Source organism: Paenibacillus sp. FSL R7-0179 (genome assembly GCF_038002265.1).
GTDB lineage: Bacteria > Bacillota > Bacilli > Paenibacillales > Paenibacillaceae > Paenibacillus_AQ.
Genome location: NZ_JBBOCC010000001.1, coordinates 691136 through 748806, shown reverse-complemented (window position 1 = coordinate 748806; position 57671 = coordinate 691136). Strand labels below are relative to the sequence as shown.

General features: G+C 52.7%; 45 protein-coding genes and 1 tRNA gene (2 of these 46 running past the window's edge). 21 read left to right on the top strand and 25 right to left on the bottom strand.

What is annotated here, in order from left to right:
• Window positions 1-1158, top strand: the 3' portion of a protein-coding gene (locus MKX63_RS03135) for an S-layer homology domain-containing protein (protein ID WP_341015225.1). It extends 1782 nt beyond the left edge of the window; 1158 of the gene's 2940 nt are visible here — the last part of the coding sequence; its start codon lies beyond the left edge, outside the window; the stop codon is at window positions 1156-1158.
• Window positions 1159-1290: 132 nt separating this feature from the next.
• Here the strand turns inward: MKX63_RS03135 and MKX63_RS03130 are convergent, their stop codons facing one another.
• Entirely contained in the window at window positions 1291-3087 is a 1797-nt protein-coding gene (locus tag MKX63_RS03130; RefSeq protein ID WP_341015222.1) for a helix-turn-helix domain-containing protein, read from the bottom strand.
• A gap of 353 nt (window positions 3088-3440) precedes the next feature.
• Between MKX63_RS03130 and MKX63_RS03125 the strand changes: the two genes are divergently transcribed.
• Window positions 3441-3524 (top strand) — tRNA-Leu (locus MKX63_RS03125).
• Window positions 3525-3726: 202 nt separating this feature from the next.
• Here the strand turns inward: MKX63_RS03125 and MKX63_RS03120 are convergent.
• Window positions 3727-5013 (bottom strand): Gfo/Idh/MocA family protein, encoded by a 1287-nt coding sequence (locus MKX63_RS03120; RefSeq protein WP_341015221.1) that lies wholly within the window; start codon window positions 5011-5013, stop codon window positions 3727-3729.
• Window positions 5014-5140: 127 nt separating this feature from the next.
• On the opposite strand from MKX63_RS03120, the gene MKX63_RS03115 reads away from it, so the two are divergent.
• Window positions 5141-5956 carry an AraC family transcriptional regulator gene (locus tag MKX63_RS03115; protein ID WP_341015220.1) on the top strand — a complete coding sequence of 272 codons (816 nt, stop codon included), beginning with the start codon at window positions 5141-5143 and terminating at the stop codon, window positions 5954-5956.
• A 132-nt stretch (window positions 5957-6088) separates the two neighbouring features.
• Window positions 6089-6808, top strand: coding sequence for a bZIP transcription factor (locus tag MKX63_RS03110; RefSeq protein WP_341015218.1), 720 nt, complete (start codon window positions 6089-6091; stop codon window positions 6806-6808).
• 67 nt (window positions 6809-6875) lie between these two features.
• Here the strand turns inward: MKX63_RS03110 and MKX63_RS03105 are convergent, their stop codons facing one another.
• From MKX63_RS03105 to udk, 8 genes are all read right to left on the bottom strand, one after another.
• Window positions 6876-8189, bottom strand: coding sequence for a 6-phospho-beta-glucosidase (locus MKX63_RS03105; protein WP_341015216.1), 1314 nt, complete (start codon window positions 8187-8189; stop codon window positions 6876-6878).
• Between the two features lie 6 nt (window positions 8190-8195).
• Entirely contained in the window at window positions 8196-9191 is a 996-nt protein-coding gene (locus MKX63_RS03100; RefSeq protein ID WP_341015215.1) for an N-acetylglucosamine kinase, read from the bottom strand.
• 40 nt (window positions 9192-9231) lie between these two features.
• Window positions 9232-10236 (bottom strand): LacI family DNA-binding transcriptional regulator, encoded by a 1005-nt coding sequence (locus MKX63_RS03095; protein WP_341015213.1) that lies wholly within the window; start codon window positions 10234-10236, stop codon window positions 9232-9234.
• Between the two features lie 199 nt (window positions 10237-10435).
• Window positions 10436-11824 carry an ABC transporter substrate-binding protein gene (locus tag MKX63_RS03090; RefSeq protein WP_341015211.1) on the bottom strand — a complete coding sequence of 463 codons (1389 nt, stop codon included), beginning with the start codon at window positions 11822-11824 and terminating at the stop codon, window positions 10436-10438.
• Between the two features lie 51 nt (window positions 11825-11875).
• Window positions 11876-12754, bottom strand: coding sequence for a carbohydrate ABC transporter permease (locus MKX63_RS03085; RefSeq protein WP_341015209.1), 879 nt, complete (start codon window positions 12752-12754; stop codon window positions 11876-11878).
• The gene (locus MKX63_RS03080; RefSeq protein WP_341015207.1) at window positions 12751-13650 is read right to left on the bottom strand and encodes a carbohydrate ABC transporter permease; all 900 of its coding nucleotides are present in this window, start codon (window positions 13648-13650) and stop codon (window positions 12751-12753) included. Before MKX63_RS03080 ends, MKX63_RS03085 begins: the two co-directional genes overlap by 4 nt.
• Window positions 13651-13891: 241 nt before the next feature.
• Window positions 13892-14530 (bottom strand): hypothetical protein, encoded by a 639-nt coding sequence (locus MKX63_RS03075; RefSeq protein ID WP_341015205.1) that lies wholly within the window; start codon window positions 14528-14530, stop codon window positions 13892-13894.
• Window positions 14521-15150 carry a uridine kinase gene (gene udk / locus MKX63_RS03070; RefSeq protein ID WP_341015204.1) on the bottom strand — a complete coding sequence of 210 codons (630 nt, stop codon included), beginning with the start codon at window positions 15148-15150 and terminating at the stop codon, window positions 14521-14523. The genes MKX63_RS03075 and udk overlap by 10 nt, the downstream gene beginning before the upstream one ends.
• 195 nt (window positions 15151-15345) lie before the next feature.
• On the opposite strand from udk, the gene MKX63_RS03065 reads away from it, so the two are divergent.
• On the top strand, window positions 15346-16437 hold the full coding sequence (locus MKX63_RS03065; protein ID WP_341015202.1) for a threonine aldolase family protein: 1092 nt from the start codon (window positions 15346-15348) through the stop codon (window positions 16435-16437).
• 175 nt (window positions 16438-16612) lie between these two features.
• On the opposite strand, the gene MKX63_RS03060 is transcribed toward MKX63_RS03065, so the two are convergent.
• The 4 genes from MKX63_RS03060 to MKX63_RS03045 form a co-directional block, all read right to left on the bottom strand.
• Entirely contained in the window at window positions 16613-18127 is a 1515-nt protein-coding gene (locus tag MKX63_RS03060) for an oligosaccharide flippase family protein (RefSeq protein ID WP_341015200.1), read from the bottom strand.
• A gap of 41 nt (window positions 18128-18168) precedes the next feature.
• Entirely contained in the window at window positions 18169-19275 is a 1107-nt protein-coding gene (locus tag MKX63_RS03055) for a polysaccharide pyruvyl transferase family protein (RefSeq protein WP_341015198.1), read from the bottom strand.
• On the bottom strand, window positions 19272-20261 hold the full coding sequence (locus MKX63_RS03050; protein ID WP_341015196.1) for a glycosyltransferase: 990 nt from the start codon (window positions 20259-20261) through the stop codon (window positions 19272-19274). The genes MKX63_RS03055 and MKX63_RS03050 overlap by 4 nt, the downstream gene beginning before the upstream one ends.
• A gap of 211 nt (window positions 20262-20472) precedes the next feature.
• Window positions 20473-21348 carry an aldose 1-epimerase family protein gene (locus MKX63_RS03045; protein WP_341015194.1) on the bottom strand — a complete coding sequence of 292 codons (876 nt, stop codon included), beginning with the start codon at window positions 21346-21348 and terminating at the stop codon, window positions 20473-20475.
• Between the two features lie 195 nt (window positions 21349-21543).
• Here MKX63_RS03045 and MKX63_RS03040 point away from each other — a divergent pair, with 195 nt between their 5' ends.
• Entirely contained in the window at window positions 21544-22773 is a 1230-nt protein-coding gene (locus MKX63_RS03040; protein ID WP_341015193.1) for a Zn-dependent hydrolase, read from the top strand.
• A 127-nt stretch (window positions 22774-22900) separates the two neighbouring features.
• On the opposite strand, the gene MKX63_RS03035 is transcribed toward MKX63_RS03040, so the two are convergent.
• Complete coding sequence (locus MKX63_RS03035; RefSeq protein WP_341015192.1) at window positions 22901-23821, bottom strand: hypothetical protein; 921 nt, start codon at window positions 23819-23821, stop codon at window positions 22901-22903.
• A 226-nt stretch (window positions 23822-24047) separates the two neighbouring features.
• Between MKX63_RS03035 and tnpA the strand changes: the two genes are divergently transcribed.
• The 4 genes from tnpA (at window position 24048) to MKX63_RS03015 (ending at window position 28367) form a co-directional block, all read left to right on the top strand.
• Entirely contained in the window at window positions 24048-24449 is a 402-nt protein-coding gene (gene tnpA, locus MKX63_RS03030; RefSeq protein WP_341015191.1) for an IS200/IS605 family transposase, read from the top strand.
• A 6-nt stretch (window positions 24450-24455) separates the two neighbouring features.
• A complete protein-coding gene (gene tnpB / locus MKX63_RS03025; RefSeq protein WP_341015189.1) occupies window positions 24456-25529 on the top strand; it encodes an IS200/IS605 family element RNA-guided endonuclease TnpB in 1074 nt (357 codons plus the stop codon).
• A 307-nt stretch (window positions 25530-25836) separates the two neighbouring features.
• Complete coding sequence (locus MKX63_RS03020; RefSeq protein ID WP_341015187.1) at window positions 25837-26592, top strand: class I SAM-dependent methyltransferase; 756 nt, start codon at window positions 25837-25839, stop codon at window positions 26590-26592.
• Between the two features lie 368 nt (window positions 26593-26960).
• Window positions 26961-28367 carry a transposase gene (locus tag MKX63_RS03015; protein WP_341014692.1) on the top strand — a complete coding sequence of 469 codons (1407 nt, stop codon included), beginning with the start codon at window positions 26961-26963 and terminating at the stop codon, window positions 28365-28367.
• Window positions 28368-28507: 140 nt separating this feature from the next.
• On the opposite strand, the gene MKX63_RS03010 is transcribed toward MKX63_RS03015, so the two are convergent.
• The 5 genes from MKX63_RS03010 to MKX63_RS02990 form a co-directional block, all read right to left on the bottom strand.
• Window positions 28508-29335: a carbohydrate ABC transporter permease gene (locus MKX63_RS03010; protein WP_341015185.1), complete on the bottom strand. Its 828-nt coding sequence runs from the start codon at window positions 29333-29335 to the stop codon at window positions 28508-28510.
• Window positions 29336-29347: 12 nt separating this feature from the next.
• Window positions 29348-30229, bottom strand: a complete 882-nt coding sequence (locus MKX63_RS03005; RefSeq protein WP_341015183.1) for a carbohydrate ABC transporter permease — start codon at window positions 30227-30229, stop codon at window positions 29348-29350.
• 237 nt (window positions 30230-30466) lie between these two features.
• Window positions 30467-31258, bottom strand: a complete 792-nt coding sequence (locus MKX63_RS03000; RefSeq protein WP_341015181.1) for a response regulator — start codon at window positions 31256-31258, stop codon at window positions 30467-30469.
• 27 nt (window positions 31259-31285) lie between these two features.
• A complete protein-coding gene (locus MKX63_RS02995; RefSeq protein ID WP_341015180.1) occupies window positions 31286-33058 on the bottom strand; it encodes a sensor histidine kinase in 1773 nt (590 codons plus the stop codon).
• An 835-nt stretch (window positions 33059-33893) separates the two neighbouring features.
• Window positions 33894-35213: an ABC transporter substrate-binding protein gene (locus MKX63_RS02990; RefSeq protein ID WP_341015178.1), complete on the bottom strand. Its 1320-nt coding sequence runs from the start codon at window positions 35211-35213 to the stop codon at window positions 33894-33896.
• Between the two features lie 312 nt (window positions 35214-35525).
• Here MKX63_RS02990 and ald point away from each other — a divergent pair, with 312 nt between their 5' ends.
• The gene (gene ald / locus MKX63_RS02985; protein ID WP_341015177.1) at window positions 35526-36659 is read left to right on the top strand and encodes an alanine dehydrogenase; all 1134 of its coding nucleotides are present in this window, start codon (window positions 35526-35528) and stop codon (window positions 36657-36659) included.
• A 613-nt stretch (window positions 36660-37272) separates the two neighbouring features.
• Window positions 37273-38550, top strand: coding sequence for a PucR family transcriptional regulator (locus MKX63_RS02980; RefSeq protein WP_341015176.1), 1278 nt, complete (start codon window positions 37273-37275; stop codon window positions 38548-38550).
• Here MKX63_RS02980 and MKX63_RS02975 read toward each other — a convergent pair whose 3' ends face one another.
• On the bottom strand, window positions 38551-38949 hold the full coding sequence (locus MKX63_RS02975) for a GNAT family N-acetyltransferase (protein WP_341015173.1): 399 nt from the start codon (window positions 38947-38949) through the stop codon (window positions 38551-38553).
• Between the two features lie 289 nt (window positions 38950-39238).
• On the opposite strand from MKX63_RS02975, the gene MKX63_RS02970 reads away from it, so the two are divergent.
• Window positions 39239-39844, top strand: coding sequence for a hypothetical protein (locus MKX63_RS02970; RefSeq protein ID WP_341015172.1), 606 nt, complete (start codon window positions 39239-39241; stop codon window positions 39842-39844).
• 181 nt (window positions 39845-40025) lie between these two features.
• On the opposite strand, the gene MKX63_RS02965 is transcribed toward MKX63_RS02970, so the two are convergent.
• On the bottom strand, window positions 40026-40622 hold the full coding sequence (locus MKX63_RS02965; RefSeq protein ID WP_341015170.1) for a lysozyme: 597 nt from the start codon (window positions 40620-40622) through the stop codon (window positions 40026-40028).
• A 186-nt stretch (window positions 40623-40808) separates the two neighbouring features.
• Window positions 40809-41183 (bottom strand): sigma-70 family RNA polymerase sigma factor, encoded by a 375-nt coding sequence (locus MKX63_RS02960; protein ID WP_341015168.1) that lies wholly within the window; start codon window positions 41181-41183, stop codon window positions 40809-40811.
• A 260-nt stretch (window positions 41184-41443) separates the two neighbouring features.
• Here MKX63_RS02960 and MKX63_RS02955 point away from each other — a divergent pair, with 260 nt between their 5' ends.
• Entirely contained in the window at window positions 41444-43144 is a 1701-nt protein-coding gene (locus tag MKX63_RS02955) for a DUF4127 family protein (RefSeq protein WP_341015167.1), read from the top strand.
• A 123-nt stretch (window positions 43145-43267) separates the two neighbouring features.
• Entirely contained in the window at window positions 43268-43996 is a 729-nt protein-coding gene (locus tag MKX63_RS02950; protein WP_341015165.1) for a protein-glutamine gamma-glutamyltransferase, read from the top strand.
• A gap of 12 nt (window positions 43997-44008) precedes the next feature.
• Here the strand turns inward: MKX63_RS02950 and MKX63_RS02945 are convergent, their stop codons facing one another.
• Both MKX63_RS02945 and MKX63_RS02940 read right to left on the bottom strand, forming a co-directional pair.
• Window positions 44009-45625: a response regulator gene (locus tag MKX63_RS02945; RefSeq protein WP_341015164.1), complete on the bottom strand. Its 1617-nt coding sequence runs from the start codon at window positions 45623-45625 to the stop codon at window positions 44009-44011.
• The gene (locus MKX63_RS02940) at window positions 45600-47501 is read right to left on the bottom strand and encodes a sensor histidine kinase (RefSeq protein WP_341015163.1); all 1902 of its coding nucleotides are present in this window, start codon (window positions 47499-47501) and stop codon (window positions 45600-45602) included. The genes MKX63_RS02945 and MKX63_RS02940 overlap by 26 nt, the downstream gene beginning before the upstream one ends.
• Window positions 47502-47580: 79 nt before the next feature.
• Here MKX63_RS02940 and MKX63_RS02935 point away from each other — a divergent pair, with 79 nt between their 5' ends.
• From MKX63_RS02935 to MKX63_RS02910, 6 genes are all read left to right on the top strand, one after another.
• A complete protein-coding gene (locus MKX63_RS02935; protein ID WP_341015162.1) occupies window positions 47581-49155 on the top strand; it encodes an ABC transporter substrate-binding protein in 1575 nt (524 codons plus the stop codon).
• Between the two features lie 250 nt (window positions 49156-49405).
• Window positions 49406-51505: a collagen-like protein gene (locus MKX63_RS02930; RefSeq protein WP_445323474.1), complete on the top strand. Its 2100-nt coding sequence runs from the start codon at window positions 49406-49408 to the stop codon at window positions 51503-51505.
• 792 nt (window positions 51506-52297) lie between these two features.
• Entirely contained in the window at window positions 52298-53293 is a 996-nt protein-coding gene (locus tag MKX63_RS02925; protein WP_445323473.1) for an ABC transporter permease, read from the top strand.
• A gap of 46 nt (window positions 53294-53339) precedes the next feature.
• Complete coding sequence (locus MKX63_RS02920) at window positions 53340-54233, top strand: carbohydrate ABC transporter permease (protein ID WP_341015158.1); 894 nt, start codon at window positions 53340-53342, stop codon at window positions 54231-54233.
• A 53-nt stretch (window positions 54234-54286) separates the two neighbouring features.
• A complete protein-coding gene (locus tag MKX63_RS02915) occupies window positions 54287-55840 on the top strand; it encodes an ABC transporter substrate-binding protein (RefSeq protein WP_341015157.1) in 1554 nt (517 codons plus the stop codon).
• A 131-nt stretch (window positions 55841-55971) separates the two neighbouring features.
• Window positions 55972-57671 carry the beginning of a carbohydrate-binding domain-containing protein gene (locus MKX63_RS02910; RefSeq protein ID WP_341015156.1) on the top strand. The gene runs 1768 nt beyond the window's last position, so only the first 1700 of its 3468 coding nucleotides appear in the window; its start codon is at window positions 55972-55974; the stop codon falls past the right edge of the window.

The following is a 57671-nucleotide window of genomic DNA, read 5'->3' as shown; positions in this document are numbered from 1 at the left end:
GAATTTACTGTGAAAGCAGGTGAAAATCTGGTTCTGCCAGATTTCACGATCATAGAGAATCCGCCTGAAATACAGGTTGAACAAATTACTTATACGGATATCCCTTATATCAACGGAAGGATTATGAACGTTTATGATTCCTTCAGTGTGAAAATTGAGCTTGAGAACGGGGAACAGTTGAACAGTCCTGCCGAAAAATACAGAGTGTACTTTAATATTAATCTATTTGAATTTAACCCGGACCTGCACCTGAAGGCTAATGATAAATTATTTGTGACCATGTACACGGATCGCGGCTGGTCCAGCCAGCGGTTTGAGGTGAAGGTCGTCGAACGGCCGCAGACTAAGGCGCCTGTAGTAACCAGCGTAGTGTATGACGATACCAATAGGATCAAAGGCACCATAGAAGAACCTTATGCTGATATTACATTAACCAGGGAAGATGGAACAATAATTGGGATAGCTAATAGCTATGGTAGCATGTTTGATATCTACCTTAGTAATTCTAATTCCCCGCTTTTCCATGTTGGTGAGAAGCTGAAGGTTTATGCTCAGGCGAGAGATAAAAGAAAGAGTGAGCCTGTCTACATCACTGTCGCAGTACCTACGGCTGTAACAGCACAACCGGTTGTTACGAAAGTTGTGTATGAATATGATTGGGAAATCTATGGCACAGCCGAAGGGTACTCAGACATCGTTGTCACACGTGCGGACGGAACCATTTTGGGGCAGGCAAAAAACTTTGGCCCATCCGCCGGATATTTTTGGATGTCACTTGATTCACAACTTGTTGCCGGAGAGACTCTATATGTAACCGCCAAGGGATACGAGAAGCTCCCTAGCAAGTCTGTTGAGGTTGTAGTAGCCAGCAAACCAGTTACTCCGACACCTACAGTGGTTGGTGTGGTTTATGGTGATAGTACGAAGATAGAAGTATATGTCCCTGGTCTATCCGGCGAAGCGCATTTCTTTCTTAAGACTAAGGATGGAAATGTAATTGGAGAATTTTATATGGCCGGTGAGCGGGCTTCCTACGAAGTTATAGAATTTAAACTTACTCCTAATGTGCAATATCAAGCGACGGTTGTTGGCAGACTAATGAAAGAGAGCGAACCTTTCTTCTTCACAGTGATAGACCGGACCAAAGCGACCGAATAATGAAGCAATTATAGTGAAAAATCTAAAGGACACCTGCGGGTGTCCTTTTTTCGTGTACGCGGTGCTGCTGCCTGTTCCACAATAATTCTACGTCAGGTCAAACCATCACTGGAGCCGTTATACATCCATACTCTATGAAGTTAGGCTCAGCACCGTTTGCGCAAGAGCATCTCCCTGATGCTCCAGCGTAGCAACCTTCGCCAGCAGCTCTGCCTGCTCTTCACGCTGCCGGGTCGTCCAGTTGGCTCTGGGGGCAGTGCCCGTTGTTCGGAGTATAGCCGGGTCTAACATCTCCTTATAGTATTTATCCAGCAGACCAGCCATTTCCCCATAGATTGCCGACATCTCTTCCAAGGCTGCCTGTTGTTTCGGGTCATGCACTAGCGGCAGAGAGCCCCGTAAGTAGGCGGCGGCGCAGCGGCGGGCATCTGCCAGGGCCATCATGCAGAAGTGATTGACAGATAACCTGCGGCTGAAGGCTTCTTTGTCGGCTGCGGCATACCAAGGGTGGTCCAGGAGTCCCTCTCTCCATAGCTCCAGCGCTTTGTATCCTACAGCATAAGTGCTGTTGCTGGCTATGGCCTCAGCCTGCATAGATTCGAGCTTAAGGCGGAGCGATGCATACAGATTCTCAAGCGCAGACGGGGCTGCTGACTGATCGCCAAGGCGAATCAACCGGTAAGGCCATTGATCCACATGGAGATACCCCTGGCTTATCCTCATATGAGCCTGGAATTCAGGATCAGCTTCAAGCTCACTGAAGGTCTCATCGTCAAAATAACTGCGGCACAGCAGCACATCCCCCTCCGCCAGATATCCTGTAATGACCCCCCACTCCGGCGCTACTCTGAGGTTAATGGCAAGGGGCAGTCTGCCTTGGCGGATATCCTCCAGAATCGCCAGCTTCTCGGCTGTGCGCTGCTGCGGCTCTAACCGGTTGGCCCGGTAGGCGCTTAGTCCATAAGCTTTGCAGGCGGGAATAGAGTAGTCATAGACGACAAGGGCATCCGCAGCGCTGTAATCCCATACCGGTTCAAAAGCCGCTCTCCAGCAGGCTCCTGAATGGCCCATCACCTGCTCATAGGTGGTCTCTATGCCTCTGGCGGTAAGAGCGAGCGTCATGGCTCCTGCCCAGGAGCAATCCTGTCCCCGTCCGAAGCCCAGCCGCGGAATCCCTTCAATGATGCATTGATCCCGGGAGGAGCGGGTCTGATAGAGATGGCAGCGGTCCTGGCTGTAATGAATCTGTTCGCCTTCCGCGCAGCTTACGGCATGAATACCTTCTGCATTCAGGTAGACCAGCAGCAGGTAGTCCTGCCCCCCACAGCCGATCAGACTGGGAAACAGCTCATGTGTGGCGGTGAACTGAGTCCAGCGGAAATGCTCGTAATGCTTCATTTTGGCCGCAACGCTGCGGTGTGCCTGTTCATTTCCATAATGCGCAGCAATAATCTGCAGCTCATTATGGCTTGGGACATACCCGTTCGAATGAATATCTATCGTAAGCAGCTGGTCCTTCAGTACAAAGGTCGAGTACATACCGTCAGGGGTCTCATAGGTGACAAGCAGCAGCTTCAGGCGGCCGTCATTCCAGGAGTGGGGAAAGAGGTGCTCCCCAGGAATTAAGCTTAAGCGGTCTGAGGCAACGAACTGGTTCACAAGCTGGGTAACCTCCAGCTCCTGCTGACCATCCGTATAGATCGCAGAGAGCACCACAAGCTCCTGGGGCAGCAGAATGCTGTCAATCGAGTGATTGAGTGCGGCGGATAGCAAGGGAAGGGTGGCCGTCTCCGGCAGAGATTTGCCGGTCTCCCACTTGGATACCGCCTGGGCGCTGACATGGAGCAGTTCCGCTAATTGTTCCTGGGACAAGCCTTTTGTTTTGCGGAGGGTAGCAATCCGTTTACCAACTTTTTCGCTAACGATCATGCGCAGTACAACTCCTATAATGGATTCCGACGTCGTAAGTCTATTATAATATCAGCTCTCAAAATAACCCATATACTGGAGTAGGGCATGCGGTTTAACAAAATCAACTGTAAGTTGAGGCAAGCAGTTATACGCCAACCAGCCCCTTCCCAATATGGCTATGTTCCTCCTTAACCATGATAAACAAGTGGAAACGGCATTGCCGTCCTTTTGAGGGACGGTACCGTTTCAGCGAGAAATAGAAGGATAAGTTATCGTGTGCAACATATAAATTCTTATATTTTTAAAAAAGACTTGTTCTTCTGAAGAATTCATGATATATTACTTCTTGCGTTGCATTGAATGTTTTCTTTGCGGTCATGGCGGAATTGGCAGACGCGCTGGCTTCAGGTGCCAGTGGTAGCAATATCGTGGAGGTTCGAGTCCTCTTGACCGCATCATAGTTTTAACCGTAATGCAAGCGAAGGCCCTTCTTAAATGAAGGGTCTTTTTTTTGCTGAGAAAAGAATGTATGCGAACAAAATGTGCTGATGACAACGCGAACGTTACAAAGCCCCCTTCCCCCACATCCAAGTGGTAGAAAGGGGGCTGCCGCATGATCATGCACGCATCATCGCCGCTGCGAGGCCACGCGCTAGACTACTCCTGCCAGATGTCAGCAATCCGCACCGGCTGGCCGGTCTTCATAGAGCGGTTAGCGGCAATGCCGGTCATAATCGACATCGCACCGTCCTTATGCGAAGCTGCGCGGTTGAAGCGATCCTCCTGCTTTTTGTCGAAAATATCGCTCAGCAGTACCGGATCACCGCCGCCGTGTCCACCGCTGCTGCTCTCGAACTCTACGCGGTAAGGCTCCTTGAAGTGCGGATAGATCATAATGCTGACGCCTTCCAGCGCGCCTTCGTTTTCTTTTGAACCGCCGGAATTGACGTAGGACTGCTCTGTAATCCGCACCTCCATCCGGCCCTGTGTACCGTTGAACACGATGATGAAGCCCTCCCACGGCATATATGCGTTAAGTGAATAGTTCATGACGGTCTTGTTCTTGTACTTGACCATGACATTCATAGTGTCCTCGATGCTGATATTGTCCCCGAACACACTCTGGTCACGCTGGTATCCGTCCTCGTGCTCGGCATCCAGGTACATGCTCTTCAGATGTTCGTTACGGTCCAAATGTAGCGCGAACGGGTCGTTCTCGGCAGCCTTGCTGCCGTAGGCACGCTGGTAGAACTCGGTGATGCCCCGTTTCTCGGCATTCTCTCTGCCGTAGAAGCGCAGGTCGCCCATGGCGAAAACGGTGTCCGGCTGTGACCCCAGCCAGAAGTTCATCAGGTCAAAGTGATGTGTCGATTTGTGCACCAAGAGGCCGCCGCTGTTCCGCTTGTCGCGGTGCCATCTGCGGAAATAGTCCGCTCCATGCTGGGTATTCAGCAGCCATTCGAAGTTCACGGACAGAATTTCGCCCAGCACGCCGTCCATAATGACCTCACGGATCTTCGTGTTATGCGGCGCGTAGCGGTAGTTGAAGGTTACCCGCAGATTCTTGCCGGTGCGCTCGATCGCATCGAAGATCTCCCAGCACTTCTCCTCATCAATTGTCATCGGCTTCTCGGAAATGACATCACAGCCCAGCTCCATCGCGCGGATGATATACTTGTGATGTGTCCGGTCAATCGTAGTCACCAGCACGAAGTCGGGCCGGGTCTCGGTGATCATCCGGTCGAAGTCTTCTGCCTTGTACGTAGGGACCTCATGGTAATCGTATTTGCTTGTAAGCATATGATTGGCGAAATTCATCCGCGTCTGATTGACATCACAGAAGGCCACCAGCTCGGAGGTTTCGTTGTAAGCGGTAACAAGAGCGCCATAGAAAAATTCAGCCCGGCCGCCGGTGCCGACAAGTGCATATTTCTTTTTGGACAAGGGGATCACTCCATTTACTTGGATTTGATTCTATTTTATAGTATAGAAAATGCAGAAAGTGAACGGTATTTAGTCTTTTTAACTCAAAAGTGTGCATATCTTATCCTGGCAGGGGGCATAGTGCAGGGTGGAACCTATCTTTCAGATTGAGCAGCTGAAGCGCATCGGATATTTCAATATGGACACCGACCATTTCCATGATTTCTACGAAATCTATTATCTGCTGTCCGGGCAGCGTCACTATTATATCCGCAACGGAAGGTATGCGCTGGAGGCTGGAGACCTCGTATTTATTAACAAAAATCACCTGCACCGTACAACCGGCGGAAGCCATCTGCCGCATGAGCGGGTGCTGATCAGCTTCAATGATACCTACCTGGAGCCGGTGGCACCCCGGGCAGACTGGATGAATGTGTTCGAAGGCGAGAGCTTCCTGCTGCGGCCCACGGCCCATGAACAGGGAGTCATCACAGATCTGCTCCAAGCGATGCAGGAGGAACAAAAGGAGAGCCTGCGATGGAGCACTGAGTATACAAGAACGCTGCTGCTGCAACTGCTGATTACGCTGGAGCGGATACAGAGGGCGAAGCCCGACCTGGTCTCACCGGAGCAGAGCGAGGGGCAGCGCCGGGTGTACAGCATCATCGAGTATCTGGACAACCATTACAGCGAGCGGCTGAGCCTTGGGGGAATTGCCGAGCGGTTCTTCATCAGCGCAACGTATCTGTGCCGGATTTTCAAGCAGACGACAGGCTTCACTATCATTGAATACCTGAATGTTGTCCGCATCCGTGAGGCGAAGGCGCTGCTTACACAGACGAAGTGGCCGATCACCCGGGTGGCGGCGGAGACAGGATTTGAGAGCATTGCCCATTTCGGGCGCGTATTCAAGGCCACCACAGGGCGTTCTCCCCTCCAGTACCGTAAGCAGCACAGGGGTTGAAGATAACGGCTCGCATCAGCCATCCGTTATTTCATTCGACACTCGCTGCGAATATGTTACATATTTTTCAATCTCTTACGCCGGAGATGTCTTATAATAGTGAAGGATTAAATACAAATATTGGGGTGTGTTATGAAAATGAAATCAGGGGGCCTCTGGCTTGCTGCCGCCATGCTTGCCGTAACTGTAACCGGGTGTTCTTCAGACAATGCAGGTCCCTCATCAGAAGATATGGAGAAGCTGAAGACAGAGGTTAGTGAGCTGCAGAAGGAGAACAAGTTCCTAAAAGAACAGAATGAAATGTTAAAGGAGAGCCTGGTAAAGCCTGTGACAGCGGAAGAGGAGGGCGGTACGGCTGAACTTCTTACTACCGGAGACAACCCCGCAGCGGCTGATTCCGGCGATGAACACAAGCAGATCGTAAAAGGCACGCCGCTGGTTATTGAGGGGACGGGTGAGTATACCGTTACCAAGACCTCTTTTGGCAAGAAGATTATTCCATCAAATCCGGGATCTTTCTACACCTACTATGAAGCCAAGGAACCGGGCACAACCTATCTGGCGATCACACTGAAAGTGAAGAACCTGGCAGGTGAAGCTATGAATGCAGACGAAGTAGCGGATGTGAAGGTCAAATACGACAATAAATACGAGTATAGTACCTTCGATACCATTGAAGAGAAAGGCGGGGAAGACTTCACCTATACCAGTCTTTCGAGGATTGAACCGCTGAAGAACGGCACGCTGGTGTTCCTGGCTGAGGTTCCCGATGAAGTGAAGTCCAGCGGCAAGCCGCTATATGCGGACTTCGGGATAAAGGGCGAAACCTACCGCTATATGATTACGAAATAAGAGAAGAGCCTGTGCGGCCGCAGAAGGATCTGTGGTTTAGCATAGGCTCTTTATTGATGTTAAGGAATTAGTCCTGAGCGAAAAAAGCCGGCAGATACTCCCTGTTCGCCTCCAGCATCTCATCCAGCATGGCGATGGCAACCTCCACGGAAGGGACAAGCGGGTGGTGTGCCAGGGCTTGAATGGCCAGGCTGCGGTCTCCGGTGACAGCGGCGTCGATGGCGAGCTGCTCGTAGACTTTAACGGCGTGAATCAGTCCCTTGGCCATCGGCGGAATCTTCGTCAGCGGCAGCGGAAGGGGGCCAGTCTTCGTGACGACGCAGTTCACCTCGATGCTGGCATCGTCCGGCAGGAAGTTTAAGATGCCCCGGTTTGCCACATTCAGCGTCTGAATATCATTGGTCCCGTTATAGAGCGAGCGCATCAGGTTCACAGCCGCTTCCGAATAAAAGGCTCCGCCGCGCTGCTCCAGCTGCTTCGGCTTCTCGTCCAGCGCAAGGTCGCCGTAGATGGCGAACAGCTCCTCTTCCACCCGCTTGACGACTTCAGCGCGGTTCCCGCCTTGCGCAGCGGCTTCCTGCTGCTCCGCGAGCATCGCATCGGTCATGTAGAAGTACTTCAGATAATACGAAGGCAAGGCGTGCAGCGATTGCAGGAACTCCGGGTTCCATTCGCGTGCCGGAACATTCTTTGCACTGTAGCCGGCGGTATCCTCCAGCATCTCCTGCAGCTTGTCTTCACCCTCCACATCAATCCGGGTAATCCAGTGCAGGTGGTTCAGGCCAACGAACTCGGCGTAGATCCGTTCCGGGGCAGCGTCATATTTAGCCGATACCTGCTTGATCAAGCCGATGGGGGCATTGCACAGGCCGATGCTCTTCACCTTGGAGTACCGCAGCACGGCTTCGGTAACCATGCCTGCGGGGTTAGTGAAGTTGAGCAGCCAGGCGTCCGGTGCCAGCTCCTCGATATCCCGGCAGATACCGAGAATGACCGGGATGGTGCGCAGCGCCTTCAGCATGCCGCCGGGGCCGGTTGTCTCTTGGCCGATCACGCCGTATTTCAGCGGAATCGCCTCGTCGCGGGCACGGGCATCCAGCATCCCGACACGGATCTGCGTGCTGACGAAGTCCGCACCGGCAATGGCCTCGCGGCGATCCGTGGTAAGATGGACCTCGATCGGCAGGCCGGACTTCTCCACCATACGCTTCGCCAGAGCGCCCACGATGTTCAGCTTATGCAGGCCTGCCTCAATATCTACAAGCCATAGCTCCCGGACCGGCAGCTCCTTATGATGCAGAATGAAGCCTTCTACCAGTTCTGGAGTATAAGAAGACCCTCCGCCGATGACGGCAATCTTAAGACCTTGGTTCGCTGTCACAATGAATCACTCCTGTCTGGTGGTAGTGGGAATAAGCTCGAACTCCCTGTAAGCACGCATCGTCTCATACATAGCCTGGTTGACGGTGATCCCGTCCCCCTCAAGCGCTGACCATAGAGCGCCGACCACGGGCTCGGTGGAGAGGGTGACTACTGACGCGCCTGGCGCCGCTTCATGCACGGCCTGCTCAATCGGACCGCGAATCCAGCCCCGGTCGCCCCGGGTCAGCAGGCTGCCGGCCAGCACAACATCGAATTCATCGTTCTCCATGCTGAGACGATGAATGACGGCCGCTGCGGCCTTGCCCAGCTCTACGCCTTGGCGGTTCAGGATCGCAAGCGCTGGGGCATCGCCCTCCGACGCTGCCGGGAAAAGCAGGCGGGCCGCATCCAGCGGCACCTGCTTCCCGTGATCGAGGAAGTCATCGTACATGTCATCCACCCGCTTATAGCCGAGCAGCTTCAGGAGCGGCTCCGTCAGCAGTGTGGAGCCCTCACGGCCGTCCCAGGCCCGGATGACTGTTCGGAACACCTCGATATTCAGCGCGCCGCCGCCGCCGAAATCGCCGTACATATAATCGAAGCCGCCGCACTGGAAGTGGCGGCCCTGCGGACTCAGGCCTGCCGCATTAGTGCCGGTGCCGCAGATCAGGGCTACGCCGTAGGGGCGGTCCGTCCCCGCCCGCAGGCCGATCATCGTATCGCCGCTGATCGTGTAATTCGTGAAGCCGATCCGGCGGATCATCGGATGCAGAATATTATAATCGGTCTGGCGGTCCGCCCCGGCCAGCCCAAGGCAGGCATGGCGGAGCTGATCCAGCCGGAGCCCGGCTTCGGCCAGCGCGCCGGAGGCTGCTTCGCGGATGCTTGCTTCAGCCTGCTGCACGCTGGTCTGGTGATTGCCGTTGCCGCTCCTGCCCTTGCCAAGAATATGTCCATGCTCATCGCATAGCAGGGCGTAGGTTTTGCTGCCTCCCCCATCGATCCCCAAGTAGTAAGCCAATGTTTGTCACTCCTAAACGTTCAAAGTGTATAGAATACAACTAGCGCTGAATATTCGCGCCCCCGCGGGTGGATTCCCGCACAATCAGCTCCGGGTCGATCCGGATAGCGGAGCCGCGCTTCATCTCTCCGCTGATCCGGCGCAGCAGCATGTCGGCGGCGGCAACTCCGATCTTGTCCGCCGGCTGGCGCACGGTGGTCAGATGCGGGTGGAGCTGGGAGGCGATATAGTGGTCGTCGTAGCCGACTACAGCAACCTCCTCCGGCACCTGAACGCCCGCCTCCATCAGGGCATTGATCACCCCGAGGGCGATATTGTCATCTCCGGCGAATACGGCCCCCGGCAGCTTAGCCTCAGCAAGCCAGCGCTGCGCGGTATCATAGCCCATGGCGATCTCGAATTCGCCGTGCACGATCTCGAACGGGGCGAGGCCCTGCTCCTGCAGCGCCTGCAGGAAGCCCGCGCGACGCTCCCGCGTACTGCGGAACATCTCCTGCCCGCAGAGATGGGCGATGGAGGTATGCCCCAGCTCCAGCAGGTGGCTGGCTGCGGCATACCCGCCCTTGAAGTTGTCGATGGTGATGGAGTAGCTGTCATTCTCCGGCAGCTGGTTGTCGATCAGCACATAGGGAATGCCCCGGCGCTTCAGCTCGACAATATAATGGTCCTCATTAATCGGGGATAGCAGGATGAGTCCGTCCACCCGGTCTTCCTGGATCAGATAGTGGCTCTCGCCGGAGCCGATGCCATCTGACACAGAGATAGCCAGATAATACCCGTGCAGGGCCAACGTCTCATTCAGCTCCTTGACCACGGCATCGAAGAAGGAGTCCTGCAGGGTCGTTACGATCAGGCCGATGATGCCGGTCTTGCCGCTGGCCAGACTGCGGGCTGCCGCATTCGGGCGGTAATCCAGCTCCTTGATCGCGTCGAGCACCTTCTGGCGGTTGCTCTCCCGCACTGACGTTGCTCCGTTTAAGACCCGTGATACGGTGACCACGGACAGCCCTGATTTTTTGGCCACATCAAAAATACTCACTTTCATCTCAAGCGCTCCTTGCGGCGGATTTGCCGGTGCTTATAAAATATAAGAATTTATATGTTGCCCACGATAACTTATCCTTCTATTTCTCGCTGAAACGGTACCGTCCTTTAAAAGGACGGCAAAGCCGTTTCCACTTGTTCTATCTCCAGTATACAGGCCGCACCGGGGTTCCGCTAAACATATAACCATCGCCGGTCCGCTACCGCTTGATGATCTCCGTGACCTTCTTCTGAATCACCGGCATCACCTCTTCCAGGGTCTTGTGCCCTGTCTCGACCGGCTGCAGCTCATTGATGAACATGTCGTTGATCTGCGAGTAGTTGGTGATTAGATGGTTGTAGGATTCATAGCCGTATTTGACCGCGCCCTCGTAGACCTTCTTCACATCCTCCGGATCAATGCCGTCGAAATGCTTGTAATATACCTCAGCCGCTTCCGTATTCACAGGCGGATTGCCGCCGCTCAGCTCGATGGACTTCTCCTGGACTTCAGTGGTCATCAGATATTCGATCCATTCAAAAGCCTCCTTCGGATGCTTCGAGTCCTTCAGTATCAGCAGCGGATCAACGAACAGCGTGCTGCGCACCTTGTCGTTGCCTCCCCAAGGCACGGCGGCTACGCCGATTTTGAACGGGAAGTCGTTAGCCCCCGCGAGGTTCCAGGAGCCGCCGATGGACATGCCGATCTTGCCTGCGACGAACGGGTCGCCGTTCTGTCCGGCAACGCTTTTGCTCCATTCGGAGGTTGGGGATACCTTCTCCTTGAACACAAGGTCGAACAGCTTCTGGTACGCGGCGATCACCTCCGGGGAATCAAAATGCGTCTCGGACGGGACGCCGCCGTTGGTCCAGGTATCCTCGGAGTAAGGCTCAGCCCCGAAGTACAGCGGCCGCATATCCCGCTCCGCCCAGGTGAAGTCTACGCCGTACTGTGTTTTGGCAATATCGTCCGAGACGAGCGTCATCTTCCTGGCATCCTCCACCATGCGGTCAAATGTCCAGCTCTTATCTTCATAATCGCTTGGCGGGTAGGAGACGCCTGCGGCATCGAACATATCCTTGTTGTAGAGCATCAAGGTGACGTACATATTAACAGGTATGCCGTAAGTATGACCGTTTACAGTATAGATTTTCATCAGATTCTCAGGGATGCTGTAGTCCTCCGCCTTGAAGCCGTCCTCCTTAATGAGGTCCGTCAGATCCAGCAGCATACCCTTGTTATAATATTCGGCAAAACCGCCGTATCCGTAATGACTCGTCACATCCGGGGAATTACCGCCGGCAATCAGTGTCTGCAGCTTGCTGTCGAATTGCTCATACGGTGCCTTCTCTACCTTGACCTTGATGTTCGGATGCGCCTTCTCGAAATCCGGGATCAGCTTCTCGATAAAAGTCCGGTCCTCGGAATCAATCGTATAGTGGGATATCGTCACTTGCTTCCCCGGATCGCCAGTATTCCCGGCTCCGCTGTCTCCATCCGCCACATTGCCTGCCGACTTGCCGCCGCCGCAGCCCGCCAAGATTGTAGTTACTGTCAGGGCTGTTGCCAGCAGCAGCGCATACCTTTTACTTTTCGTGATATTGTTCATTGTCCAATCCCTCCTGATTTCAAGTGTGGTAACCCGGATTGCTTTGATGTCTTACTTGATACCGGTCAGTACGATGCCTTCGACGAACTGCTTCTGGGCGATGGCGAACAGGGTGACGATTGGAACCATAGCCAGGACGGAGGCGACCATCAGCAGATGCCACGGCGGAATGCGGAAGCGCGATGAGGTGAGGGAGGCCATTCCGACCGGAAGTGTGAATTTGTCCGATGAGCTTAGATAGAGCACAGGGGTCAACAGATCATTCCAGCTATAGATAAAAGCAAAGATCGCAACCGTCGCCAGCGCCGGCGCCGACAACGGCAGTGCGATGGTCCGCCACATCCTCAGCTCGCCGCAGCCGTCTATACGTCCAGCGTCGAACAGCTCCTCAGGCAGCGTGGAGAAGAACTGCCGCAGCAGGAAGATGTTATAGGCTGAGCCGAAGAAGGCAGGGACAATCAGCGGCAGGAAGGTGTCGATCCACTGCATCTGAGAGAACAGCACGAACTGCGGAATCATAATGGCCGGATAAGGCAGCATCATCGTGCTCAGCAGCAGGATGAACCAGAAGCTGTTGCCGCGTCCCCGGTATCTGGCGAACCCGTAAGCGACCAGTGCTGATGAGAGCAGGGTGCCGAATACAGAGAAACCGGCGATGATCAGACTGTTCTTATACAGTGTGCCGAACTGCAGCGTGTCAAAAATATCCGCATAATTGCTCCAGGCCCAGCTCTCCGGCAGAAAGGTCGGCGGGAACCTCAGCATCTCCCGTTTCGACTTCAGCGAGGTGGAGACCATGAAGAACAGCGGCAGCAGCATGAGGAACGTTGTAAGGAGCAGCGCGGTGAAGCTGGCAATCTTAACGGGCTTGATTCTACGGTGCAGCCGGGAGGGCGGACCAAGCGGGCGGGTGGCCTTGACGGTGCTCATCGGCGGTTGCCTCCTTCATAATGGACATAACGGCGCGACAGTCTCATAATGACCGCCGTGAACAGCATGACGACAATCAGCAGCACCCAGGCAAGCGCGGAGGAGTATCCGGCGTGGTATTCCTTGAAGGCACTGGTATACAGATTGTAGACGTAGAACCAGGTAGAGTAATTGGGGCCGCCCTGCGTCATGACGAAGGCTTGCGTGAAGACCTGGAAGGAGTCGATCAGACCCATAATCAGCTGGAACAGCAGGACAGGCGAGATCATCGGCAGCGTAATATTCAGGAAAATGCGGAAGCGTCCTGCGCCGTCCAGATTGGCGGCTTCAATCAGGCTGGCCGGAACGCCCTGCAGACCGGCGAGGAAGAGAATCATGCCTGAGCCAGCTGTCCAGAGGGACATGATAATTAGGGCATACAGTGCTGTATCGGGGTTCATCAGCCATGCCGGGCCGTGAATGCCGAACCAGGAGAGCATATAATTGAAGAGGCCGATCTGCGGATTGAAAATCCAGTACCAGAGGAGTGACATGGCCACGCCCGAGACCATGCTGGGGAAATACATCGCTGTGCGGAAGAAGCCGCGCCAGGGGATAGTCTGATGCAGCAGCAGGGCGAATCCCAGTCCAAGCAGCAGCTGCACCGGCACACTGATGAAGGTGTACCTGAGTGTGACCTTCACAGAACGCCAGAACAGCTCATTGTGGAACATCTCCGTGTAGTTGGCAAGGCCGATGAATTTGGGCGGATGAATGATATCATAGTCGGTGAAGCTGTAGTACAGCGAAGACAGGATCGGGTACAGAGCGAAGATCAGGAAGCCGATCAGCCACGGGGAGATGAATAGATACATGTAGAACGTTTGCCGCCGGCTCTCACTCTTAATCACGGACACACCAGCCTTTCCTTTTTAAAAGTATAAGCGCTTAAACTTTAGGGGGAAATGAAAAATCGGATTTGCTAAAATAATTATAACTAACGATTAAAATAATTATAGCAGACCATACCATGAACACATTAAAGTTAAAACGCTTTAATTTTAATGCCTGCCATTGAACTAATCATATTGGATGAAACCCAAATAATCAACCCTTTACTTCTGAAATAAAGCGCTATCAGTCAGAAAATATAACAAATTAGCTGATAGTTTTGCTGAAAATGATGAAAATCCTAATGTGAATAGGAGTTTTGTGTGAGGTAATGTGACTTATGCGGCGTTGTTTCAGGAACAGCACGCCTACGGGCGACCGATTGCTAACCGGTTCTTCGCATACAATCCGCCCGGTGGCCCACACGCTGCCCGATGTAATCGGTTTTCCGATTACAGTCCGCCCGGTGGCCCACACGCTGTCTAATGTAAGCGGTTTTCCGATTACAATCCGCCCGGTGGCCCACACGCTGTCTAATGTAAGCGGTTTTCCGATTACAATCCGCGCGGTGGCCCACGCGCCGCCCAATGTAATCGGTTTTCCGATTACAATCCGCCCGGTAGCCCAAGCGCCGTCCAATGTAATCGGTTTTCCGATTACAATCCGCCCGGTGGCCCACACGCTGCCCGATGTAATCGGTTTTCCGATTACAATCCGCGCGGTGGCCCACACGCCACCCGATGTAATCGGTTTTCCGATTACAATCCGCGCGGTAGCCCACGCGCCGTCCGATGTAATCGGTTTTCCGATAAAAATATACTCCCCGTAGCAGCAAAAAAACCGTCCGGCATTGCCGGACGGTCCTTGCACCCCTAACAGCCGGTGCGCGGCTTCATTCAGTTCCACTGATGATCGCCGGACAGATACTTCTCGGTCAGTACCGACAGCAGCTCGATACCGACCTGATTCTGTCCGCCTTCCGGGATGATCAGGTCGGCGTATTTCTTGGAGGGCTCGATGAAGGCTTCGTGCATCGGCTTCACCGTAGTGAGGTATTGCGTATGGATTGAACGGATGGTCCGTCCGCGTTCCTCGATATCACGCAGCACCCGCCGCAGGATGCGTACATCAGGATCGGTGTCCACGAACACCTTGATGTTGAGCTGCTCGCGCAGCTTCTCGTCAGACAGCACATGCAGCCCTTCCAGAATCACGATGTTATTCGGGGCAAGTCTCACCGTTTTCTCGGTGGAACGGGCATGGACCGTGAAGTCATACACCGGAGCGAAGGCGGCTTGTCCGGCCTTAAGGCAATTCAGATGCTCGATCAGCAGGTCGTTGTCGAAGGCCAGCGGGTGGTCGTAGTTAATCGCACCGCGTTCAGCCATGCTGAGGTAAGAATGGTCTTTATAGTAGTTATCCTGGGATATGAATGTTACTTTGTCAGAGCCAAGACGGTCAATCACGGAGCGCGCTACCGTTGTCTTGCCGGAGCCGGTCCCGCCGGCGATACCAATAATAAGCATGGTGTATTTATAAACCTCCCTAAGCAATTGCCTTTGCAATTCCAATATTGTAGCACAGCGGTCAACTTATTTCACCTTGCTGGAGAGGAATATCATGTGAATATTCAAAACATTCGGTTATTTTGTAGGGGAATGATATAATTTCAAGGATTCATTCCGTTCGGGTGCTACGGAGAAGGAGGCTAGGATAATAAAATGAACGAGGAGAATGCTTTAATGGAGGCGTTCGGCCGGACACAGGTGCAGCTTGCAGGCCATGGCGGACGGGACGCAGCCGTACTCAAGAAAGCGCTGGCCAGTGTAGAGGACAGCCTTGCTGCGGACATGTACGGGACAGGTACGGTGATTGAGGAATTCCAGGCGGAGATGGCAGAGGTGCTGGGCAAAGAATGCAGCGTGTTCTTCCCCAGCGGCACGATGGCCCAGCAGATTGCCCTGCGGATCTGGAGTGACCGTGAGGGGAGTAAGAGGGTCGCTTATCATCCGCTATGCCATCTGGAGATTCATGAGCAGGACGGCCTGAAGGAGCTGCATCATCTGGAGCCGCTGCTGCTGGGCAGTGCAGACCGCCTGATTACCCTGGAGGATGTGCAGGGGATGGGACCGGGAATTGCCTGTCTGCTGCTGGAGCTGCCGCAGCGGGAGATCGGCGGACAGCTGCCGGAGTATACGGAGCTGGAAGCGATATCGGCGTATTGCCGGGAGCAGGGAATCAAGCTCCATCTGGACGGGGCGCGGCTGTTCGAGGTGCTGCCTTACTACGGCAAGACGGCGGCCGAGGTCTGCGCGCTGTTCGATAGCGTGTATGTCTCCCTGTACAAGGGCATCGGCGGGATTGCCGGAGCGATCTTAGCCGGGAGCCGGGAGTTCACGGAGGAGTCGAAGATCTGGAAGCGCCGCCACGGGGGCGACCTGATCAGTCTCTATCCCTATATTGTCCCGGCCCGGTATTATTACCGGCAGCGTATTAGCAGGATGTCACAATACTATGAGCAGGCCAAGGAGCTGGCGGCCTTATTCAACAGCTGCCATAAGGTATCCACGCTGCCGGAGGTTCCGGTCTCGAATATGTTTCACATCCATTTCGCACTGCCTCGGGAACAGCTTGCCCCTGTACTCATCGGAATCTATAACGAGACGGGCATTGGCCTGACACCGCGGCTTAAGCCGACCAGCGAGAACTCCTGCTACTACGAGCTGAACATCGGCGATGTCTATGGCGGCGTCTCGGGGCCGGCTCTGCGGGAAGCGTTCCGGCTGCTGGATGAGCGGCTGAAGCAGCTCTGACTCTGACAGATCAGCAAACAAGCCTCTGCGGAAGCCCGCAGAGGCTTGTTTGCTGATTGCAGTGCAGGTGGAAGCAGGAACAATGAAAGGCAGCGCCTGGGTTCAAAGAATAAGAATTTATATGCATCGCGCCGCGCAATAAAAATTCCTTATCTTTCTTCTTGGAGGATGCAGACTAGGCCTGACTCCGCAGAGCCACTTTTCTCACCGGTCCGGCCACCATCTGCTTCTCTGCCCCGTTCAGTCCGAACAGCCACATGGTCAGCACATAGATGAGGGAGTAGAGGATGACATACATACCCAGGTACACGTAAGAAGTGATGCTCACGAAGCTAAGCAGGAACCCGCACGCACCGGTCAGCAGCACCACCGGAATGAAGACGCGGATGATCTGCAGCCAGAAGTGAAGAATATCGAACTTCAATTTATATTTGTAGTACACATTATTCAGGCATACATTGATGATCATCCCGATAGCCGTAGCAATGGCACAGCCTGTAATCCCCCAGATCCGGATGAACCAGAAGGTTAAGGCCACCTTCAGAATAGCAACAGAGAAATAGATGAAGGCCTTCACCCGGTGCATATTCATCGCTTCCAGCATGGTGGCGAACAGCGATTGCACAATCGATGTGATCTGGGGAATGATGATGATCAGCGCAACAGTGTATGCATATTTGTAATCCGGGCCGAGCCAGATCAGAATGAAGCTCTGTCCGAATAACACGAAGCCCGAGACGATGTAGCCTACGATCAGCGCCTGGATTCTGCCTATTTTGACCAGCTCCAGCATTAGGGCCGCCTGATCTGCACCCTTGACGATCATCTTGGTGAGCTTCGGCAGATAGAAGCTGGCCAGCACATTGGAGAAGTTGAGAATATACGTGTTGAGCTGGGCAGCGATGGCGAAGACGGCGATGGGCGTAGCTCCGAGGAACATCCCGATGATCAGCGGATCAGCATTCGTATAGATCTGAAAGGCAATCGACGACAATAAGATATACGATGAATAGCTGAAGATCTCTTTGAACAGCTTGGTATCGAAGCCGTGGAATCTGACCTTCAAGTTCAGCTTGGTCCGGCAAAAGACCACATTAATCACGCCGATTGCCAGGTTCAGCACAAGCGCAACAGTGACCATTCCTGTCGATCTGAAGTCCAGCAGCAGGACCAGCACCATCATGGCCGGAGACAGGACGACGCGGATCAGGTTGATGATTTTGAGATAGACGAACCGCTCATAGGCCGTAATGATCGAGCTGAAGATATTCAGCGGGAACGAGACAGCCACATTGATGGCGGCAATGATGAATATGGTCTTCAGAATGCCGAGCTCAGCTGCATCGAGGCTGCTGAAGATCGAATCGAAATTGAACACCAGAATCACACTGGCAAGTAAGGAGAGGAGTCCGATGGCTGAGAAGAGCAGCAGGAACATTCCGTTGATATTGCGCTGGCCTGCAGAGTCATTCTCAGAGATGTATTTCGCATTGAAGCGGATGACCGCGCTGCCGAAGCCCAGATCCAGCAGGACGATATAGGCGATGATGGAGTTCACCAGCGCGAATAATCCATATTCGGATTTCCCCAGGGTCGACACAATGAATGGCGTCGAGCCCAGGGAGATGACAACGCCTAAAAATACGGAAGCATAGGTTATGATTGCAGCAAGTTTAATATTGGTTTTCAAACAGATCGCTTCCTCGCTACAGAGAGTGTCTTGTGCTTATCTTAAGCGGTAACGATGGACGAAGCAGATTCTTCAGCGCTGCTGCTTGCCATGGATTCAATGATCTGGCTGTAGTGCTGGACCGAGAACTCATTATTGTACCGGGGGCGCTGGATCGTCTTCAATTCTTCCAGCAAGGCCGGGATTTGCTTCACATCGTTCGTGAATTTCACATAGCCCAGATGCTTTATCCATTCGTAGCTGCCTACCACTTTATAATTGTAATTCCCCAGCGCAATACAAGGTGTGGACGTAATCGCCGCAAAAATCATCCCGTGCAGACGGTCCGTAATCACAACCTCGGCCTCCTTGAACTGATTCCATAAGGTGTTCAGCTCGTGGTCCCGGTCTTCCAGGGAGACAGGGCGGAGGATGCAGGTATCCGTGAAGGTAGTGGAGCTGTAGTGCTTGGAGGTGTACTCCTGGATGACCTTTTTATCCTGCTCGCTGAAAATACTCTCCTTATCGGCTCTAATGCACAGAAGGGCACCATGGCGCTCCTTGGGAGGATCAGTGATATCCAGGGACATTACAATGTCCGGTGTTAACAGCACTGCGTTGTTTCTGAAACCTGCTTTCATAATTTCGTACGACGTTGCCTCTCTGGCGACCAGAGTGAGGTCCTTATGGGAACCGTAGAGGTCCTGTGTCTTCTTGAACTCCGCGCGGCCAAGCTCGGTCTCACCGAAGTAGATGGTCTGCGGGAAGACGATGATTTTGTTATTCGGGAATTCGGAGATAATCTTGCGGCGGACCTCTTCCTCACGGAAATACTCGATTCCGAAGTTGCCTCCGCCCTGTAGCACGAAGATATCTTCCGGGGTGCAGAATTCCTCCAGGCACTTCATGTTATGCATCAGCCGGTTGGCGACAATCTCAATCAGGGTATAGTCGGGAAAAGCTTTCCGCAAAAAATTCATCTGCGCATAAGTGATGGCGTGATCGCCCAGATTGTCATGCTCGGGGGAGCCGACGACGTAAATGGCTTTTGTCTTGTCTTTATATGCATTCCGGTAGCTCAGATAGCCCTTATAATATTGATAGACGGGAATATTGCTTACATAATTGCGGAAAGACAGCGGCAGGATCTTCTCAAGGGCTTGGCTCATATCATATTACTTCCCTTCAAACGGAGTTTGGAATAATACAGCATTTTGTATACCGTGGAGCTGGTCAGAATAAGCAGGGCTGCGGTCTTCATCTCCCGGCGGATGATGCGGTTGCGCAGGATCGCGGAGGTATGCTTGCTCAGGAACCCGCCCAGCTCGGCCAGATATTCCTTGTTCACTGCAGTCTCGCCGGTAATCAGCTGGAAGTTGCACAGCTCAATGCCTTCGGTTACGGTGCGGGATAACGAGATTTCTTTGGCGAGTGGATAGTTTTTATCCTGAATCGTCTCGTAGATCTCCAGTGCTGCACGGAAGCGGTCGTAATATTTCCGGTTGTTCATCGCTCCGGTGATGCTGTCGCTTCGCTTGAGATACAGGTATTTGGGGGAGTCCAGCGAGACGGTCTTCTTCGCCTGGAGGAATAATTTATAGGTGGTAAAAATGTCCTCGAAATACCGGCCGACCGGATATCTCACCTGGCTGAACAGCTCGGCCTTGTACAGCTTATCCCAGGCAAGGTTCTGGATCTCGGTATCCTCAAGCAGCTTGTCAACGGCTTGCGCATTATCGTATACACGCACCTGGTGCGTGAAGGACTTTTCCAGCTTGACATCATCCTGTACCTCGCAATGGCCGCATACAGCGATATCTGCATTGTGGGCGGTGATGAGTCCGTGCAGAGCTTCATACATGTCCGGTTCAATCCAGTCATCGCTGTCGACGAACCCGATATACCGGCCCTCTGCCACATCAATTCCATAGTTGCGGGCATCGGACAATCCGCCGTTCTGCTTATGAATGACGACGACACGCGGGTCCAGCTCCTTGTAATACTCACATATCTCGCCGCACTTATCGGGTGATCCGTCATTGACCAGAATCAATTCAAAGCTGCGGAAGGTCTGCGCCAATATCGAATCCACACACTTCCTCAGGTACAATTCCACGTTGTAGATAGGCACAATAATACTTATCTCTGGCTTCACTCGAGCAGTCACTTCCTTTCCCGGTTCTGATTCGGGTCTACGCGTCACTATATTTGTGATAATCTTACTATCCGGGTCAAAAGGTTGTATATACTACTAAAGTGTACTTATCGCTTGAGGAGGGGCGTGAGCTGCCTGGAGGGAAGCCGCTGTTCCGCAGTAAAAAGACCGCAGCACCATGGGGTGACTGCGGCCTTTCGCCTGCGGAAATTTAGTTAAATGTAATCGCCAGCGCGCTGGTAAAATGGCCGCCCGGCGGCAGGGAGATGGCATTCTGCTTCTCCCGGAAATCGCCGGTGAAGCCTTCGAGATCGGCCACGCCATGCCAAGGCTCGATACACACGAACGGCGCATTCTTCGGCTGCCAGATGCCGAGATCAGGGAAGCCCGTGAAGGCGACCGTTACGCTCTTAGCAGACTGTTTGCTTTTCAGGGCAACCGATTTAGACTGGACATTGCGGAACACAAGGGCATCATGTGCGAACATCCCGTGGTTCAGCGGCAGCTTGTTATCCGCGCCTAGCATGGTCTCGCTCTGGCCCGGAGTGATCAGGCCATTCTCATTCAGGAATAAGCGCTCCAGGCGCTCCGGCTGCTCAAATTCAAGATAGTAGTCGGTGAAGCTGCCTTCTCCGTCAATCGGGCAGTTGAAGGCCGGATGGGTGCCGAGCTGGAAGAAGATCTCCCCTTCACCGGGATTCTCCACCCTGTAGCCGATGTCCAGCGTGCTGCCGTTCAGATTATAGGTGAGATACAGATGGAACGGGTACGGGTAGCTGGCCAGCGTGTCCTCGCTGTGCGATAGCCGGTAGATCGCTTGCGTCTCGCTTGCCTCCACCAGCGTGAATTCGTTGCGTCTGGCGAAGCCGTGCCGGGCCAGCGGATAAGTCTGTCCATCTACACGGACCACTTCGCCTGCGGCTCCCCCGATCATCGGGAACAGCACCGGAGAACGGCCTGTCCAATAAGCGGCGTCTCCGTTCCACATATATTCAGTGTCTGTATCCGTTCTTCTGAAGCTGACCAGCTCAGCACCGAGTGAACTGATCTCGGCCACGGCCAGGCTGCTGCGTAAAATAGTGTTCATGCTTTTACCCCTCTCGCCCTGCAATATGTAATCCTGATGTCTCATATTCTAACAGACTTCCCCGCAGGTGCCAGCAAATAACGGAAATTCTCCAGCCTATAATTTTTACAGTATGTACAATGACAAACAGGTGGAATTCGTTAACATATAAGGATAGCAATCATTCCATATCAGCGGAAACGGGGGAATAAGCCGATGCAGGTGAAGCAACTATTGGTGAACGGTGAGCGGCTGAAGAATACCATTGAGGCCTTTGCGGATTTCGGGCGGACAGACCATAACGGAGTTACCCGGCTGTCGCTGTCGGAGCAGGATGTGCGGGTGCGCGGCTATTTCACCGCCTGCTGCGAAGAGCTGGGCATGACCGTGAAGGTGGATGATATGGGCAATATGTATGCCACTCTGGCTGGCAGAGAAGAGGGGCCGCCGATCGTGATCGGCTCCCATCTGGATACCGTGAAGAAGGGTGGCAGATTCGACGGTGTGCTGGGGGTGATTGCCGGCCTTGAGGTCGTGAGAACCTTGGTAGATCAAGGAATTAAGCCCCGGCTGCCTGTCACGGTGATGAACTTCACCAATGAGGAAGGTGCCCGCTTCGAGCCGTCTATGATGGCCTCAGGCGTCTTATCCGGCAAGTTCGATAAGGCAGCCATGCTGGGGAAGAAGGACGCGGAGGGCGTCAGCTTCGGCGAAGCACTGGAGGCCAGCGGCTATGCCGGCGACGCAGAGAACCGGATCAGGGAAGCGGCGGCTTATCTGGAGCTGCATATTGAGCAAGGCCCTGTGCTGGAGAAGGAGAACCTTAAGATCGGTCTGGTTGACTGTGTGGTGGGCATGGCCTGCTATGAGATTGAAGTGACCGGGGAATCGGATCATGCCGGGACTACGCCGATGGATATGCGCCGGGATGCGCTGTTTGCCGCTACGGATATTATTGCGGAGCTGCGCCGCAAGCTGGCCGTGCTTGATCCTGAGCTGGTCTACACGATGGGGCGGATGAATGTGCTGCCGAATATCCATACCGTGATTCCGAACAAGGTGATCTTCACCGTGGAAGCGAGACATAAGGACATGGATGTGGTCCGGGAGGTCGAGGAGGTCATTCACGGCTTGCCGGAGGAACTGCTGGACTGCAGCGTGTCGAAGACGAAGCTGTGGGGCCGCGACACGGTATGGTTCGATCCGGACATCTGTGCGCTGGTGACTGACGCAACGCAGAAGCTGGGCTACAGCAGCCGGAAGCTGGCCAGCGGCGCGGGGCATGACGCCCAGTTCGTGGCCGGGTTCCTGCCGTCGGCGATGATTTTTGTCCCAAGTGTGAAGGGGAAAAGCCACTGCGAGGAAGAGCTCACCTCCTATGAGGATTGTGAGATGGGGGTGAATGTGGTGCTGGAGACGGTGCTGTCGGTGCTGGCGGGTGCTTGAGAAGCAGGGAGGCTAAGTAACTCCATAGGATACGGTATATAAATATGCTTAAAGGAGGGATGCGATTTCCCTCCTTTTAAATTCGCCATTTAAGATTACGAACCCAATCAACCTCGTTTTTTGCTCATCATGAGTGGATAGGCAGATCAAAATCCAATCTGTCAAACTTCCTCAAGATATCCAAATCAGAGGTAATATGATGAGTACCCCAATAATAATTACCGATGGCTTGTTCAGCGACACACCAACGTTTGCCATCGGGATGCGGGTTATTATGTTCAAAGGCGTTTAATTCTTCCTCAGGTGCTATTTGAATCTCATTTGTATTATGTAGTGTGTCAATAATCGTATCCAAATTGATATCCGCAACATGTTTAAGTTCTGGATAATGCCTGCTTTGTGGCGAACCAATAAAATATACGGGCAATGGTAACCAAAACGGCCATGTTACAGGATCAAATGATTTCATTTCTAATAATACCGGGTCATAATCGGGTACACCGTTAAGCAGGATTTGACCACACATCCTATACTTGTCTTTTAAAGCCACTGCTTTGTGGTAGATATCAAGGTTGTGGTCTGCATATGTGAGTATAAAATCGGAAAGTCTCTTTGTTACTCCAATATCAGCTTCCGTGGCTTTCTTTGGGTCGAAATGAAACCATGGCAGATGTGCGAAATCATTGTTGCTAGGGATTCCTTGCATCCCCACCCAGCCGTCATCCAAAAAATATGTACCGGAATCGAGGTATTTGATGATACCCGTAATAACTAAATCTTTTATACTGCTAACAGAATCATCTGCTGTGTCCAGATAATCCAACGCTATACATATTGTATAGGGAGAAGAATTAGGGTTCCAATTGTTACACTCGATGTTGTAACCGAAACCGCCATCCTCATTTTGGTAACTGGATAGAACCGAAAGGAATTCCCCGCAGCTCCCGTTCTCAAATAAATATTTCCATTTTGTAAATTCTAGCGGTCTGGCATTACGGTGAATCAGTTTTCTTAATCTCAAAAATTCATCCAGCGATATTTTTTTCAAAATTTTTACCTCCCCATGTAATCTCGAAACACTGGGATTATTATACATTTTAGTATTAGCTGCTGTCGATGCTGATTGGTTGTCTGTTTAACCCTCAGTTGACAGAATTCGCCCATCTTCTTTAAGTGGGGGATGAATAGAAACGGTCTAATCTACATGGATTCTAACCGCCTAAGATGCAATAATTAAAGTATTCAGTCGTATCTTGGAAAGGTCAGTGAAATCAATGAAGTTAGATTCAAATAACCATTCAGTATTCTCCCTTCACTTTCACCTTATTCTAGTCATCAAGTATCGTAGGAAAGTCATTACATATCCCATATCCGAACGTCTGAAAGAGATATTTGCATACATTCAGCCTACTTACAATGTGACTTTGCAGGAATGGAATCATGACAGGGATCACGTTCATATCCTAATGAAAACTCATCCTAATACCGACATTTCTAAATTTCTCAACGCTTATAAGAGTGCATCCTCTAGGCTGATCAAGAAGGAGTTTCCTACCCTCCGAACATCACTTTGGAAAGAGGCCTTTTGGTCACGCTCCTATTGCTTGCTTACAACGGGTGAAGCGCCAATAGACGTCATTCAAAAATACCTCGAAACCCAAGGTGTGAAACGGTGATCACCATTGCTGAAAGCCTACAAATACCGTATCTATCCAAGCCATGGGCAACAACACTACTTCGCTAAAGTGTTCGGATGCGTTCGCTTCATCTACAACAGAATGCTTGCAGATAAAATGGAACATTACAAGCAAACGGAAACGATGCTGAGGAATACACCCGCACAATACAAAAAGGAATTCGACTGGCTGAAAGAAGTCGATAGCCTTGCCTTAGCGAATACCCAACTGAATTTAGACAAGGCTTATAAGAATTTTTTTCGTGATAAGAAAACGGGATTTCCTAAATTCAAGAGCAAGAAGACGAATCATCATAGCTTCACAACGAATAACCAAAAGGGAACAGTGGCTATAAAGGATGGATATCTCAAGATTCCAAAGCTAAAAACGGGCATCAATATCAAGCTGCACCGCCCATTTGTGGGGCTGATCAAATCATGCACGATTTCAAAAACACCAACGGGAAAGTATTATGCTTCCGTATTGGTTGAAACGGATATCGTCCAGTTGCCCAACATGCATACGAAGATTGGCGTTGATCTTGGGCTGAAAGACTTCGCGATCACTTCAAATGGCGAAATCATATCCAATCCTAAATACTTGCGTACGTCTGAAAAGCGGTTAGCGAAGCTGCAAAAGGATGTATCACGGAAGAAGAAGGGAAGCCATAACCGTCATAAGGCTAGGCTGAAAGTGGCCAAGCACCATGAAAAAATAGCGAATCAGCGTAAAGACTTCTTGCATAAAACGTCTGCCAAAATGATAAACGAAAACCAAGTTATCGTGATGGAAGACTTGCGTGTAAAGAATATGCTGCAGAATCACAAACTTGCAAAAGCGATTAGCGAGGTATCTTGGAGTATGTTCCGTTCGATGCTTGAATATAAGGCTCAATGGTATGGCAGAGAACTGATTATTGCCCCTAAGCACTATGCAAGCAGTCAGCTTTGCTCCTGTTGCGGGTATAAGAACGCAGAGGTGAAGAATCTCGCCTTGCGAGAGTGGACTTGTCCAGAATGTAACGTGCATCATGATCGGGATGTAAACGCTGCTCAAAACCTACTGAAACTAGCCATGTGATATTGCAATGATTGGGCTAGGGACTAGCCTTTGAGCTTGGGTAAACTTGGAGCAGTAGCTTCAATGACCAAGAAGCCGCCACCTCTTAGGTGGATGGTAGTTCACTTAGGATATCCAATACCCTTCACTGGCGGTTATTATCTGGAGGCGCTGATGCGGCTGAAACGGGGGATTCCAGGGTATTGGTATGAGCGGACCGTGCTATAGATCCCAGCTATGTGGGATGGCGGTTCCGGGGCCCGGCCTTGATAATCGGTACATGACCTGTTGTGGTTATGTACCGATTATTATTTTCGGAGGGGATGAAATGAGAGACAGCATGAGCGGGGCAGCCAGCCTTTGGGAGCAGGTAAACGGAGATCAGTATGTACAGAACATCAGCCGCAAAATCCCCGGCTACGCGCTGCAATATGGCTTGATGGACACGCTGCTGACAGCGTGGCTGGACAAGCAGGACAAGCAGGACAAGCCAAGGCTGTTAGTCGTGGGAGCAGGCGGAGGACAGGAAATTCTGCAACTGGGCCTGAGCCACCCGGACTGGAGCTTCAGCGGCCTGGACACCTCGCAGAGTATGCTTCAGGCTGCCAAGCAGCGGCTGGCGGCTGCGGGTATTATGGATAGAGTGCGGCTGCATCATACGGAGATTGCCGCGTGGAGCAGTAATGCGCTGCATGATGCCGCAACTTGTATGCTGGTGCTGCATTTCGTGCAGGGACGGGAGAGCAAGCTGGCGCTGCTCCGCAGCATTGCCGCACGGCTTCAGCCGGGCGCGCCGCTGTGCCTGTCCGCCATCTGTGGGGTGCCGGGCTCTCCGGCCTGGGAGATTCAGATGGCGGGCTGGCGGCTGCATATGCTCGGGAACGGCATCACAGAGGATCAGTGGCAGACCTTTGAGCACTCTTTCGGAGTAACCTCCCATCCGCTCCCCGCCGCAGAAATGGAGGAACTTCTGGAGGAGGCCGGGTTCACGGCCGTATCCCGGTTCTTCGGCGCTTATCTGATTGACGGCTGGGTGGCGGTAAAGGCGCTAGAACAGCAGTGTTTGGATAGCCAGCGGGAGTGAGGAGCATCGGCAAGAAATCCAATTAATTCCTGAGGGTCTGGCATCCGGGCGTGATTAATAGGTAATTGCACTTTGTACAATGGATTGCTGTAAAAAAGGCTTCGAAATCGATTCTATTGTATTCCGTACAATTGAATATTGAAAAAAGGCCATTTTTCAGCCAAATCACAACATTCTACTGTATGAAAGAGACAATTTCATAATTCAAAACCCTTGCTATACCTGGTTTTTTTGAGCATAGAAAAAGGAGTACCTCCCCAAATTCTCGAAGTTATAGGTGACGAAACCAACACCCGAGAAGAAAAGAGGTAATCCCTATCTATTCTATTCGACAAGAAGAACTGTTTTCCTTTGAGGAATTGCTCCAGATGGCTCCGGAAGATAAATATAGCCAAATCTTTGAACACTTACATTTAGCTCCAGTTCTGTTCGCACTGCGGAAAAAGAGCCACCGTGGACGGCCTGAAAAACTAAACGTACCTGCCATGATCTACTCGCTGCTGATTGCCAAAATGGAGAACATCGAGTTTGTCTCTGCCTTGGTCCGGCGATTGAATCATAGCCACGAATTTCGAGTCCAGTGCCGGTTTACGGGCTCGGACAATATTCCCAGTCAGGCCTCCTATTCTCGTTTGATTCATGCCCTAGCGCAAACGGGAATGCTGGAACAACTTCAGGATCGCCTAGTCACCTCTGCCCTAGAAGAAGGTTTTGTGAGCGGCACCCATCTGGCTGTGGATTCCTCGATGGTTGAGGCATGGGATTGCCAATTTAGCGAATCAGCCTCCAAGCGTCGTGCGGCTCGCCGGGAGCAAAAGAAAGGCGAAGCTCCGGGGGCCGAACAACTTCAGCTCGAACATCAAGAGCCTGAGCCGAAGGCGGTGAACGCGCCGCTGAAGAAACCCAGGTACAGCAAGCCAGGTCGTCCATCCCAGGCCGAAAAGGAACGTCGGCGCGAGGAAATGGAAGCCTATGAACAAAGTCTCGGACCGTTCCAGAAAACCATTGAAGCGATGTTGCCGTACACGTACGATGAACTGCTGACCGAGTTGCCCCGGCATGCTGCGCGTTGTGATAAGAAAAATACGAAGGGCCGAATGACCAGCTATTACGGGTTCAAGGCGAATCTGCTAGTCGACACGGACAGCCAGTATATCCTCAGTGGGCTCTTTAGTTCGGCCAATCCGAATGACCAGCGTATGGCGGTCGTCCTTCTCAAAGGCCTGCTCCTAAAGTTTCCGATGCTAAAGGTCAAGCATATCTTGGGCGACAAAGGCTACGACTGCGCGGCAATCTACCAGTTGATTCATACGCTCGGCGCCTATCCTGCGATTTCCCTGATTCACCATAAAGACCCGCCTGCAGGAATGAATCTGGATTACACGCCGGTGTGCGCTCAAGGACATACGTACCGTTACGACAGTTTTGATGCCAAGTATGAGACCCTGAAGTACACCCGGCCTAGCGAATGCAAAGGCTGTGAGCTTTCCGGTTCCGATTGCCAAAAAGTGTTTAAAATTCGCATGCAAACGGATTTGCGGTTGCACACTTATCCCGCCAGAGGTAGCGAAAGTTTTACCACCCTGTACAACAAGCGGACGGCCGTGGAGCGTGTGTTTGCCTATCTCAAAGAGTATTTCGGGATGAAACGCACACGTCACCGGGGTGTCCGGGCAAGTGTCGATTTCCAGCTCAGTACGCTCGCGTACAATTTGAGTAAGTTTGCATTAGACAAATTGAATCAGCAGTTGAGAGACTCCCAGCAAGTGGCCTGATTTTTTTAAAAATATGACCTTAGATTTTGGACCAATCTTGCTTTTCAGTAAACTGAATTATGAAATTGACTCTGAAATACAATAGAATCCCATTTTACGGTCAGCGATGCGTTTTCTATTGCAAGAAATACAATCAGTTGTCACCCCTTCACCGCCGAGCTGGCCACTCCTTCAATAATGTACTTCTGGCCGAGCAGGAAGACGAGGATCATCGGAATGATCCCGGCGGTTGCGGCGGCCATCATGCCGTTGTAATCGACATTGTTCTCCAGGATGAAATTCTGCAGCCCGAGCGGCACGGTGAACAGATCCTGGTCGATCAGGAAGACGAGTGCGTTCTCATAATCGTTCCAGTGCCAGGAGAAGTCGATAATTGCCAGTGTTGCCAGCGAGGGCTTGGCCATCGGGAGGATAATCCGCGAGAAGATGCGGAAGTGTCCGGCACCGTCGATGAAAGCGGCCTCCGAAATTTCGTGAGGCACGGAGAGGAAGAACTGCCGCATCATGAACACGCCGAAGATAGTGAACATACCGGGCAGAATCAGCGCCCAGTGGGTGTTATAGATGCCGGCCCAGTCGAACATGATGAACTTGGGCACGAACAGCACCTGCGGAGGAACCATCATCATCGACAGATAGACCAGGAACATCGTGTTACGCCCCTTGAACTCAATTCTGGCAAAGCCATAGGCCGCCAAAGCAGACAGGGAGACAGCGCCGATGGTGCTCAGCACAGCGACCTTAAGGGAATTCAGATAGTAAGGCACGAAGCTGCTCTGGCCGGACCACACCTTGATATGATGACTCCAGTTGAAGTGGTCGGGAATCCACTGGATTGGATAGCGGAAGACCTCCGCAGGGGTTTTGAAGGAGGTGCTGATCATCCAGAGGAAGGGCACAATCATGACGATGCTGAAGAACAGCATGATCAGGGTGGTGATGATTTTGGCAACGGCGGCTTTATTCATATTCTCAGCTCCTTAGTAGTGAACCCAGCGTTTCTGGCCCAGCCATTGAACGACGGTGAAGATCAGAATGATCAGGAACAGGGCCCAGGAGACCGCTGATGCATAGCCCATCTCGTAATAGCGGAAGGCATTCTGATAAATGAACAGGGATAATACGGTGGTGCTGTTCCCGGGACCGCCTTGCGTAATCGCCTGGATGATGCCGAACTGCTTAATCGACATGATCAGACCGGTAATCAGCAGCAGAAAAGTAGTAGGACTCACCAGCGGCCACAGAATGCTGCGGACCGTCTGCCACGTGTGGGCACCGTCGATGGTGGCTGCCTCCAGCAGCTCCCCGGACACCTCCTGCAAAGCGGCGAGATAGATAATCATGTTATAGCCGAGCATGAACCAGATCCAGATGATATCAATCGCATACATGGACGTATCCATTGTGGACAGCCAACCGGGAGGGTTAGCGATGCCCATAGAGCGTAGAATACCATTAATCGGCCCGTTATTCGGGTGGAACAGCAGCATCCACACGAAGGCTACGGCTACGCCGCTGGTAATGTAGGGCATGAAGTACAAGGCGCGCAGCAGCTTTTTGAGATAGACAGAACGGTTCAGAATGACAGCCACCAGGAACGCCAGCCCAATCGATACAGGAACAGAGAGCAGGAACAGCAGCGTGTTCTTGATGGCAATATAGAAGACCTCATCCCCCAGCATCCGCCGGATATTGGCCAGCCCGATGAACTTGGTATGGGGACTCATAAACTTGTAATCTGTAAACATGAGATAGAACGAATACATAGCCGGTATGATAAAAAACAGTATCACGCCAATCATATTGGGCCCGATAAACAGATAGCCCAGCAGCTGCTGGCGTCGCATCCAGGTTGCTTTCACAATAGCCCCACTCCTTCTGGTCTTGTAAGTACATTACAAGCATAGCAAGCGTTCCCGTGAGGGTTAAGGAACAAAACCACCCACTTCATGGCACAGAAATATACAATTACACAAGCGGCAGCAGGCACTTCGGTCTTAGTTATGTTCTATTGGCGTTCCGGCAGCAAGAAAAAAGCGGCATTCCCGAGAGGAATGCCGCTGGAGTGACACAATGATCGTTATCCGATAAGAAACAGGCTACAGGCTTAAGCTATCCGGCTTCTCCCGCTGTTGATGCCGGTACTGGCTGGGCGTCTGCGCGGTCAGGCGCTTGAAAATCTTGATGAAGTAGTTATCGCTCACGAAGCCGACCCGATTGCCGATCTCATAGACCGGCAGGTCGGAGCCGGTCAGGAGCCGGATCGCCTGATCTACCCGTACACGGTGCAGATAGTGGATGAGGGTGTGGCCGGTTTTCTTTTTGAACAGGGTGCTGACGTAATTCTCGGCCATCATCACATACTGGGACATCGACTTCACGGTAATATCCTCAGCGTAGTGTTCATGCAGATAATGAAGAATCTTCTGGATCTCCGGGTGGCTCGTAATCTCCTCATGGGCCGGCGGGGGCGGGGTAGGCTCCTGAGTGCTGTCCGGCTCTACCTTGCGGTTCTTCTCCAGCTCGCCGCTGATCTTGCGCAGTGTGTCCCGGAGTGAATTCACACTCATCGACAGCTTCAGAATATAATTGGACGCCCCGTATTCCATGGCCTGCCGCACGTTCTCGAAGTCATTCATGCAGGTCAGCATGACGAAGCGGGAATCGAACCCTTCCTCACGGGTTCTGCGCAGCAGCTCGACGCCATCCATCTCCGGCATGACGATATCCGAAATCACCAGATCGGGCGCATCTTCGCGGATCATCTCCAGCGCCTCAGCCCCGTTGCCCGCTTCCCCGCTGACCGTGAAGCCAAGCTCCTCCCAGGCGATAATCTCGCGCACACTTTCCCGAACGAATACCTCATCTTCCACGAGCAGTACCTTCCACATGTGTAATCCCTCCCTTAGTTATGCGCCTCAAGCCGGATGTTCGTTGCCGTAAGGTGTGGACAGGAGCAGCGGCAGCGTCAAGCGTACAGTAACACCTTCACTGGATGAGAGCACCTCAAGCTGTCCCTCTTCCCGGAACAGCAGCCGCAGTCGCTCCTGAATGTTACTCAGTCCGATGCCCGGACGCTTGCGCGGAGCCTTGGGCCCCCCGCCCTGCTCCATGCCTACGCCGTTGTCCCGGATCTCGACAAGCAGCCTGTGCTCTTCGCGGCGGACGTTCAGCTCAATGAGGCCATGGCCGGGCAGCCTGCTGATTCCATGGATAATGGCGTTCTCGACCAGAGGCTGGAGGCTGAGCTTCGGCACCAGAGCATACAGAATGTCCTCGTCATACGTGAAGGTACAGTCGAATTTGTGGGCGTAGCGGACCTGCTGAATATGGACATAGGCCTCTACAAGCTCGATTTCATCTTTGAGATGGATCAGATCCTTATCGGTATTCAGACTGGCCTCCAGCAGCTTGCCGAGCGACAGGGTCATGTTCGTAATGTCCTCGTTATGCTCGCGGATGGCGATCCATTTGATCGTATTCAGCGTGTTCAGCAGGAAGTGGGGATTTGTCTGGGCCAGCAGCATCTGAAAATGCACCGCCTCCTTCTGCCGCTCCTCCGCCTTCAGCTTCTGGATCAGCAGGTTGGTATCGTCCAGCATCGTATTGAAGGTCCGGGTCAGCTCCAGGATCTCGCCGCTGAATTTGTGCTCCGGCAGGCGGATCTTCAGGTTCTTCTGCACCGCCGCCTTCATCTTGTTCTGCAGATGGGACAAGGGCCGCGTTATGGTCGTAGCAATCACGAAGGTCATCATCAGGAAGATGCTAGTCAGCACCAGGAACGTCACGAAGTACTGCTGCTTCAGCCCCTCGATCTCCGCAAACAGCACTGACAGCGGAATCCGGTTGACGATGTACCAGTCCAGCGACTCCACATAGATATAGTTAATCAGGGCGTTCGATTCTTTGTCGATAAAATATTGCTGTCCCGGCTGCCCGGTGAAGCCTGCCTTCACCTTGTCAGACAACTGGCTGCCCGGAACCGACTGGGAGATATCCTCGCCCGAACGGGTAATCAGGAAATACTGCTGCTCCAGGTCGGACTGCTTGTGGATGGAGCGCAGCCAGTACGTATAATCAATGCTGATCCGGGCCATGCCATACGGCTTATTTCCGGCATCCTCCAGATAGGCATATAAGGAGAGAAGATAGGCGCTGGTAGAAACATCCCGCAGCACGTAGTTGGCATCATTGGGCACCCAGTGATAGGAGTTGTTATCCATCTGCCCCCGGTCGAACCCCGGATTGGCCCGCAGCTTGGCATAGACCAGTGGATCCTTGGGCGGGTATGAGGTGTATGCGCTTTCAGATAAGTCCAGAATCATGAAGTAGACCGAAGGATTATACAGGAAGAAGCTGTTGTTCAGGTTCTTGAAAATATTCTCCATCAGCCGCTTATTCTCCAGCTCATTCCGCTGCTCAGGATGGACCAGCACGGACTTCACGGTGTCATCCTGCTTCAGGAACAGCAGCGTTTTGAAGGCGATGCTGATCTGGTCCTCCAGCGTGCGGTACATCTGCTCCAGCTGATAGTGGCTCTGCTGGCTGATTTTCTTCTGGATCAGCGTCTCAATACGCTGATAGTTATAAATATTCAGTGTGCCGAACGGCAGCAGAATCAGGCACACGAATGCGGTGAACAGCCGGTATTTCAACTTCTGGGGAATCAGCACGCGCAGCAGCTGTGACACAGGGAAGCACCTCCAAGCCTGACTGAACCTGCCCGGTCCGGGCCGGTTGATATGCTAGATTATAGCATAATCGCTCCGCCGGATTGGCGATATTTCAAATTGCATGGTTTTGTTCCAGCGGACACGGGAGGGTGGCGAAAATGCATAGATTTGTTCTATTCGGGGGGCTTGACAGCGGCAGGAGAAAGACGGAGCGGATAGTTATCCGCCCCGCCTTGTCAAGGGACCTCTTGGAGTCTGCTGGGGGAGAAGATGTCAGTTTAAACGAATGATGTTGTACTTCAGCGTAAGCAGAAGAAACACGCCAGCCAGGAGAAAGCCCCCCGCCGATACTAATCCGCCTATAATGATTGTCCTGTCAAAGGGTTTGAAGCTTTTGAGCATTTCATCCCTCCTTTGCGAAGATGGTCCCTCCTCCCAGATTATAAACGATCTTCCAGTGTGCGTGGTAATTAGGGTTACCGGGCGCATGAACCGCCTATGTTTGTGGAACGAAGGACTGACGGACGATGGACTGACGGACGATGGACCGACGGACTGACGGACTGACGGACTCAGGTGCTCTTATCTGGCGAAATAATCAGCTTTATGCCGGTGGGCGGACTCAGAGGCCGCTATATCCTCCAGGTAACCGAAATTGAGAGGGAAAATGGTAGTTAAGCGCATCTGAGTCCGCATAGCCTCCAAATTAACGCGATTCAGCCAAATAAGCGCATCCCAGTCCGCAAGCAAACTGCATTCCTCTATGGCTTCGCTAATGCCACTATCTTCGCTAACTCCGCTGTCTTCACTAACTTCGCTATTTCCGCTGTCTCAGCTGTCTGCACTTAATCCGCTACTTCTTCTGCTTCAGATACTCGTTATGCCGCGCTGCCATGGCCTGCACAGTCTGATCTAGCGACTGTGAGCCGAGGAAATATTTCTCGTACTCCTGTGAGCGCAGGTCCATTACCTCTTGCGGAAGGCTGCGGACGTAGGTTGGCGTCTTATTGTCGAACATGACGTACATCAGGGAGTCCAGATCGTAGGAGTCACTTTTGTCGCCGATGAGGCTCTTGAGTGCATCCTCCTGCCTGGCATCCTTGGAGGCCGGGAGTCTTCCGCCTGCTGCCATCGGGGACATGCCGCCATCGGAATACCACTTCAGGAACTCCCAGGCCGCTTCCTGCTTCTTGGACTTGGCGTTAATGGAGATGTAATCGCCGAGGCCCCCGCGGGTCACGTAATCACTGGCGGATTCAGTGAGCCTGGGTACCGGGGCGAAGGCAATTTTGAAATCACGCGGGAAGTCGGTGAAGTTATTGGAGCTGCGCAGCAGCCAAGCTCCGATATTGAGCATTGGCACCTCTCCGCTGAGGAAGACCTGCTCCACCGGCATCTTGGAAGTTAATTGCTCGCCGAGCGGTGGCGTGGTCTTATCGTCCTGCATCATCCCGTTCAGCGTCTCCAGCCATTGTCTGACCAGCGGATGATCCAGATTGGAGGTGCCGTCCTGCTTGGTGTAGCCCTCCTGGGAGAGCACGGAGTCGATGGGGTCCACGAAGGGCTCCATATTTTGAATAAAACCGTACGAATTGCCGCTCTTCAGCTTCTTCGCATACTCGCGCAGCTCATCCCAGGTCCATTCCTTCGGAACCGGCAGACCGGCCTTGTCCAGGGCGTCTTTATTCAGGGCGATGAAGAACGGGCTTTTGGTCGTCGGAACGCCGTAGAATTTTCCGTCAATTTTCCAGCTCGCGGTGTCCGCGCCCATCTTCTCTTCAATGTTGTAATCGGTGTAGCCGCTGAGGTCCAGGGCCAGACCGGATTCCACCCGCTTGGCGGCATGGGAGATCGTATAGTTCACGAACAAATCCACATCCTGGCCGGTAATCATCGCCGTGTCCAGCTTCAGATTGCCGTCATCATCATTAACATAGCGTACATATTCCACCTGAATATCGGGATGCTCCTTGTTCCAGTTGTCCACCACCTGCTGCGGACCGGATTCCGGCGGGACACCGCCCCACATTTTGAGCGTAACCGGTGTATTCTTACCTGTAGCAGAGCTTCCATTGTGCGCTGAAGATGAATTGCTGCTGTTCCCGCAGCCTGTGGCCAGGCCCATGATCAGAACGAGTGAAGTGATTCCGGCAATAACACGGCTCTTATTCAAAAGCGACAACCTCCCTGTGTGTACTGTATAAGCTTGCAACTCAAGAATAGCAGATGGCCAGAAGCGTCAGAAGGAACAAAAAACAGTAGAATATGGAACATAACTTTACATTCTCTCCCCGGATTAGGGCAAGGGCGGTGATAGTGCAGGGAAACGTTCTATTCCGAAGCAGCCGCTGTGGCATCTTAAGCCCATTGTGTAAAAACACAATCATGTCAGATCATGTTTTTCTTTTTACCCAAAATGCTGCTGGAAATCATATGTTATGATTCTTTACATAAGAGAACTCTAACCTGACAGGAGCGATGAAAGATGATTATTGGCGTACCGAAAGAAATCAAAAACAACGAAAACCGTGTAGCGATTACCCCTGCGGGTGTGGTAAGCCTAACTGCAGAAGGTCATAAGGTGCTTGTTGAGGCCGGAGCGGGTGCGGGCAGCGGATTCCTTGATGAAGAGTATGGCGCCGCTGGTGCGGAATTGGTTGCAGAAGCTGCCGCAGTATGGGCTGCTGCTGAAATGGTAATGAAGGTGAAAGAACCGCTGAGCAGTGAGTATGGTTACTTCCGTCCGGGTCTGATTCTCTTCACGTACCTGCATCTGGCTCCAGAGCCGGCCCTTGCTGCCGCCCTGAAGGATAAAGGCGTGTTCGCCATCGGCTATGAGACCGTAGTAGATGGACGTACCTTGCCGCTGCTCACCCCGATGAGCGAGGTAGCCGGACGTATGGCCGTACAGCTTGGTGCGCAATTCCTGCAAAAAAACTACGGCGGACAGGGTATCCTGCTCTCCGGTGTTCCCGGCGTAAGCCGCGGCAAGGTCAGCATTATCGGCGGCGGTGTGGTCGGCACCAATGCAGCCAAGATGGCCATCGGACTTGGTGCCGAGGTGACCATTATCGATTTGAGCGCAGACCGGCTTCGTCAGCTCGACGATATTTTCGGTGCCCAGATCAGTACCCTGATCTCCAATCCGTACAACATTGCTAAGGCCGTTGCTGAGGCCGATCTGCTGGTAGGGGCAGTGCTGATTCCAGGCGCGAAGGCGCCTAAGCTCGTAACGGAAGCGATGGTGCAGACGATGAAGCCGGGCTCCGTCATTGTCGATGTGGCGATTGACCAGGGCGGGATTGTGGAGACGATTGACCGGGTGACCACGCACGACAACCCTGTATTCGAGAAGCATGGGGTCCTGCACTATTCGGTCGCCAATATGCCGGGCGCAGTCGCCAAAACCTCGACCATTGCCCTAACCAACGTCACCGTTCCATATGCCCTGCAAATTGCAGGCAAAGGCGTATTCCAGGCCATCGAAGACAATGCCGGTCTGAAGAGCGGCGTCAACGTGGCCAACGGCAAAATCACCTGCCAGGCCGTAGCCGAAGCTCTTGGGGAAGAGTATTTCACGGTTGAAGCCGCTGTAGAGCAGGAGTTCACGCTGATCTAACTTATAGAGAGGAAGTCGGCTAGAGTAGAGTGGCAGTGCAATAGACAGAGACGGAGTCCGGTGAGCAATCACCGGGCTTTTTGTGCGGAGTAGGCCGAATGTAATCGGAAAACCGATTACAATGGACGCGTTGGGGGTGAGCGGTCCGGATGTAATCGGAAAACCGATTACAATGGGCACGTGCGAGGGGGAGCGGTCCGAATGTAATCGGAAAACCGATCACAATGGACACGTTGGGGGTGAGCGGTCCGAATGTAATCGGAAAACCGATTACAATGGACACGTTGGGGGTGAGTGGGCGGAATGTAATCGGAAAACCGATTACAATGGACACGTTGGGGGTGAGCGGTCCGGATGTAATCGGAAAACCGATCACAATGGGCACGTGCGAGGGTGTACGGGCTGGATGTAAGCGAACTGCTGGTGCGAAGACATGTATGCCGGATACACCATCCATGTAAGCTATCGCTGCACACTATTTTGTGTTTGACGCAAATTCTTCATCGGATGTCAGGTTTCCTCCACATTTCTTTTATCCCCCTATAGGCAACTGCCAAGCGCTGTAATATAATGTAATCACTTATATAAGCTTCGGCTATTCTTTGGGGTTGGGGTGGGAACATTGACAGAAGCAGAGCCAGCATTTGACCGTTTTTTTGACAGCATGGAATCCCTGGCGGATACCCTTAGTGAATCGCTTCAGGCTCAGGTTACGATTGAGGACAGCAATCATCATGTGATTGGCTACAGCTCCCATCAGTTTGAGAGCGATCCGGCGCGAATCTCGACCATTATCGGCAAAAGAGTACCGAATACCGTGATTATTGGCCTTCGCAAAAAAGGTGTGATGCACAATCTGGAGAATACCGGCCATCCGATCCGTATCCCCGCCGTGATGGAGGTTGGTCTGGGTCCCAGACTTGCTATGTGCATCCGGCACCAGCAGGAGATTCTCGGCTATATCTGGGTAGTGGACGGTGGCAATCTTACCGAAGGTCATGCGGAGCGTATCGTGGAGAAGGCTGCCGGGATTGCCGGACGTTATCTGCTGAAGCAGCGCGGCTGGAAGACGAAGCAGGAGAAGACGTTCGAGGATTTCTTTTGGAAGCTGCTGACCTCGCATTATGAGAGTGAGCCGCGAATCCGCCAAGAGGCAGAAGCGGGGGCGATCCTGCTGCCGGAGCGTTATTATATCGGGGTGCTGGAGAGCAGCAGGCCGGTGGATGAGCATTTTTTGCAGAAATTCCGCAGGGTGATGGATACCTATACCGGGCAGCGACTGCTCTTTCAGACTGCCGAGCAGAACCGGCTGATTATTCTGTTCTCCTTTATGTTTCCGGTGGAAGGGACGGGGCGTCTGTCTTCGTTCCTGCACAAGCTGCTAGGTGAGCTGGGCCAGAGCGAGGGCGGCAAGTTTACGGCAGGCTGCAGTCCGGAGTATCGCGAATATACCTCGGCCGCTGAAGCGTACCGTGAAGCGGTGCGGATTTTGGAGCTGAAAAAGCTGCTGCCTTACCATACCCGTGAGCTGCTGCTCTATGAAGAGATCGGGTTCTGGGCGTATCTTCCGGCTATACTGGAGCAGAAACGGAGCCGCCCCCGCCGGAGTCTGCTGCTCTATCCGCTGAAGGAGCATGACCGTGAGCATAAGAGCGATTTCTTGAAGACCCTCGCCGTATATCTGTCGCTGAACGGAAATTTGAAGGAAGCGGCCGCTTTTCTGCATATTCATACCAATACCTTAATGTACCGCCTCAACCGGATCGCCGAGATTACAGGCCGGAGCCTCAAGGAGACCGATTACCGCACCTCCATCTACCTGGATCTTTTAACCGAGGAAACAGCGCAGGTGAATCTATGGTTCCAGGAGGCTGCCGGGTCCAGAGAGTAGCTAATGTTTGCGGGCGATCCGAAACGCGTTGGTAGCTGCTTCAAAGCCGATTTGAGGATAGAACGTTAAGGCCTCCTCAGAAGATAAAAGCACGATGGCTACTTGATCTCCTAAGGTCTGCTGAAGAAGTTTTACCAGGTCTTTGCCTATATTTTGCTTCTGATACTCCTTGATGACGGCCAAGTCTGAGAGGTAACAGCAGTAACAATAGTCCGTAATGGCCCGTGCTACTCCGACTACCCGTCCGCCATCCCAGCAGCTAATTAAGATGTCGGCTTGATCAATCATTTTGCCCATACGTTCTAGATCGCTGTGAGGGCGCTTTAGCCCCGATAATCTAAACACCTCGGCCATTTGTTCAGGGAGCAGTTTTTCATTGACCTTAAATTCTAATGCCATAATGACTCTCCTTTTACATTCATTTTTATTATTCTAATCTATAAATGAGCAAAAATGGATAAAGGATACTCTTGCATCGTTTATGATCAAGAGTATATAGAGCCTGCCTTTCTAATGGGTGGGTTCTTTATGTTGAAAGGACTTTCTTGCCCCAGAGGAAGCGAGAGCCCGATACAGGAACGTTGACATAAATTTAACTTTATAAGTAAATAATGTTATTATTACGTCATTCCTCTGGCAGTTCGCTCTGATATAATTTCTGCTAGGTAAGGGAAAGGAGATTAGAATATTGAAAAAAGAGCTAGGATTATTGATGTTATTGAGTGCCATTTTGCTTTCAGGATGTGGGTCAGATAAGCCTGCAACAGTTACACAAGGTGCAGACGATTCTCCCAGTAAACAAGTAACAACACAGCCGGAACAGATTACAGATCGTTCTGGAGATTGTACTGTAGACCGTATAAGCTTGGATATTGAAACCGCACAAAATTTCTATGGAACTTGGAAAGTTGAGAAACTTCTAGGGTTTGCAAATTCATACAACGATGCTTCCGAATATCCCACAGGGCAAAAATTCATTGGAGATAAAATTATCATCGAAAAAGATTTTTTTTCATCAAAAGGACTTAAAAAATACACGAAATATCAAACTGAACTAAAAAATCCATTATACGAAATTACAACGACATGTACTAACTCTGACTCTTTTTATAGATTCTACAAAATAGATATTCCAGACTTAAATATAAAGGATGTAGTAAAAGTAATAGATGTAAGTGATCCTCATACAAAACTTGGCATACCTTCTGGCTTAAATTTTTTTGCTGTTAATAGTGATAGACTTATCTTGTTATCAGAGGCAACTATTTTTGAGCTTAAAAAAGTCTCGGATTAATGCAATGTTTGCTGAACCAAGTAGCGAACGACTAGTAACGCAAAGGAGCGGTCCTCCAATAACGGAGAAACGCTCCTTTTTTACATGTTAAGCTTTGAAGAAGCTATAAGTCTTGTTTCCACCTATAGAATATTTACTTTTGGGACAGCCTCTTTCCTGTTTATGTCTTAAAACGATTGAACTACAGAGTATATACTGGATATTTGTGAGTATAACCAGAGCCTTTACAAAATAAAGTGGCTTCTTCATTTCTTCGTCTTTGTAAATTTTTATCATATGAGAATGCTTTACTGACCAATTTTGAACAATTATCAATTTCGTTTGTTGTACGTGGGCCAATAAAAGTTGGATAGATTTGCTTATAGGCAAGCATGGCTCTTACATCTGGAGTTGTTAGCACCCCAGGACCTCCATTAAAAGTGAGTGAAACAAGGGCACCAAACTGATTTTGTGAAAGTGTATGGCCGTTAGGAAGTGACAATTTATTTACTGCCGAAACAGCCTTTGCAGTATCCTCAGTAAAAAAAGTATTTGCCTTAGACTGAGAAATTGGTGAAGCATAACCTAGATTTAAAGAACTTGATAGAGCATCAGCTTCTGCTTGGGTTAGAAGAGAATCCTTTGGATTACCGGTTGTATTTTTAGTGTATTTTTTAGTATCTGTTATCAGATGTCCCCATCCAACTGTTGGATACCCAACAGGATCTCCATAAAATTTCAAAGAAAATCCCTCATGCGATTTGATAAGGTCTGCTCCGCCAGCGCCAAGATTTGCCATAGTAATCACTCCTGAAATTATTTTTAGTAGAAGAACAATAGGGAGGAATCAAAGCCAGAGCACCATTCCCAAGTTTTCTGCAATGCCGTATTGTCTTCACATTAAAAAAAGAGAAATAAGTCTCTTTATTTACAACCACGCTCCTAATTTTATTTCAATTCACTAATATCAAAAGTTTGTATAACCTCAATCATTTTGACATAAAGCTTTTAATCGGTGTTTGGAGATATTTTGTTGGGTGTAACCTAATTTTTTGGCTATTTCCTCGTCCTTAAGGTTGTGGACATAGGCTAGTGATAGAATCTCTTGTTGTCGGGATGAAAGGGTCTCATAAGCTTGAAAAAGTGCATAGTCTGTGATGTGATCTCTGAGATTTGCATGTATAACATCTGGATCATAAATAGTTAATAGGACAGATTCCATATTGTCATCGTTGTCTAGTGTTAGAGGAAATCGAGTGTCCTTCATTCTTCTTTTTTTGTCATAATTAATGGAGTTGTAATAAATAAGATTGGCCATGTACGAAATAAAACGGCGATTTAAACTATCATCCGGTTTCATTGTCTGCCCCTCCTTTTGAAGAGTTCCTTCCTACACTATAAAGAGAGATTAGATTTCTTTTTTACAACTATTTCCCAAATAATAAGAACAAATGTTCCTATATTTTATCACTCTAAATACTAGAGTCAATGTAAATTCCCTTTTACGAACCACGGCAAAAAAAATTATCGTTCTGGTTGTAATCCATCTGTGTAAATCACCTTATATAGTGAGGGCATCTGTTCTGAGCCTACCCTGCTAACTAGAGGAGTGTGATAGAAATGAAGAATGTACTATATGTACCGCTGGATGACCGGCCTGTGAATCTGGATGATGTGATTGTGCTAGGGAAGTCGGCCGGGATTCATGTGATCACACCGGATGTAACGGACCTTAAGAACCGCCTGGATTCGCAAAAGACAGCATCGGGCACAACCCTGTTGGCCACAGGTTCACCGGCTTATGGAGACACAGCCAGGATCCGGCAATTTATTCTGGAGCACGCCGCTTCTGTAGACGGCTTCATCCTGTCGGCGGACATGCTGGCCTATGGGGGACTGATTGGCAGCCGCCGTCTGCGTACGGATGCAGGGGGCGCTTATCCCGCTTACGATGCAGCAATTACAGACTTGCTGGACGTCATCCGTGAAGTGAAACAAGCTTATCCGGACAAGCCGGTGTATGTAATGGACACGATTATGAGGCTGGCGACTACCTCTTTTGCGGGAGGAGTGGACCTCGCGGCGTATACGGAGTCCCGTAATTTCATGCTTCAGCCGCGCAGAAGCTTCACGCAGTATGGCGATATTCTCAGCGGATATAACCTGTCCCCGACCGGCGACTATGGCAGTACGGCTACTTTTGATAAAGAGCAGTATTACAATACCAGAGCGCATAAATTCAAGACGAACCGCTATATTCTGGAGGTGCTGGCGCAGGAGGGCTCTATTGATTTCCTTGCAGTCGGTGTGGATGATGCTAACACTCAGGGCGTGCAGATTAACGAGATTCACTATATGGAGGCAGGCATTAATGAATGGCTGGGCGGGACCCAGGGTCAAAATCCGGACCGGGCCGTCATTCTCCCGGATGCAGACGGACTGGGACAGGCCTTGCTGGCGCGGATGGCGAATCAGCTCTACCGGAACGGGGCTACCACCAGGTACACCGTTGAATATTTCGGACCTCATGGCTCTACCCTTACGAGTCCGTATGAATATATGGATGTGCACCAGAACATTTTGCGTCATCTGGATATTGTGGGGGGAGTGGCGGTAGGCGATGCCCGTGAGGTGGAGATTATCGCGATTACCGCTGCAGATCAGGCGCTGGCTGCGGTTAACCGGATTGAATATAACGATTCCCGCGCCGTCCCGTCGTTAGTGATTGACTGTGTCGGCGCAGGTGCAGCAGATGCTGGTATAACTGAGACTCTGCTGGGCAGCAGGCATACTGGCTCGCTATTAGGATATAGTGGCTGGAACACGCCGGGGAACAAAATCGGCCTCGCACTGGGCATGGCCCAGGCCCGATATGCTTATGTCGTTACAGAGACCGATGCGGCTGCGCTGGAGCTTGCGGTTAACGCTCACGGCTCACTGCTGTTCAAGCGCTTCCTGAAGGACTATTTCTACAAAAGACTGGCGATTGGCGAAATCCGGACGTACTCCAGAGCCCATTCGCTCTATGAGAATGCTGCAACATTTACAGATCAGAATATGTTGTTGTTCAACAGCCCGGAGGACTACGCTCATCTTCAGGCTCTGCTGAGAGAGCGGATGCAGACACACACGGCTGCGCTTGTTGGGGAGAGCGCCTTCCTGATTGGCAGTGCTGAACCAGCGCGCAGTATCCGGCAGATTAACGGGGGCGATTGGGTCTTCTCGGAATATACCAGTGCTGCCCTTCCGTACGATGACCCCGATTATATCTGGGGCCGCGCCTTTGAAATTACTTTGAATCCTCATGTCACGTTAGAATAATAGGTGTTTTTGACCGGCAGCTCTCCGTGGATAGATTACGGGGGGCTGTTTACGCACCAATAGGAGGCCCGACACGTACAATAACCTATATTTCATGGCAAGAAGACGAAAGGGGGAAGCAGAATGGGGTATGGATACGCGGCTCCGGCAGATCCGGCATTTGAGAGCAGAATGCGGGGGGAGATTATTGCGGCAGCCCGGGCAATGAATGTAGGGGGTACAGATTTCTCAACCTTCGAGAATTCCCACTGCAATCCGAGGTATTGGACCCGTACAGGAGGCGGCGGATTTGAGCTGAATTCAAATGTCACTCCTTCGGCGGCGATTAATGATATTTTTGTCAATGGACAGCTGTATGCCTTCGAATGTGCTATGGCGATGGTGATGATTCTCTATAAAGCGACCATCAACATGATTGGGGAGGCAGCCTTCAACCGGTATTTCACCGGTCTGTACCTGTGGGATTGGAACTATGACAGCAATCTGAAGCTGATTACCACGTTCAACCGGAATGAGCTGCAGCCGGGCGATGTGGTCTATTTCAAGAATCCCGACCATGATCCGGCTAAGCCGGAATGGCAGGGGGAGAACGCGATTATGTTGTCCAGAGACAGTTACTACGGACATGGACTCGGGATTAAGAATGCCACGCAGATGATAACCTCGCTTAACAGGGAGCGGGTGCCGGGCAGCCGGACTCCGGCCTATCTGGCGGATGAAGGGCTTCATCCGGACTTTGCCTATATTGCTTCACTGGGCAACGCGCGCCTGAACCTGCCGGTCTCCGCCAAAGTGAATGCAAAAACGTCCATCTTTTCCAGAATAGGTACGAAATCTTATATTATCCGCTAGAGCAGAGGCAGTTTAACCCTTGGACGAACGGAATTTGAGCGGATGCAGGCCGGTGGTTTTTTTGAATACTGTGCTAAAATAATGGGGATTCTCATAGCCAACCCGCTCCGAGATCTCCATGACCTTCAGGTCCGTGGTCAGCAGCAGCTCCTTCGCTTTGCCTATGCGGATCTGGGTGATATAGTCGGTAATGGTTCCGCCGGTCTCCTTCTTGAACAGCAAGCTGATGTAGTTAGGTGTCAGAAACACCTCCTCGGCAATCCTGGACACGGACAGCTCCGAGGCGTATCCCTCCTGAACGATAGTACGGATGCTGCTGACGATCCGGCTGTTCCTGGAGGTATTCTTGCCTGCCACATAAGCGCTTAAATCATGCAGGAGCGACAGCATATACGCCTTAAGGCCGGTAATCGTGGTCTGCTGATATAGCTTATCCATGATGCTAATCCGGTCGCTCAGCACCTGACCGATATCCTCATCAATCTCATACAGAGCTCTGGCGGAGGTGAAAATCATCTCCGCGCAGAGGCTCTGCACATATTCAATTCTATGCTTGGGCCCGGCCAGCCCGTCAAAGAGCTGCTCCATCAGCCGGGTGACAGTGTCCGTATGTCCTGCCTTCAATTCATTCATCAGCCGGGCCTGGAGTTTATAGATAAAGGTGCTCTGCAGCTTCTCCGTGTCGGGCTGGATATCCTTGATGTAGAGGACGGAGGCGGGACCGGTATAGAATTTGTACACCAGCGCAGCCAGCGCATCCTTATAGGAATCCTCAAGCTGGCCCGCCAGCGGACAAGCCCGCCCGATGCCGACGGAGGCGTCCAGCCGCAGATACTTCTGAATGTTGGCGATAATCTGCCCGCAGGTCCCGGAGATGGAGTGGGACGGAGGCGTCTGCGGGGTGCAGAACACCAGGATGAACTCGTTCTCGCTGGCCACGAAGCTGATGGCGCAGGGGTGGCTGTCCAGGCTCTCCTGAATGATATTCTGGATGGAAAAATAAAGCAGCTGCTTGTGCTCCTCCGAGTATTTGTCCACCGCGCTCCGGTATTCATCCAGCTGGAGTACACATACGCTGAGAGGCGTCCCTTGCTGGAAGGGCAGGGAGAAATACTGTATCTTCTGCCAGATCTCCTTCTCCCTGCGGTAGAGGCCGGCGATCAGATTCTGGAGGAATTTCTCCCGCAGCAGCGGCATATTGTCTTGAAGCTGCTGCTTAAGCTGCTCCATATCCAGCTGCTGCTCGCGCTGCTCTGTCAGCTTCGCCACCGCCTGACGGAAGACACTGCGGATCTCGGGCAGCTTGACAGGCTTCAGAATATATCCCTCTGCATTGACCTTCAGCGCCTCCCGGGCGTAGGAGAAGTCCTGGGCGCCGCTGATAATAATAATCCGGGTGGCGCAGCCTGCTTCCCGCAGCTTCTCTGCTACCTCAAGTCCCCCCATTAGCGGCATCATAATGTCGGTGAACAGGATGTCCGGCCGGAGCTTCAGGCATAATTCGTAGGCTTCCAGTCCGTCCGAGGCTTCCCCGATAATCTCAATCCCGAACTCTTCCTGCCAATCGAACACACGGATCAGACTGCTGCGGATAAACGGCTCGTCATCCGCTACGATCATCGTTAACATCTTCGTTCACCTCATTCCAAGTAGTGACCACCGGGAACCGGATGACAACCAGCAGACCGCAGCCGTCTTCGGTATTGTCGTAGTAACGGATGCCATAGGACTCTCCAAAAAACTGCCGGATCCGCATATGCACATTGCGGATGCCATAAGACTGGTTGCCCGGCTGCGGGTCTGCCAGCAATTGGTTCAGCCGCGCGGGATCTGCGCCTATGCCATCGTCGAACACGGAGATGCTAAGCAGCTCCTGTGTCTGCTCTACCCGGATGCGGATCGTGCCTGTGCCCCGCCGCTGCTGAATCCCGTGAATCAGAGCATTCTCCACCAGCGGCTGGAGACTAAGCTTCACCACCAGACATTCCTCTGCCAGCGGCTGGTCCGTCTCCTCCAGCTCATAGTGAAGCCGGTCCTGGAAGCGGAACTGCTGAATCTGCAGATAGCTCTCGACCTGCCGCAGCTCATCGCGGAGCGGGATGATATTGCGGCCCTTACTCAGGCTGTACCGGAAGAAATCCGAGAGCGAGGTGACCATGCTGCTGATCTCGGGAATATCGTGGTTAATGGCAATCCAGTTAATGGAGTCCAGGGTGTTGTAGAGAAAATGCGGATTGATCTGGGCCTGGAGCATTTGCAGCTCGGCTTCCTTTTTGCGCAGCTCGGTGACGTAGAGCTTGTCGATCAGCGCTTTAATCTGCTGGAGCAGCTTGTTGTAGCGGTTGAATAAATAGGAGAATTCGTCCTTGCGCCGGTAACGGATGGGGATATTGAAGTTCCCGCTCTCGGCATGCGACATCGACTGGATGAATTTGCGGATGGGTGCGGAGATATTCTCGGACAGCAGCAGCGCCATCAGGAAGGAGACGAGCATGCAGATGACAATTACGGCGTACATCACCCGGCGGAAGGAGATCAGCTCCCCGTTAAGCTCGCGGACAGGCGAGAAGGACAGGATGGTCCAGCCGGTGTTCTCCAGGGTTGTGTACGAGACGAGCATCTCCTCGCTGCCGATGGAGTGGCGGAAGGAATGCAGAGCGGACGGGTGGTCTGGAGGGAGCGGGTTACCTGTGTGGTCAGTGTGGTCAGTAACGTCTGTAGTCAGGCTAAGCTTGCTGTAATAATCCTGGGCGGCGATATTCTGGCCGATCAGCGACGGCTCGGGGCTGATGGCGATGGTTCCGGACTTGTCTGCGATATAGACCTTACTGCCGGGCGTGGGCTTATAATGCTCCAGGAGCGTGCCGAATTCGGCCGCCGGAATATCCAGGGTGAGCAGTCCGACATAGGGCAGTTGTGCATGCCGGATACCGAACAGGCGCTTCGCGAATTTGAGGGTGAACCGGGAATCCAGCGAGCTAAGTCCGACCACGGCAAAATCGGCTTTGGCCGGAATGCTTAAATACCAGGGCTTCAAGGTGATAAGATCAATATTGAATACACGGCGTGAGAAGTTATATTGGGTATATTCCGGCCGGTTCAGCATATAGAGCATAGGGACGAAGCTGTTGCCGGAGGTCCCGTTTGCTGGGAAATCCTCAAGGATTTTGCTAAGGGAGGCCAGCTCATTAATGATTCCGGTGCTGTCTGCTGGCCGGTTGGAGGAGATGAGGTCCGCGAATTCAGAATTCAGGTACAGCGCAGTCATGGCTTGATTGGCGGCTTCGAACCGCTGGGACAGATTATCCTGAACCAGATTGAAGTTATTCTCAATCGATGTATTCATATTCCGGGTAATGATCCCGGCAGATTTGTTATAGATGGTGACCGAGATGATCGTAGTCGGGAGAAGAACGAGGAAGAGGAAGTAGAGAATCAGGCGGCTGCGGATGCTGAAATTGTAGAGGAAGAGTGCCTTCGACAACGAATCGTAATATTTCTTCATCGGAGTCCTCCTTCCGGGGTAATAATTGGTATACATTGTAAAACGCGTGAAGTCAGGATGTCAACGCAGGAGGTGCGGTGTGAAAAGGTTATTGTTCAAATATAAGAATTCATATGTTTCACATGATAACTTATCCTTTTATTTCTCACTGAAACGGTACCGTCCTGTAAAAGGACGCCAAAGCCGTTTCCACTTGTATCTTATTGCCGTCTTAGGCTGCGGGCTGGTTATTTACACTCTTGGTTCTAACCGCCCGCTGCTGCCGGACCTCACTCCAGGCGAGAAGGCCGTACCGGCGGCGCAGCCCACCCGGGTGAGGGTCGCCCTGTCTGACTGGACGGAGAACCTGGAAGTGAAGAACGCCATCAGCCATTACAATAAAACGAATCCCGATCAGATTGAGATTGTGCCCATGAACCTTGCAACAGACGCCTACGACGATACCTTGAATATGCTGATAACCTCCGGGCAGGGGCCGGATGTGTTCAGTGTGGATAACGCCTGGCTGGCCACTTATGTCAACAAGGGGTATCTTGCTAATCTGTCAGCGGAGCTGGATGCGGGCTGGCTGCTGCGCTTTCCGGTATGGGCGAGGGCGTACGCGTCCGGCCCGTTGTTCAAGGGCGGAATCTACTTCATGCCCTCCAGTATTGATACCGTCCGTCTCATCTACAATAAACAATTGTTCCGGACCGCCGGACTTGACCCGGAGCAGCCTCCGCATACCTTCGCTGCACTGGAGCAGGCTGCCCTGCAGATTAGCCGGGCCGGAGCACCTGTGAACAAATACGGCTTCGCGTTGCCCGCCGGGGATAGCCGGGCCAGTCTCCAGGCCGGGCTGGAGCTATCGAATACCTACAGCGGTTATTATCTTTATGATTACCGGTCGGGCCGTTATGACCTGAGTGTCTATGCTCCCTGGCTGCAAATGGTACGGGAGATGAAGCAGCAGGGCAGTCTCTATCCGGGGGAGACTCTGCTGAAGCTGAGCAGTGCGCTCCGGCAATTCGCGGACGGCAATATCGGTATGATGTATGTTACCAGCAAAGATTATGTCAGGCTGCAGGAGTATATGCCTAAGGATGACTGGGGGGTAGCGCTCCCTCCCGCAGCGGACCTGTCACGGCGCGGGGCCGGGGCCCTGATGATGGTCCCCCACGCTCCGCTGGTGGTGAACAGTGCAGCGCAGAGCCGGGAGGCTGCGGTGAAGGTCTGGCGTTTTTTTCAATCCCAGGAGTTCCTGGGCATGCTGTACCAGCAGGCGCTCGCCCTCCCGGTGACAGACGGGATTATGGATCAGCCGGGCGCTTCGCGCGGGCTGCGCCACTTCAGGGAATTCTATCCCACCGCAGCAGAATCGGTCTACCCGCTCTCGCCGCAGATCATGGACCAATACGATCCGAATACGGTGTCGATGGAGCCGCGTTATTCAGGCGACCGTCCAAGAATGCAGCTGTACCTGCGGATCATCGCGGGAGACATTCCGCTGGACCAGGGACTGGGCAGCGAGAGTGAGCGGCTGAATCAGATGCTGGATATTGCAGCTACCGGGTATTCTTTTCGGCGTGAGGAGTATATCTATCCGCAGTTCGATCCCCGTTCCCCGTTATTGGGGGAGAGCCTGCAGAGCCGTTCGGGCAGCGGACGGGAATAGAATAGGCTTATATTCAGGGACCTTTCCCGGCCAATGCGGCTGAGGAGAGGCTCTCTTTGTGTTGTCTCCTATTTATACAGGATGCTTGCCGGAATCTAGCTCTACTGCACACACCCTGCCAGAATCGCAGAATATTACTATATTGATCCATCTTTCTGCTGCTAGCTTCTATGTAGTCAAAAGATAGATTAAGCGAGGAAAGGACAATCTATCAGGGCAATGCAAATCTGTCATTAAAGGAGACTGGGAAATGACTCTACTATCTACAGGACCACTGGAAAATAATGCAGTAGGAGGGGTGAGACCCACTACGCAGGTTACGGTCAGAATTGATAACCGCAGTAGTGTTGCAGCTTCTACAGTATCTTTACAAGGCTATTACATGCAGGGAGGCATGCGGGTACTGTATGTCAGTCAATCACTTAATGTAGCTGCCAATGGATCTATTACTAATACTTATTATGCGGATCTGGACGCCTTTGAATTTGTGTTTGACACTCCTGCAATTGTAGATGATCCGGTTCAGATCTCTGTATGGGGGAAGAGCAGCACGGGACAGCTTGTTACTGCCCACCGGCTGGTCTCGGCTGAACTATTGGGTGATACTGGTGTAACGGGTGCGCCTGGGGCTACTGGAGCAACCGGTGTGACGGGTCCGACAGGTGCGACAGGCGCGACGGGCGCAGGAGTAACAGGAGCGACGGGCGCGGGAGTGACCGGTGCGACTGGCGTGACAGGTCCGACCGGAGCAACGGGCGCAGGAGTGACTGGAGCGACCGGTGCAACGGGAGTAGGCGTGACCGGGGCGACTGGCGCGACTGGTGCAACGGGAGTAGGAGTGACGGGAGCGACTGGTGCAACGGGTGCAGGAGTGACCGGGGCGACCGGTGCAACGGGAGTGGGAGTGACCGGAGCGACTGGTGCAACGGGAGTAGGAGTGACGGGAGCGACTGGTGCAACGGGAGTAGGCGTGACCGGGGCGACCGGAGCTGGGGTGACAGGTGCGACTGGCGCGACCGGAGTAGGCGTGACCGGAGCGACTGGCGCGACTGGTGCAACGGGAGTGGGAGTGACCGGGGCGACCGGAGCTGGGGTGACCGGTGCGACTGGGGCGACTGGAGTAGGCGTGACCGGGGCGACTGGCGCGACCGGAGTAGGCGTGACCGGAGCGACTGGCGCGACTGGTGCAACGGGAGTGGGAGTGACCGGGGCGACCGGAGCAACGGGAGTAGGCGTGACCGGAGCGACTGGTGCAACGGGAGTAGGCGTGACGGGAGCGACTGGTGCAACGGGAGTAGGCGTGACCGGGGCGACTGGGGCGACTGGAGTAACCGGAGCGACTGGGGCGACTGGCGCAACAGGTGATACAGGAGTAGGCGTGACCGGGGCGACCGGAGCTACGGGAGTAGGCGTGACCGGGGCGACCGGAGCAACGGGAGTGGGAGTAACCGGAGCGACCGGAGCAACGGGAGTGGGAGTGACCGGGGCGACCGGAGCAACGGGAGTAGGCGTGACCGGAGCGACCGGTGCAACGGGCGTGGGAGTGACTGGAGCGACTGGGGCGACCGGAGCAACGGGAGTAGGAGCGACCGGAGCGACCGGAGCGACCGGTGCAACGGGCGCAGGAGTAACGGGAGCGACTGGTGCAACGGGAGCAACAGGAGTAACCGGGGCAACGGGAGTAGGCGTGACCGGAGCGACCGGAGCAACGGGAGTAGGCGTGACCGGGGCGACCGGAGCAACGGGAGCAACCGGGGCAACAGGTGATACAGGAGCGACCGGGGTAACTGGGCCAACGGGAGCAGCGGTGGCAGGAGTGGCGGGAGCAGCAGGTGCGACCGGTTCGACCGGAGCAACGGGCCCGAATTTTGCAGCGGAAGGGTTCTCCGCCTTGCTGCCGACATTCTCGGCCACGACCAGTACGCAGCTAACGGGTTGGACTGTAAATTCGCCGTTCTATGACAGTGCGACACTTAATGATGCTACAGGAAGCTATACGATCCCGGCATCCGGCAGATATTCAATCAAGGCGACTATTAACTATAGCACTACGGCCGCGATCACGGTTGCATTGGGGGCGGGAATTGATCCGGCTTTTGTAGTGCGGAGAACATCTCCGACAGTAACAGATCTGATAACCGGATTGTTCCCGCTGCTCAATGTTAACATTGCGCTTCTTATAAGTCTGCGGACGATTCTTGGTAACGGTACAGTAACATTGTCAGGCGAGGTTGAACTGAGTGCAGGCGATGTCATCGGCCTCTTCTATGTAGCAGATGGATTAACCGTGCCGTTAGATCTTGGAGGTGCCTCCTCGGGCATTGTGTGGTCTGTTCACAGACTAACCTAATCCCGGCAGGCAGATCAAGCGCATAAGCTTCAGCTAAAAGAGCGTTCCACAGCGGTCATCGTGGAGCGCTTTTTTTGTTTTTTCCATGCCTCTGTATAGCTTCCGGTACGAAAAATAGTTGGATTTTCGCCACTTCTTCGTGAACAGAAGTCTTCGTGTACGAAAACAGTTGGAGAAACAGCACTTAAAATTCAACCAATATAGCGGAGTAGGGGAAATACGCAAAATTAAATGGCATTTATCCAACTAAAGCCCGAAAGAAATCAAAAGTATCCGAATTAAGATACGTTTATCCAATTAATGTACCTCATGCCAGAGCGAGGAGGGGGCGAGCTGTCCACCTCATGCCAGAGCGAGGAGGGGGCGAGCTGTCCACCTCATGCCAGAGCGAGGAGGGGGCGAGCTGTCCACCTCATGCCAGAGCGAGGAGGGGGCGAGCTGTCCACCTCATGCCAGAGCGAGGAGGGGGCGAGCTGTCCACCTCATGCCAGAGCGAGGAGGGGGCGAGCTGTCCACCTCATGCCAGAGCGAGGAGGGGGCGAGCTGTTCACCTCATGCCAGAGCGAGGAGGGGGCGAGCTGTCCACCTTACGCCAGAATCAGGACGGGAGCGGTGCGCTTTCCCATCCCTTCTGACTGCCGTTTCCAGCTTGGCCGGAAGCGAAGCCCATCCAAACTCCGTAGGATTTTGAACTTTTATTATAGATGGCCTTATTTAGCATGGGGCCGCCTGCGGCTACACTTAAGGCAGGGAAGAGAGGGACTGCTGAAGGAACACGGGAGGCGGAAGACAATGGTTATCGAGTCCAAAAGAAGTGTGGCGGTCACAGGCAACGGCAGCAGCTTGCCGCCGGTAGGCCGCAATACGAAGAAGAGACACATGCTGAAGCATTTGCTGAAGCATAAGGTGCTGCTGCTGATGCTGCTGCCGGGCGTAGTATTTTTGCTGATCAACAATTATTTGCCGATGTTCGGAATTGTGATTGCATTCAAGAATATCAATTATGTGGACGGGATTCTCGGCAGTCCGTGGGTTGGGCTGGATAACTTCAAATTCCTGTTCGCCACCTCGGATGCCTGGATTATCACGCGCAATACGGTGCTCTACAACTTCGTATTCATTGTGCTTAATCTGCTCTTTGCCGTATCCATCGCGGTTGCCCTGAATGAGTTGAGGAATAAGCTGGCCGCCAAATTCTATCAGAGCATCATGTTCTTCCCTTACTTCCTGTCGATGGTGGTGGTGAGCTATCTGGTGTTCGCTTTTCTGAATGTTGAATACGGTTTCATCAATAAAGGAGTCTTCGCCCTGTTCGGGCTGGATGAGCTGAACTGGTATTCGGAGCCGAAGTATTGGCCGTTCATTCTGCCGCTGATCAATCTCTGGAAAGGGGTGGGCTATGGCTGTGTCATCTATCTGGCGGCGATCATCGGCATTGACAACGAGTACTATGAAGCGGCCCTGATCGACGGCGCCAGCAAGTGGAAGCAGATTCTGCACATCACCATTCCGCTGATCCGGCCGGTCATTATTATTACAACGATTCTGGCGATCGGGGGCATCTTCCGCTCCGACTTCGGGCTGTTCTACCAGACCACACTGAACTCCGGGGCGCTGTACCCGACTACGCTGGTCATCGACACCTACGTCTATAACGCGCTGATTAACATGGGTAACCTGGGGATGTCCGCAGCGGCCGGATTATACCAATCGGTGGTCGGCTTTTTCCTGGTCCTCGGCTCGAACTGGATCGTGCGTAAGGTTGACAAGGATCAGGCGGTTTTCTAGCTAAAAGTCAAGCAGCGCACGTACCCTGTAGAAGGAGTGGAAATCCGTGGCTAATAACGAAATATCCCGCTTCACTAATGTTCTCCTCCATATTATTTTTATCATCCTGTCCCTGGCCTGTCTGCTGCCGATTGTACTGGTCTTCATGATCTCTATTACCGATTACGATTACATCGTCCGCAACGGCTATCAGTTCATTCCGGAGAAGCTTAGCCTGGAGGCTTACGCCTATATATTCAAGGATTACAGCGTGGTGCTGCGGGCCTACGGCATCTCCTTCTTCGTCACGATCACCGGGACGCTGGCCAGTGTGTTCCTCTCTTCCCTGTATGCGTACCCGATATCGCGGGCGGATTTCCGGTACCGGGGGGTGTTCGCTTTCCTGATCTTTTTCACCATGCTGTTCGGCGGCGGGCTGGTGCCGTGGTATATGGTCTACACTCAGGTGCTGGACCTCAAGAATTCGATCTGGGCACTGGTTGTGCCGATGCTGCTGTCCCCGTTCAATGTGCTGATTATGAAGACGTATTTCCAGATGAGCGTGCCGCCCGCGCTGATTGAAGCCTCTACGATTGACGGGGCGGGGGAGCTGCGGACGTTCTTCCGGATTGTTTTTCCGCTGTCTCTGCCGGTCTTCGCGACCATTGGGCTGTTCAATACACTGCATTACTGGAACGACTGGTTCAACAGCATGATCTTCATTACTGACACAGACCTCTATTCCCTCCAATATCTCATGTACAAAATGATCTCCCAGGCAGACTACCTGAGCCGCAACGGGGCACTCATTCAAGGCTCGGCCACCGAGCTGGCCAAATTGCCGGGGGAAACGATCCGTATGGCGATGGCGCTGATCGGCATTGGGCCGATTGTGCTGGCCTATCCGTTCTTCCAGCGGTATTTCATCAAAGGACTGACGCTCGGCTCGATCAAAGGCTAACCTCGGAACCTACCGATTAGCATATATTTGTCCATCAAGGGGAGGAAAAAAGTATGGCAGGTAAAAAAGTCACAGGTCTGCTGCTGTCGCTTGTGCTGATAGCCGGATTCACCCTGGCCGGATGTGCGGGGAACAATGGCAATACAGCTGCGCCTACAGAGAAAGCGGGAGAAAGCACCACAGCTCCGGCGGCAACGAAGGAAGCCACAGGAACCGAAGCGGGCGGAACAGAGGCGCCGGATGCACTTCCGCCGGTGGAGCTGTCCCTGTATCTGCCCGGCGGGCCGGATAAGGATGTGGCGTCCGTAGAGCAGGAGATCAACGCCTACTTGAAGGATAAAATCAACGCCACCCTCAAGATCAACCAGCTGAGCTGGGATAAACCGGCCGACAAGGTCAACCTGATGATCCAGTCCGGCGAGGTGTTCGATATGGTCTATACCTGGAACTTCATGACCAATGCCGCGAAGGGGGCGTATCTGCCGCTGGAGGAGCTGCTGGATACCTATGCCAAGGAGACGAAGGCGCAGATCAATCCCGCCTACCTGCAGGCAGCTACCGTCAACGGACATTTGTATGCGGTTCCAACCGAGAAGGAGCTGGGGCAGTCGGTCGGGTTTGCTTTTGACAAGGCGATTGTGGATAAATACGGCTTCGATGTGAACAGCCTCCAGAAGCTGGAGGATATTGAACCGATGCTGAAGACGATTAAGGAGAAGGAGCCGGCCCTCTCTCCGCTGTTCATGAACCATACCGACAGTCTGCACTGGTTCACCGCGTATCCCGACAGCGAGGACTTAGACGGCAGCAATGATATCCCGACCCTGCTGGATTACAAGACCATGAAGGTGTTCAACGAATACGACACGCCGGCAATGACGGAGCGGCTGAAGCTGATCCGCAGCTGGTATGAAGCGGGCTATATTAACAAGAACGGAGCCACTGACAAGACCGAGCTGAAGGATGCGGTCAAAAGCGGCAAAGCCTGGTTCGTCTACGGCAATATGAATCCGACCTCCACCAATGACTGGACCCGGCTCGCCGAGAAGCCGATGATCATCAAGACGCTGCTGCCTGTTCAGGTCAGCACCAAGAGTCTGCAGGGCTCGATGCTCGCCATCTCCAGAACCTCGAAGAACCCCGAGCGGGCCATGATGTTCATGAACCTGCTTCACACCGATCCGGTGCTCTACAACCTGCTGACCTTCGGTATTGAAGGTAAGCACTACAAGAAGCTGGAGAACAACACCGTGGAGTTCATTGCAGACAGCGGCTATAACTCCGTATCCTCCTGGATGATCGGCAATGTGCTGCTGAACTACCTGAATAAGGATGAAGATCCGAAGCGCGTGCAGCTCTATACGGACTGGAATAAGAATTCGAATATTTCACCGGTCATCGGGTTTGTGTTCGATTCGACCAAGGTGCAGTCACAGATCGGTGCGCTGATCAACATCACGAAGCAGTATAAGAACACCCTGTTCTCCGGGGAAAAGGACCCTGAGCCGGTCCTGAAGGAGATGAACAGCAAGCTGAAGGCCGCAGGCCTGGACGCTGTGATTACGGAAATTCAAAGTCAGCTCGACGCTTTTCTGGCCGCCAAGTAAGCAGTAGAGGCCATAGCACGCCCGGTATCCGGCAGCAGCAGTCACACGGCCGCCTGCGGCAGGTACCGGGTATTCTCTTTCGCAAATCCAGCCTTTGGGGAGCCCCTATCTGATCAAGAGAGGGTGTTACTATGCGAATTCAGAGAATCACAGGCAAATTGCTCATTGCAGCTCTGGTATGGATGTCCGCATCATTGCCCGGAGCACCGATCAGCTCCGCCGAAATGCCGCCTGCACAGGCGGTTGTAGAAGAATATGCAAATAACAGTACGGTCACAGAGGATACCTATCAGCCGTCTCCGCTGCTCTGGCAGGTGGGCGAGCAGGATAACAGCTCCGCAGAATTTACAGTGTATCAGGATGTGTACAGTGAGAATATTACCCTCCCCGTCAATCCCCTGAACTGGAATACGATCTCCCGCGGCATGAAGCTGGACCGCAACGCGGCGATGGAGCTAAGCTTCAATCTTACGGAAGTCCCCCTCTATGGTGTAGAGTTCAGCTTCAAGGTACTGGATGCAAGCACCGCTATTCCGCAGCTTGCCGTATTCACCAATGACAGCTTCAGCGGACTGATTCAGATTACCGGGCTGAATGACGGAGAGACCCCCTTAACGAACACATGGAAAGAAACCTATAGACTCTACATTCCCTCAGAACAGCTGAAGACCGGCAGCAATGAGCTGAAGCTGACCGTGGACCGCGGGCTATACGCTGATCCGCAGTCGCCCGGATATGACGGTGACAAGTATCTGTGGTTCGAATGGGATTATCTCAGGCTGGAATCATTGACTGAACCGGCCACAGAGCCTATCCACGGACGGTATGTCCACCTGGGAAGTACGATTGCCGCCTCAACCTTCCGGTATGACGAGCATGCGATCCGCCATCTGGCCCCTATGGCTAAGTGGCTGGGCATTGCCTACAGCGGCAACTGGATGCGCACCTCCTTCTGGTCCGATACCAGCGCAGGCTGGGACCCGCAGGGGCGGAAGTACCTGGAGACGCTGCGCGACCTCAACCTTGCGCCCATGGTTAATATCATCGGCGGCAACTGGAAGACGAACAGCGAGCTGGCAGCAGGGACGATCAGCTCTGCGCTGAGGAGCTACTACAGCGGCTTTGTCAGCAAATTCGGTGATCTGTACCAGTATGCCGAGACAGGCAATGAGCCGGGATTGTTCGGCTGGGCGCAGAAGGCGGTGCTGGCGCTTCATGAAATGATGGACGAGGAGAGGCAGACGAACAGCCAGCCTTACCTGAAGATTGTTGCTCCCGGCTGGGCCTACTGGCCGTATAACGGCACCCCTGACGGCTGGGAACGGGATGCTGCCCAGCGTGCGCCGATTGAAGCGCTGTCGGACGTGACCAACGGACACAGCTATGGCGGGACCGGCGTCCAGCCGTTGCCGGGCGGAAGCCTGTATGAGAATCTGCGGGTGTACAGCGATTCAGAGGAAGGCTTCGGCAAAGAGATGGCCATGAGCGAGACCGGCAGCAACGACAATCATTCCGACAATACGAAATACGGGACGTATGCTTACCGGTTCGCTTCTGCTTTTGACCGGGAGCTGCGGGGGAATATCGGTTATGCCGACCATATTATGCAGCATGCCGCCTTCTTCAATGACGGGACGGAGTTTGGCCTGTTCGATTCCGCGATTAACTGGAACACGCACCGCTATGAGGATACGGCGGCGGTACCGGCTAATATCAATGAATCCGGGGAGACCCGGCTGAAGACGTTCCGCAGACTGGCCGCTGCTTACGCTACGCATGGAAGCCCGCTGGGCTACGAGGTACTGAATGCGGCTGAACTGACCGGGCTGAA

Excerpts from the sequence above, each read along its gene's own strand:
- MKX63_RS03130 (WP_341015222.1), bottom strand. The coding sequence starts at position 3,087 with ATGATCGTTAGCGAAAAAGTTGGTAAACGGATTGCTACCCTCCGCAAA.
- MKX63_RS03110 (WP_341015218.1), top strand. The coding sequence starts at position 6,089 with ATGAAAATGAAATCAGGGGGCCTCTGGCTTGCTGCCGCCATGCTTGCC.
- MKX63_RS03095 (WP_341015213.1), bottom strand. The coding sequence starts at position 10,236 with ATGAAAGTGAGTATTTTTGATGTGGCCAAAAAATCAGGGCTGTCCGTG.
- MKX63_RS03090 (WP_341015211.1), bottom strand. The coding sequence starts at position 11,824 with ATGAACAATATCACGAAAAGTAAAAGGTATGCGCTGCTGCTGGCAACA.
- MKX63_RS03085 (WP_341015209.1), bottom strand. The coding sequence starts at position 12,754 with ATGAGCACCGTCAAGGCCACCCGCCCGCTTGGTCCGCCCTCCCGGCTG.
- udk (WP_341015204.1), bottom strand. The coding sequence starts at position 15,150 with ATGCTTATTATTGGTATCGCCGGCGGGACCGGCTCCGGCAAGACAACG.
- MKX63_RS03065 (WP_341015202.1), top strand. The coding sequence starts at position 15,346 with ATGAACGAGGAGAATGCTTTAATGGAGGCGTTCGGCCGGACACAGGTG.
- MKX63_RS03055 (WP_341015198.1), bottom strand. The coding sequence starts at position 19,275 with ATGAGCCAAGCCCTTGAGAAGATCCTGCCGCTGTCTTTCCGCAATTAT.
- MKX63_RS03045 (WP_341015194.1), bottom strand. The coding sequence starts at position 21,348 with ATGAACACTATTTTACGCAGCAGCCTGGCCGTGGCCGAGATCAGTTCA.
- MKX63_RS03040 (WP_341015193.1), top strand. The coding sequence starts at position 21,544 with ATGCAGGTGAAGCAACTATTGGTGAACGGTGAGCGGCTGAAGAATACC.
- tnpA (WP_341015191.1), top strand. The coding sequence starts at position 24,048 with ATGAAGTTAGATTCAAATAACCATTCAGTATTCTCCCTTCACTTTCAC.
- MKX63_RS03020 (WP_341015187.1), top strand. The coding sequence starts at position 25,837 with ATGAGAGACAGCATGAGCGGGGCAGCCAGCCTTTGGGAGCAGGTAAAC.
- MKX63_RS03015 (WP_341014692.1), top strand. The coding sequence starts at position 26,961 with ATGGCTCCGGAAGATAAATATAGCCAAATCTTTGAACACTTACATTTA.
- MKX63_RS03010 (WP_341015185.1), bottom strand. The coding sequence starts at position 29,335 with ATGAATAAAGCCGCCGTTGCCAAAATCATCACCACCCTGATCATGCTG.
- MKX63_RS03000 (WP_341015181.1), bottom strand. The coding sequence starts at position 31,258 with ATGTGGAAGGTACTGCTCGTGGAAGATGAGGTATTCGTTCGGGAAAGT.
- ald (WP_341015177.1), top strand. The coding sequence starts at position 35,526 with ATGATTATTGGCGTACCGAAAGAAATCAAAAACAACGAAAACCGTGTA.
- MKX63_RS02975 (WP_341015173.1), bottom strand. The coding sequence starts at position 38,949 with ATGGCATTAGAATTTAAGGTCAATGAAAAACTGCTCCCTGAACAAATG.
- MKX63_RS02965 (WP_341015170.1), bottom strand. The coding sequence starts at position 40,622 with ATGGCAAATCTTGGCGCTGGCGGAGCAGACCTTATCAAATCGCATGAG.
- MKX63_RS02960 (WP_341015168.1), bottom strand. The coding sequence starts at position 41,183 with ATGAAACCGGATGATAGTTTAAATCGCCGTTTTATTTCGTACATGGCC.
- MKX63_RS02955 (WP_341015167.1), top strand. The coding sequence starts at position 41,444 with ATGAAGAATGTACTATATGTACCGCTGGATGACCGGCCTGTGAATCTG.
- MKX63_RS02950 (WP_341015165.1), top strand. The coding sequence starts at position 43,268 with ATGGGGTATGGATACGCGGCTCCGGCAGATCCGGCATTTGAGAGCAGA.
- MKX63_RS02945 (WP_341015164.1), bottom strand. The coding sequence starts at position 45,625 with ATGTTAACGATGATCGTAGCGGATGACGAGCCGTTTATCCGCAGCAGT.
- MKX63_RS02940 (WP_341015163.1), bottom strand. The coding sequence starts at position 47,501 with ATGAAGAAATATTACGATTCGTTGTCGAAGGCACTCTTCCTCTACAAT.
- MKX63_RS02930 (WP_445323474.1), top strand. The coding sequence starts at position 49,406 with ATGACTCTACTATCTACAGGACCACTGGAAAATAATGCAGTAGGAGGG.
- MKX63_RS02925 (WP_445323473.1), top strand. The coding sequence starts at position 52,298 with ATGGTTATCGAGTCCAAAAGAAGTGTGGCGGTCACAGGCAACGGCAGC.
- MKX63_RS02915 (WP_341015157.1), top strand. The coding sequence starts at position 54,287 with ATGGCAGGTAAAAAAGTCACAGGTCTGCTGCTGTCGCTTGTGCTGATA.